The organism is Eisenbergiella massiliensis, assembly GCF_003435485.1.
On sequence record NZ_QVLV01000002.1, the window covers coordinates 547716 to 589072 of the forward strand.

At 49.4% G+C, this 41357-nt stretch carries 36 protein-coding genes (1 of these 36 only partly in view); 5 read left to right on the plus strand and 31 right to left on the minus strand.

Going from position 1 to position 41357, the window contains the following annotated elements:
- The 3 genes from DXC51_RS05055 to DXC51_RS05065 all read right to left on the minus strand — a co-directional run.
- A protein-coding gene (locus tag DXC51_RS05055) for a response regulator transcription factor (RefSeq protein WP_117543993.1) crosses the window boundary here: on the minus strand, positions 1 to 45 show its beginning. The gene continues 627 nt to the left of window position 1, outside the view; the window shows 45 of its 672 coding nt (coding positions 1-45); it begins with the start codon at positions 43 to 45; its stop codon lies off the left edge, out of view.
- A gap of 233 nt (positions 46 to 278) precedes the next feature.
- Complete coding sequence (locus tag DXC51_RS05060) at positions 279 to 2372, minus strand: DUF11 domain-containing protein (protein ID WP_117543994.1); 2094 nt, start codon at positions 2370 to 2372, stop codon at positions 279 to 281.
- A gap of 1 nt (position 2373) precedes the next feature.
- The gene (locus tag DXC51_RS05065) at positions 2374 to 2685 is read right to left on the minus strand and encodes an alpha-helical endospore appendage domain-containing protein (RefSeq protein ID WP_025489548.1); all 312 of its coding nucleotides are present in this window, start codon (positions 2683 to 2685) and stop codon (positions 2374 to 2376) included.
- 181 nt (positions 2686 to 2866) lie between these two features.
- Here DXC51_RS05065 and DXC51_RS29435 point away from each other — a divergent pair, with 181 nt between their 5' ends.
- The 4 genes from DXC51_RS29435 to DXC51_RS05085 all read left to right on the plus strand — a co-directional run bounded on the left by DXC51_RS29435 (position 2867) and on the right by DXC51_RS05085 (position 7771).
- A complete protein-coding gene (locus DXC51_RS29435; RefSeq protein WP_181970029.1) occupies positions 2867 to 4078 on the plus strand; it encodes an alpha-helical endospore appendage domain-containing protein in 1212 nt (403 codons plus the stop codon).
- Positions 4079 to 4112: 34 nt separating this feature from the next.
- Positions 4113 to 4937, plus strand: a complete 825-nt coding sequence (locus DXC51_RS05075; RefSeq protein ID WP_117544033.1) for a MerR family transcriptional regulator — start codon at positions 4113 to 4115, stop codon at positions 4935 to 4937.
- Between the two features lie 110 nt (positions 4938 to 5047).
- Positions 5048 to 6451, plus strand: coding sequence for an MATE family efflux transporter (locus DXC51_RS05080; protein ID WP_117543995.1), 1404 nt, complete (start codon positions 5048 to 5050; stop codon positions 6449 to 6451).
- Positions 6452 to 6733: 282 nt separating this feature from the next.
- Entirely contained in the window at positions 6734 to 7771 is a 1038-nt protein-coding gene (locus DXC51_RS05085) for a D-alanyl-D-alanine carboxypeptidase family protein (protein ID WP_117543996.1), read from the plus strand.
- Positions 7772 to 7845: 74 nt separating this feature from the next.
- On the opposite strand, the gene DXC51_RS05090 is transcribed toward DXC51_RS05085, so the two are convergent.
- The 25 genes from DXC51_RS05090 to DXC51_RS05210 form a co-directional block, all read right to left on the minus strand.
- Positions 7846 to 8412 (minus strand): hypothetical protein, encoded by a 567-nt coding sequence (locus DXC51_RS05090; protein WP_021638665.1) that lies wholly within the window; start codon positions 8410 to 8412, stop codon positions 7846 to 7848.
- Between the two features lie 26 nt (positions 8413 to 8438).
- Entirely contained in the window at positions 8439 to 9218 is a 780-nt protein-coding gene (locus DXC51_RS05095; RefSeq protein ID WP_021638666.1) for a creatininase family protein, read from the minus strand.
- 51 nt (positions 9219 to 9269) lie between these two features.
- Positions 9270 to 10094, minus strand: a complete 825-nt coding sequence (locus DXC51_RS05100; RefSeq protein ID WP_117543997.1) for an energy-coupling factor transporter transmembrane component T family protein — start codon at positions 10092 to 10094, stop codon at positions 9270 to 9272.
- Between the two features lie 50 nt (positions 10095 to 10144).
- Positions 10145 to 11800 carry an ABC transporter ATP-binding protein gene (locus DXC51_RS05105; protein WP_021638668.1) on the minus strand — a complete coding sequence of 552 codons (1656 nt, stop codon included), beginning with the start codon at positions 11798 to 11800 and terminating at the stop codon, positions 10145 to 10147.
- Between the two features lie 137 nt (positions 11801 to 11937).
- Positions 11938 to 12495 carry a phosphoribosyltransferase family protein gene (locus DXC51_RS05110; RefSeq protein ID WP_021638669.1) on the minus strand — a complete coding sequence of 186 codons (558 nt, stop codon included), beginning with the start codon at positions 12493 to 12495 and terminating at the stop codon, positions 11938 to 11940.
- A gap of 363 nt (positions 12496 to 12858) precedes the next feature.
- Positions 12859 to 12963, minus strand: a complete 105-nt coding sequence (locus tag DXC51_RS30545) for a hypothetical protein (RefSeq protein ID WP_408608840.1) — start codon at positions 12961 to 12963, stop codon at positions 12859 to 12861.
- 52 nt (positions 12964 to 13015) lie between these two features.
- Positions 13016 to 16339 (minus strand): ATP-binding domain-containing protein, encoded by a 3324-nt coding sequence (locus DXC51_RS05120; protein WP_181970030.1) that lies wholly within the window; start codon positions 16337 to 16339, stop codon positions 13016 to 13018.
- A gap of 309 nt (positions 16340 to 16648) precedes the next feature.
- Positions 16649 to 17176: a putative immunity protein gene (locus tag DXC51_RS05125; protein WP_117543999.1), complete on the minus strand. Its 528-nt coding sequence runs from the start codon at positions 17174 to 17176 to the stop codon at positions 16649 to 16651.
- 117 nt (positions 17177 to 17293) lie between these two features.
- Positions 17294 to 17815 carry a hypothetical protein gene (locus DXC51_RS05130; protein WP_021638675.1) on the minus strand — a complete coding sequence of 174 codons (522 nt, stop codon included), beginning with the start codon at positions 17813 to 17815 and terminating at the stop codon, positions 17294 to 17296.
- Positions 17808 to 18656 carry a DUF1700 domain-containing protein gene (locus DXC51_RS05135; protein ID WP_117544000.1) on the minus strand — a complete coding sequence of 283 codons (849 nt, stop codon included), beginning with the start codon at positions 18654 to 18656 and terminating at the stop codon, positions 17808 to 17810. The genes DXC51_RS05130 and DXC51_RS05135 overlap by 8 nt, the downstream gene beginning before the upstream one ends.
- Positions 18657 to 18747: 91 nt before the next feature.
- Positions 18748 to 19065, minus strand: coding sequence for a PadR family transcriptional regulator (locus DXC51_RS05140; protein ID WP_025489540.1), 318 nt, complete (start codon positions 19063 to 19065; stop codon positions 18748 to 18750).
- Positions 19066 to 19161: 96 nt separating this feature from the next.
- Positions 19162 to 19302 (minus strand): hypothetical protein, encoded by a 141-nt coding sequence (locus DXC51_RS29440; protein ID WP_181970031.1) that lies wholly within the window; start codon positions 19300 to 19302, stop codon positions 19162 to 19164.
- 9 nt (positions 19303 to 19311) lie between these two features.
- On the minus strand, positions 19312 to 19656 hold the full coding sequence (locus DXC51_RS05145; protein ID WP_021638679.1) for a hypothetical protein: 345 nt from the start codon (positions 19654 to 19656) through the stop codon (positions 19312 to 19314).
- Positions 19657 to 19796: 140 nt separating this feature from the next.
- The gene (locus tag DXC51_RS05150; protein ID WP_117544001.1) at positions 19797 to 20369 is read right to left on the minus strand and encodes a nitroreductase family protein; all 573 of its coding nucleotides are present in this window, start codon (positions 20367 to 20369) and stop codon (positions 19797 to 19799) included.
- Between the two features lie 7 nt (positions 20370 to 20376).
- Positions 20377 to 20550 (minus strand): putative signal transducing protein, encoded by a 174-nt coding sequence (locus tag DXC51_RS29905; RefSeq protein ID WP_242991503.1) that lies wholly within the window; start codon positions 20548 to 20550, stop codon positions 20377 to 20379.
- Entirely contained in the window at positions 20492 to 21514 is a 1023-nt protein-coding gene (locus DXC51_RS05160; RefSeq protein ID WP_021638681.1) for a metallophosphoesterase family protein, read from the minus strand. Before DXC51_RS05160 ends, DXC51_RS29905 begins: the two co-directional genes overlap by 59 nt.
- Positions 21515 to 21867: 353 nt before the next feature.
- The gene (locus DXC51_RS05165; RefSeq protein ID WP_117544002.1) at positions 21868 to 23790 is read right to left on the minus strand and encodes a DUF5696 domain-containing protein; all 1923 of its coding nucleotides are present in this window, start codon (positions 23788 to 23790) and stop codon (positions 21868 to 21870) included.
- A gap of 63 nt (positions 23791 to 23853) precedes the next feature.
- The gene (locus tag DXC51_RS05170) at positions 23854 to 24732 is read right to left on the minus strand and encodes a carbohydrate ABC transporter permease (protein WP_021638684.1); all 879 of its coding nucleotides are present in this window, start codon (positions 24730 to 24732) and stop codon (positions 23854 to 23856) included.
- Between the two features lie 12 nt (positions 24733 to 24744).
- Entirely contained in the window at positions 24745 to 25665 is a 921-nt protein-coding gene (locus DXC51_RS05175; RefSeq protein WP_021638685.1) for an ABC transporter permease, read from the minus strand.
- 104 nt (positions 25666 to 25769) lie between these two features.
- Positions 25770 to 27464, minus strand: coding sequence for an extracellular solute-binding protein (locus DXC51_RS05180; RefSeq protein WP_021638686.1), 1695 nt, complete (start codon positions 27462 to 27464; stop codon positions 25770 to 25772).
- A 221-nt stretch (positions 27465 to 27685) separates the two neighbouring features.
- The gene (locus DXC51_RS05185) at positions 27686 to 29974 is read right to left on the minus strand and encodes a helix-turn-helix domain-containing protein (RefSeq protein ID WP_035323315.1); all 2289 of its coding nucleotides are present in this window, start codon (positions 29972 to 29974) and stop codon (positions 27686 to 27688) included.
- A gap of 260 nt (positions 29975 to 30234) precedes the next feature.
- The gene (locus DXC51_RS05195) at positions 30235 to 32256 is read right to left on the minus strand and encodes an alginate lyase family protein (RefSeq protein ID WP_117544004.1); all 2022 of its coding nucleotides are present in this window, start codon (positions 32254 to 32256) and stop codon (positions 30235 to 30237) included.
- Positions 32257 to 32376: 120 nt separating this feature from the next.
- Positions 32377 to 33555: a glycoside hydrolase family 88 protein gene (locus tag DXC51_RS05200; RefSeq protein WP_102289117.1), complete on the minus strand. Its 1179-nt coding sequence runs from the start codon at positions 33553 to 33555 to the stop codon at positions 32377 to 32379.
- A gap of 198 nt (positions 33556 to 33753) precedes the next feature.
- Entirely contained in the window at positions 33754 to 34884 is a 1131-nt protein-coding gene (locus DXC51_RS05205) for a Gfo/Idh/MocA family protein (RefSeq protein ID WP_117544005.1), read from the minus strand.
- Positions 34885 to 35006: 122 nt separating this feature from the next.
- Positions 35007 to 36227 carry a GGDEF domain-containing protein gene (locus tag DXC51_RS05210; RefSeq protein WP_117544006.1) on the minus strand — a complete coding sequence of 407 codons (1221 nt, stop codon included), beginning with the start codon at positions 36225 to 36227 and terminating at the stop codon, positions 35007 to 35009.
- Between the two features lie 238 nt (positions 36228 to 36465).
- On the opposite strand from DXC51_RS05210, the gene DXC51_RS05215 reads away from it, so the two are divergent.
- A complete protein-coding gene (locus DXC51_RS05215) occupies positions 36466 to 37248 on the plus strand; it encodes a LytR/AlgR family response regulator transcription factor (protein WP_117544007.1) in 783 nt (260 codons plus the stop codon).
- 45 nt (positions 37249 to 37293) lie between these two features.
- On the opposite strand, the gene DXC51_RS05220 is transcribed toward DXC51_RS05215, so the two are convergent.
- The 3 genes from DXC51_RS05220 to DXC51_RS05230 all read right to left on the minus strand — a co-directional run bounded on the left by DXC51_RS05220 (position 37294) and on the right by DXC51_RS05230 (position 41281).
- Entirely contained in the window at positions 37294 to 38619 is a 1326-nt protein-coding gene (locus tag DXC51_RS05220) for a glycoside hydrolase family 140 protein (RefSeq protein ID WP_117544008.1), read from the minus strand.
- 130 nt (positions 38620 to 38749) lie between these two features.
- A complete protein-coding gene (locus DXC51_RS05225) occupies positions 38750 to 40342 on the minus strand; it encodes an ABC transporter substrate-binding protein (protein WP_117544009.1) in 1593 nt (530 codons plus the stop codon).
- 27 nt (positions 40343 to 40369) lie between these two features.
- Positions 40370 to 41281 (minus strand): carbohydrate ABC transporter permease, encoded by a 912-nt coding sequence (locus tag DXC51_RS05230; protein ID WP_102289121.1) that lies wholly within the window; start codon positions 41279 to 41281, stop codon positions 40370 to 40372.
- Positions 41282 to 41357: the final 76 nt, after the last annotated feature.

Genomic DNA, 41357 nt, shown 5'->3' on the forward strand with positions numbered 1-41357 from the left:
ATTATTGATATCCGTATCATCCTCTATAATTAAAATCCTTTTCATCCTGTTCTCCTGCCCCTCCGTCTGCGGCCCATAAGTCAAAACCCAACCGTTTCCGCCGGCTTTACGTCTCATCTTATCACAAAAGCGCAGACGATACAAACCGCAGCCCCAAAGACAGCCTTCGTAGACGCAAAAAACCCGGTGCGCAGTCCGCGTCAATACACGGTGCACACCAGGTTTTCTGTGCAAATGTCATATTAATATCGTTTTAAGGAAGGAACCGGTTCTGCCCGTTATATCTCCTCAGTCAGTGCACAGTCCTCCATCTGTGTGGAAACATTCTGCAGCTTGGCTTGCAAAATGTTTTCATACCTGGTAATGGTTCCCATCAGGTTTGCCACCGACCTGTTAAGCCGGAACAGCTCCTCCGTCGTTACCCCTTCTATCCCAATAAACGCCTGCATCTTTTCTCCTTCCGCATTTAAAATCCGGGCCAGCGCCGCTTCCTGTAAAGCCACGGAGCCTACCAAATCCACAAGCGCCTGGCATCTGGGAGTCAGGATTCCTGAAACAACGGTTGATACATTGTTTTCGGGCCGGGGATCCGGTGTGGAAGAGACCACACGCGCCGTATTGACGATTCTTCCCGCAGCTTCCGCCATGACGGTCCCGCGGATGAGAATGGTCCGGGAGCTTCCCGCGGCCAATACGCCCAGGTTCAGGCTTCCGGTCCAGGGATTGAATATAGTCCCGCCGTCCGCAGAAAATTCCACGCCCGTAAGGCTTCCGGGAACCGGATCCGTCAGCACCACATTTTCAGCCTCGGAAGGGCCCGCATTGGATACCGTAACCGTATAGGTCAGCGCTTCTCCCGGCCTGGCAGAACCAGAGGCCGTTTTAACTACGGAAACATCCGCCAGCATACCTTCTACCAGCACCGGGACTTCATTGGACGTCACTTCAAATTCTCCGGGGATTCCCCCTTCCACCGGTGTATAAGAGTAAGAAATACCGGCGTTGTTCACCGTCGGGTTCTGTGCCGGGATCGATTCTGCCAATACGGAAAATCTGACCGTAGCCATCCCGCCTCCCGGAATATCCGGCAGCGTGAAGCCCGTATTGGGATTGGCTGTCTGTACCTGATTCCCATTGACAAGGACGCTGCCCGGGACAAACACCAGGCCTGCCGGGACTGCATCCCTGAAAAATACGTCTGTCAGTGGATTGGAACAGGTGTTTGTAAGAGTCACCGTATAATCGATAACCTCACCTACGCTTGCGGTTGATGTACTGGCAGTTTTTACAGGAATAAATTCCCTCACAAGTATCTCGTTGAAGGAAACGTCATCAATCGCATAATCATTTCCTATAACCTCCGGCCCTTCACTGAGGAATTCAACGGTCAGGCTCGTGTTATTCCTTGAATTAAGCGCCGTGCCTATCTGCTTCCATTCCGGCGCATTCGTATTGACCGGAATCAAGGCTCCCAGGGTGGCGCTGTATAACACATCTCCCTCCGGATTCAGGATGCGTACCCCAAGCTCCGGATTCGGGTATCCTGTCACTTTAAAAAGATTCAGGATCCATGCGGTAAAAAGATAATTTGTATTCGGCTGCACCGTCACAGTGTCCCGGAAGAAAACTGCGCCGGGATCCGAACCGTTTACCACCATCATTCTTCCTGTTTCATTGCCCGCCGTATGATCCGCAATTCTCCACCAGGCGCCTATTGCCTCACTTAACGCGTTATTCATGATATTCTGCACCGTATACTCTCCGCCAATCGGCGTATAGTTTTCCGGGTCAGGCAGAACATATGTGAAATCCGGGGTGACGCCTGGATATGGCTCTGTGGGCGCACCCGTATTTGCCGGCGTGCCCGGCGGGAAAGTGCCAAAGGTACCGCCGTCGGCGGCGTCAATCAGATTTTCCCCGGAAATAACGGCGCATTCGTCCAAAATTGCTTCAATGGGCGTATAGATCACCGGACCGTTGAAAAAATTCTGATTTCCGATATCCGCGCCGGCAACCGTTACAAACAGCGTATCCGGAGTAAGGGAATCCAGGTTCGTGCTCCCTGCAGGCGGATTCGTTACGGCGCCAATCGGCGGATTTGTTCCCACAGGTATGCTGCCCGCCTGTGCATCCGCAAAATTCCCCGGTGAGGCCACTCCGCCCGGGGTGCCGTAGGCTTCCACAATTCTGTAGTTACCGTTTGGCACATTAATAAAAGAATAGTTTCCATTGGCATCCGTAAGCACCGTAAGCCGTACTCCCGTCGCGGTATTCTGCAGAACAACAGGTATGCCGGCAATGCCTGAATCCCCGGTGGATACAGTCAGGCTTCTGTCTCTGTCAAATATAACTCTTCCTGATATGGTAGCCATACTATAACCCACCTCCCTCTTCCTCTGTCAGGATATCTTCCGGAAGGCTGCACAGCTGACCGGCCAGTTCCACCTTGGCCTGTAATATCATTTCCAGTCTGGCGGCCGCGTTTACCATCTGGTCCACCGAGCGGTTCATGGACAACAGCTGTCCGGCGGTGACATCCTCCATGGAAATAATCGCCTGCATTTTCTCACCTTCCGCATTTAAAATATGCGACAATGCGTTTTCCTGCATTGCAACTGATTCAATTAAATTGGTTACCGCCTGTTCACAGGTACTGTTCCCCGGCGTTATAATGGGCATCCCCATATTCGTTTCCTCCGTTTTTATCATTATTGAGAATTCATCAGTATCCGGTTGTTTCTTCTTCTCTGCTATAGTTTATGTAAAAAAAAGTGCGTTGTTACCTGGCCCCAAAGGCGGTGTGGTCTTCCTCCCATGGAATGCATATGATAAAATACAATGCTGAATCTTAACCAGGAGAAACTTAATGAATACTACGCTGATACCGGATGTCACACTCACTTTTTCACCGGAATGCTGTAAAGAATACACAGGAATGGCCTTCGATGGAAATTATTTTTTCCTGACTGTGCCCTCAGAACTTAAAATCTGTAAATTCAGCCTGGATTTTATACTCTGCTGCCTCATTGATACCTGCAGGCCCTATACTTCCATCAGCTATGATAATAAGGAGAATTGTTTCTGGGCATGGAACGAAGACTCCGCAAAGACACTATTTAAACTTGACCGGGAAATGAAAGAAATAAGCAGGGTCGGGCTCTGTCCGCAGGACGGCAGTTGTCCACGCATAACTGCCGTCTCCTATCACCGTCAGACCAATACCTTCCTCGCCGCTTTCACCAATACGGTCGCCGAATTTAAAAAGAACGGCCAGTTTATCCGTACGCTTCAAGAGGCTGACAACATCCAGTTCTCATCGGTCCTGTCGGTTTTATCCTGCTATGCCACAGTCTGTGACAGCGGCGGAAAACAGGTTATCCAGTTTTTCACATTCCAGGGCCGGCTGGTAACATCCGCCAGCCTTCCCGCCGCCTGCCGGGTAATAGATATTGCCTTCCATACCTGCCCGGAACCTGACAGAAAAGCAATTATCCTGTCTATCCTGGCCGCCAAGCCTGACCATACCATATGCGTGCCAAGATGCAAAATTGATGTCTGCGATATCACCCCCTGCAAATGCCCCCCAAAGAGTGAACATAAATGCAGCCATAAATGTGAGTGCAAACATGAATGCAAGCCTAAATGTGATTGCCGTTGTAAGAGTCCCTGCTGCAATCACAGCTGCCGATGCAAAGACAGCTGTAAATGTAAGGACGGCTGCACCCCTGCCTGTAATTGCGGCGGAAAATGTAATTGCAGATACTGCTGCGAATGCCAAAACTGCTGCTCCTCCCTCTGCAGTCTGCTGGAATCCATTGCGCTCAACGAGGCCGCCCTGTCCCATATTCTCAACGCCGAAGGTGAAAAGCTTCAGAAGGCGGTCCAAATCGCTGACAGCATACACGATTTACTCGAAATTGACTGTTCCGTCATTCAAACGCTTACCAGAGTCACATTTCTTGAACAAACCCTCTATGCCAAGCTGGAAGCTGTGAAGGAGCTTCGGGACGGAAATTGCAGTGAAAAAGACGGCGAAAAGGAATCCGATGATTGTATGCCGGAACTTTCTGCGTTATGATAATGAAAAGAAAGAAAGGCAAAGGAGTTTCTCTGTGAAAGAAGGATATTATCTCATCGGCGAGGTCAGCAAAATCACCGGCATTCCCAAGGATACGCTGCATTTTTACAGCAAAACGGGACTTCTTGTCCCCGACTATGTGGATGAATGCAACCAGTACCGTTACTACTCCCGTTTTAATCTGTGGCAGCTGGATATCATCACCACCTGCAGAAAATTAAGCATTCCCCTGGAAAAGGTAAAACAGATCCTGGAGCTTCATGATAACGCCAAAATAACCCAGCTGCTTCTGGACTACCGCAGCGAAGCCCTGCGGTTGAGCAGATACTACCAGCAGGTCGCCAGGGACATTTCCTGGTATGAGCAGGAAAACATCCGGATTTCGGCCGGAACCCTTTCGGACCGTGTGGAGAAAAAATGGCTGGAGGAAGAAAAATTCATAACCGGCGCAAGAAAAAAGGATCCCGATTATCATGCCAACCTTCAGAAGGCAGCAAAGGACGAACTCCGGTATGCGGAAACCATTCAGCGCAAATACGGATATTTCCTCGATTTGGAGCAGATGAAGAACGGTATTTTTTTCAAAGACAGAGAATATCTGAAAATTGCGGACTGCAGCTACACCCATGTCAAACCTGAAAGCCTGTACACCTTTCCCGCCGGGGAATACGCGGTCTGCTTCGTACATATCAGGGACGGCGCCGCGGATTTCGGCCCGCTGCTTCGCTGGATTGAAGAAAATGGCTGGGAAACAGACGCGGTCTATGCGGAAGAACTGGGGCTCCAGCTGTTTGATTACATTGACGATTTCTACTGTGAAGTCAAAGCACACCTGACACGAAAGCCAGAACTGCCATAAAAAGGCAGCAGGCCTGTTTCCTGAAATAATGAAAAAAATATTCCAAAAAAGTTCTTGACCGTGTAGTAACTCCATCCTTTATCCTTTGCAAAGAGAAAGGATGTGTCGTTATGAAACAGACTCCCATATGGAAATTATTATTAAAATTATGCCCTCCCGTCATGCTGGCCCTGCTGATCCAGTCCGTCTACAATATTGTGGACAGCTACTTTGTGGCCCAATACTCCTTTGACGGGCTGACGGCCCTGTCCCTTATTTTTCCCCTGCAGCTGCTGATGACCGCCATTGCCACCGGTACCGGCACCGGAATCAATATCCTGGTATCCCGGATGGACGGCAGAGGGGAAAAGGAAGCGCAGAATGACACGATAAGAAGCGGCTTCTGTCTCGGTATCTTCAATTTTCTTCTTTTTGCCGCCGCAGGCATACTGTTTCTGGAAAGCTACTGCCGCTTCTCCTCCGGCCAGCCCTCTGTCCGGCTTTATGCAACGCAGTATGCCCGGATTATCTTCCTCTTTTCCCTGGGGATGTTCCTGGAGGCAAACTGTACCAAGGTTCTGCAGGCAAAAGGAAATATGCTTCTTCCCATGGGCGCCCAAATCGTCGGCGCTCTCATCAATGTTGTGCTGGATCCCCTCCTCATTTTCGGAAAGCTGGGGCTGCCCGCCATGGGCATCCAGGGTGCGGCGGCCGCTACGGTAATCGGTCAATGGACCGCCATGCTGATCGTTCTTTTTCCGGTGCTGCGCATGTGCTCTGGGGAAAAAAGCGCCGGTATTCCCGGAGAACTTACAGCTGCCCCAGGCGTTCCTGCCCATCGGGTAAAAGGGAGCCTGCGCCCGGATCCTTACGTGTGTCTTGCCATTTACCGGGAAGGAATGCCGTCCATCATCATGCAGTCCTTATACACTCTGTATATAATCGGCCTGAATCTGATACTGAAACAATTTACGGAGGACGCCGTTACGGTTCTTGGCATCTATTATAAGCTGCAGACCTTTTTCTTCATCCCGCTGTTGGGACTGCAGCAGGTAATTCTGCCAATAATCAGCTTCAATTTCGGAGCGAAAAACTATGACCGGGCCAGGCAGACGCTCCGTTGTTCCATCCTGTTTTCCCTGACGGTCATGATCTTAGGCTGTGCTGTTTTTATGGCTGTGCCAGGGCAGCTGCTGTCTATCTTCTCCACGAAAAAAGAAATTCTGGATATCGGGAGCACCGCCCTGCGCATCATTTCCGTCAGCTTTCTTCCCGCGGCCTTTGTCATTATGTTCACCGTATACTTTCAGGGAATCAACCGGGGAATTTCCAGCATCAGCATTACGCTGCTACGCCAAGTGGCCCTTCTGGTGCCCCTGGCCTGGCTTTTCCATTACAAAGGGCTTGCCTTCGTCTGGCTCACCTTCCCTGTGACGGAATTTATCGCACTGTTCTTCTCCTTATGGCTCTACCGGAGAAAAGCACCCGCTCCGGCCGCGCAAAAAAATGCCGCTCCAAAGGTCCTGCCTTTGTAAGCAGAATGCCGCCCCATATGGATAGCTGCGCCGCAAATACCACGCATCATGATACATAAATGCACGTTAAGGCCTCCTGTGTAAAAATCTTAAGTTTTTCTCAGGAAAGCTTAGGAAAAAAACAATGGAAAGTTAAAGCACGAAAGGCATCTGCTCATTACAATAAACATAGTAACCGTTCAGTCCCATCGAGGTTACAAATAATGCGCAGATGCCTGTAAGCGTCCAGTTATCAGGATCCTTACACTTTTCTGTAATCCATGAAGAAAGGCAGCCATACTTATGAGAGAGGTCAATTACAACCACAGGGATACATCCCGCAGACGCAGGAGGCGGAGAAAAAAATCGCGCAGGATGAGCCTGGCACATAAGGTTACATTGCTTGTCAGCCTTATTTTTATCCTTCTTTTTGCCGCGGCGGTTAAATTCTGCCTGCTTCCGGCCCTTACCGGCTCCGGCATGGAAAGCTACAACGCTCCGCCCTCCTCCCTTATTTCCACAGAAGAGACGAAGGCTGCTTCTCCGGCCGTAACTATGGACACGCTGTACAGCCCCTGTGCCATCCTGAAGGAACTGGATTCCGGAGACATACTTGCATCCCGCAATGCATCGGAACGCATTTACCCCGCATCCCTGACAAAAATAATGACAGCACTGCTGGCCATTGAAAACACACCGGATCTGGATCAGCCGATAGGGCTTCCCGAGGAGCTTTTTTCTGAATTATATTTCAGACACGCCTCCGTAGCGGGCTTCCAGCCCGGCGAGTCCGTAAAGGGCAGGGATCTGCTTTACGGCATACTTCTTCCCTCCGGCGCAGAATGCTGCCTGGCCTTTGCCAACGCCATATCCGGCTCTGAGGAAGCCTTCACAATCCTGATGAACCGCAAGGCAGAGGAACTTGGCATGAAAAATACACGCTTTGCCAATTCCACCGGGCTGCATGAAGAGGGGCTGTACTCCACTGCTGAGGATCTTTCCATTCTTCTTGCATACGCCCTGGGCAATGAGGAATTCCGTAAGGTATTCACCACAAGCCGCTATACCACCTCCCCGACTGATATCCACCCGGACGGCATCACCTTTGTCAGCTCCATGTTCCAGTCCCTGAACAGCGCTTCCATCCCCGGCGGTGAAATCCTGGGCGGAAAAACCGGCTACACCAGCGAAGCCGGCCTGTGCCTGGCCAGCCTCGCCCTTATCAACGGCAGGGAATATATCCTTGTCACCGCAGGCGCAGCCGGAGATCACCAGACTGACCCCTACCATATTCTGGACGCCCAGAATATTTATGGACAGCTCGGCAGGCAGGCTGAGTAAGCAAAAGAAACCGCCTCTGACAAAAATGTCAGAGGCGGCCATGTTTTACGCGTATTTTTCCTTAACCCGGATTTTTAGATATAAGGTACAATATTTCTTATATTTTTCATTCTCTTTGCCAGCAGCAGGACAACGAAAGGTGTCAGCGCGATCGGCACTACGTCTGCGATACCAATCCAGATGATGCAGTAGGTGTATTCCAGACCGGTAAAATAAGAAAGGGAAATACTTGTGGTCAGAATCATCAGCACGCCGAACAGGATGCTCCAGAACAGGCTGACGCCGATGAATTTCCCCTTATTCTCAATAAGCTTCAGCAGATCCTTCTTTCCATTGTGCGTATGGATGAGGGCCGGAAGCGCTGCGGAAAGGCCAACTGTGATGCCGTCCGCTAGAGGGGAATGCAGCGGAATAAAGTTTCCGGAAAGCAGTGCCCATACAATGGTTCCGATATATCCTGCAAAGAAGCCGGTTACGGGTCCGAACAGATAGCCGATGACCACGATGATGAATGCGAATGTTCTGAAATGAACAGCGCCCGGGATCAGCGGGATCGGGCACAGGTAAGCCCACAGCACACCTGTAAGAACACCAAATACTACAAAGAAAATGATGTTGACAAATGAAAATTTTTTAGTCACTTCTTTCTCCTCCTCATAGGTAAAAATTAGTAGTTTATGTCTGCAATTTCATTTAATATATCAAGAAGCTTTTTGCACGCGTAATCAAAAAGCTTATGACCTTTTTCCGCAGTGGCATAGGTAGGTGCGCCAATTACGCCGCTGTTGGTAACATCCTTTGTCTTCCAGCCCGCATTGATGGGACCGAAAACAGTTACATACTTCTCTCCCTTAAAGCAGTCCGCAGGCTCCTCGTCCACAGCCAGTTCCATATGTACGGTTTCCGGCCTTGCCGCCAGCATCAGGGAAGTTTCCAGTTCACAGGCATGGAAAACACCGTACTTTCCGGACTGCTGAAGCCCCTGCAGGCCCTCGTTCCAGAACGGCGTGAACCACCAGTCAAATACGAATACATCCAGCCCCAGATCAATACGCAAATCACGGCTGATCATATTCAGCATATCCGTATTGCCGCCATGGCTGTTGAAAAGCACCAGCTTCTTAAAACCGCTTGCGCAAATTGCTGTGGCAATATCATGGAGCAGGGAATAATAGGTCTGGGTTCCGAAAGTAATCGTTCCTGCAAAGCCCATGTGTTCATTGCTCTTTCCCACATTCAGCTGCGGTGCAAAAATCAGGTTTCCTGCCTCAAATTCGCATTCATTTACCATCTTGTCCACCAGCGTGGAAAGAATAATGGCATCCGTGCCTACCGGCAGATGCGCTCCGTGCTGCTCTGTCGCGGAAGTGGGCAGAAGGACAATGGACTTATCCTTGTCCAGGGCTGCGATTTCATCTCTTGTCATGTTCTCCCATTTTTTAATCATACGTCCTCCATTCTGCTGCCTGGGGCAGCATGCTTTATTAACCTCCTGTTTTTAAACAGGAATATAAAACTGCATCCGAAGTACAATCGTAATCGCTATAGCCACCGCATTGGCCGCTACAAATAATGCGTCATATTTGGTCGCCTTAATCCCCTTATAGGTAGATCTGTGGACGGCGAAATTCAGCTGATAATAATGCATTGCCAGGGAAATCGCCTGTCCCTTGCTGATAACACGGAATAAAAGGGGCAAGGAAAATGTCACATAATTCTTCACCTTGGTCACCCAGCCGCAGTCCTCAATCTCAAGCCCTCTGGAGCTCTGTGCTTCCATAATGGCATTCAGTTCGGTAATGATCATGGGAATGATCTGGAAAATCAAACCGATGCCGAAGGCCAGCGCATAAGATATCCTCCATTTCTGAAGTCCCAGAATGATTTCACTGAAGTTGGTGGTCAGAAGCACCGTATAAAAGGATGAAATCATAAGGAAAATACGCAGGGAATACACTGCGCCCTTATACAAATCATACCAGTCAAAACAGAAATGAATACTCTGCCCGTTCACAAAAGGAATCATTGTTTCAAAAAATATGGGACCGCCCTGAACCGCCGGAGTCTCAAACAGCCCCAGAATCAGCCACAAAAGAAAAATAAAGGCGAGTAGCACCTTCAGCTTCCCCGCCAGCACCAGAATATACTTCTGAATCCTGCAGGTACACCACATCGCTATGAAAAAAGCAAACAGGAAAAGCAGCGCCACTCCCGACTTGATTACGCTGGTCAAAACCGCCATGACCAGAAAGAATACAAATTTTGTTCTGGGATCCAGCCTGTGCAGCAGGGAGTCCGCATCTACATACTGTAAATAATCCATTCCAACACTCCTTACGCCCGCAAAACGGGCATCTATTTCTTTTCAAAGTCCTATTTTAAGCGGCTTCTTTCCACAACCCCGGCTGCGAAATCCTCTACATTATAGCAGATTTCATCCAGCCCCAGTTCCTTGGAAAGCTGTACCACCGGCGGCAGCTGGATATTGATATTTTCAAAAATATCATCTCTGCGGGCCAGCGCGTCCTTGGATCCTTCAAAAATTTTCTCCCCCTGATTCAAAATGATGGCCTCATCCACCGTTTTAAACACAAGCGGTATCTCGTGACTGATCATGATTACAGTCTTTCCTTCTCCGGAAAGCCTTTTGATCATATCCGCAAGCTCTTTTATCAGGAAACCATCCATACCCAGGGTAGGCTCATCAAGAACAATGACATCCGCGCTTGAAAAAAGGACGGAAAGTATAGTCAGCATGTGCTTTTTCCCCATGGAAAGATTCAGCGGGAAGGTCTCCCGTTCCTCCTCCAGGTGATATGCTTTCAGCACCTCCGTAATCTGCTCTTCGGAAAAATCCACCTGCTGCATACGCGCGCAGAAGGTAAGCTCTCTTTCCACCGTTTCCTCAAAAAGCATATGCTCCGGATGCTGGAATACCAGAATTATATTTTTGGAAATTTTAGCCACGGTCTTATGAATGATGGATTCTCCCCTGTAGCGCACATCTCCTTCCGTAGGCTTGTACAGGCCGTTCAGATGCTTTACAAAAGTGGTTTTGCCCGAACCGTTCTGTCCCAGGATGGCAACCACCTTTCCTTTGGCTACATTTGCATTCACATCGATCAGTGCATGGAAGCCGTCGCTGAAGGTCTTGCCCAGATTGTGCACTGTGATAATTGGCTCCTTTTCCTCCTCGCTGACTTCCGTATTGGTAAACTCTTTGCTGCAGATCAGTTTTTCAATCTGCTTCCTTCCCTCTTCCACCGTATAGAACAGGTCCAGGCCGGGAAAATGGCGGGATAATTCCCGGTATATTTCCACTTCCTGAGGGATGATGACCCCCAGACGCTCCTGCAGTTCGAAATCCCTGAAAAAATCATCCCTGCTGCCGTCAAATACCACTTCTCCGTCCAGCAGGCCGATCACATGATCTACAATTCCCGCGGACCAAACCAGGTTATTGTCTACGAGAACCGTTGTATTTCCATTAATGCTCAGCTGGCCCAGAATACTCTGCACCATCTTTTTGCCGTTGGGATCAAGGGAGCTTACCGGTTCATCCATAATCAGGATATCCGGCTCCATCGCCAGTACGGAGGCAATGCATACCGCCTGCCGCTGGCCGCCTGAGAGATTTGCCACGCTTCGGTTTCTCAGATACTGGAGATTCAGAAGATCCAGGACATATTCCATACGTTCCATAATTTCTTCCTGAGGCAGTCCCAGGTTCTCCATGCCGAATGCAATGGCATCCTCCACGCCGTAACCGAAAAGCTGGTTTTCCGGAGACTGGCTGACCACGCTGACAAAGGTCCCTTCCGGCACATCAAAGGTTCCCTGCAGCTCGCCGTTGCCGATCAGCTTGGGAATGACCTTGCTGAAAATCTGAACCAGCGTGGACTTTCCGCAGCCGCTGGGTCCCACAATTGCGGTAACCTTTCCTTTTTCTATCGTAAAGCTTACCTTCTTAAGAACCTCTTTCCCATCGGGCGTATATTTATAACTGATATCATTTACTACGTAATCCACTTATTTTCTCCTCAATTTTTCAGTGCCTCATACACCGGTTTGCAAAACCATTACAGGGCACTTTTTATGCGCAGGAAATTATGCAGGCTGTGCAGACCGGACGGCAAACATAAGAAACACCCTCCGATGCCCCTTTTTTATCTGGATGCTGTCACCGGAAATACCGGGAAGGACTCCAGATAAATGATGTCCTTACGCTTTGCAGCATCACCCTCCGCCAGAATCGCCGCCTTACCGGCAACGATACCGCCGGCCTTTTCTACCAGGGATTCCATGGCCTTCAGGGATTCGCCTGTGCTGATAACATCATCCACGATGAGGATTCTCTTGCCGCGGATCATATTGCTCTCCTCTCTGTCCAGACAGAGAATCTGCTTTTTCTGCGTGGTAATGGAATAAACCTCCGTTACAAACGGATCTATCATATAGGGCTTTACGCTCTTTCTCGCCACAAAATAACGTTTCATTTCAAGAATACGTGCCATTTCCTGAACGAGCGGGATTCCCTTCGCCTCAGCAGTAATCAGGTAATCCACCTCGGGCACTCTTTTCACCAGCTCGGCAGATGCCTTTACCACAAGCTCCGCATCTCCCAGAAGCACAAAGCTTGCAATCTCCATATTGTCCGTGATACGGATACGGGGCAGCCTCCTGATACAGCCGGCGATATTCATTTCATAGTACTTATTCTCCATAATGAACCCTCCATTTATTCAAATTCAGCCTGCCTGGCGCTGTTTTCCTTTTCTGTCTGTGCTTATATACCACGCAGCGGCTGCTCTGTCTTATATGGTGAAAAAATATTTCACCATACAATGACAAACAAATTATGCACTAATTTTAAATGCTTGTCACTAAAAAATTAATAAATTTTTAAGAATTGTTTATTTACCTATAATAATTTAGTTTTACTGCATATTTGTTGTTCAATTTTATTTTTTGCATGTTAATTTATTTATTAGCCCTAAAAGTCCTTACGTTAATGTTGCCTAATTTCTGTGAACTGCACAGTATAAAACAACAAACAGGCAGGCGGAAATGAACCGCCTGCCATGATACTATTTTCTTACCATCCGGACATCAATCAGTTTTTTCACATCCTCCAGGATACTGCCGTCTGTTACTTCAATCATCATCCAGCATCCGCCGTTTTGCGGCGGGATTTCCCGGCGGCTTCATTAATTTGTTCAGTTTCATGCTTTGCAGCCAAAGCCCTTACAGCCTGCCGCACAGATAAGCATAGGCATTCATTATTGTCACCTGTTTCTTTCCGCCAATAAAATAGTAATCCAGCTGCTGTTCGTCCTCCGCACACAGATAGGAACCATAGACTGAAATATCGCAGCAGATAACCGGTTTATTCGTGGCAACCAGGATGCCGTAGCCATTATCCGACAGAAGCAGCGGCAGTTCGTTTCCGCCATCATGGGATATATATCTTGCAGTGCCGCGCAGCTTGATGCCTGGTTTATCTCCCGCGCCAAGCCCATACAGCGCTTCCCCCTTCGGCCAGTCCAGGAAAAGCCATGCCCGGTTCACAGGGCCGGAGCCGCTTTCTATCTGTCTGCTTTCTTTACTCCGTTCCGACAGAAGCAGATTTTTATCCCGGGTCAGATAACGTATCGCTCCCGTTGCTTTATCTACCTGAAGGCAAAGCTCATCGGTTGTCATTTCCACGACATTTCCCATTTCTTTGTATTTCCAGGACTTTTCGATTCTCCTTACCGCGATATTCGGGTTGGTTTCCTCCGCAAGCTGCATGCCTTTGGTAAAGGTGACACGCACAATGGCGCTTCCCACCGGGCTCAGGCGGAGCACGCCATACCGGCTCTGCAGATAAAGCCCGTCCGGCCGCTTGTTCACCCACCTGACTGCCAGATCAATCCTGGAATGTCCGGCAGGCCGCAGTTTTTCAGTAGCTGGCATATCCCCGAAATCAATTCTTCCTGTATTCTTACTGGCAGCCGGCCGGGCCGGAGCCTTGGGAATGCTGTAGGGAGGGCGCAGGCTTCCGTTTGTGCTGCCATTGTTCTGTATGCCTGCGGACGCTTTTCTTCCTGTATCCGGCAGGCTCCTTACTGAAGCATTGCTGATGCTTCCACTTTCCCGTTTTCCCGGAGATGAAGCCGAAGGCCGGGCCGGATTTCGCTGCTGCCCTTCTGCCAATCCCGTATTTGCCTGCTGTTTTTCTTCCAGGTCCGTATTTCTTACAATGGATATCCGCTTTCTGGGGACAGTCCCTGCAGATACAGGTTTTCTCAGCTTATCGTTCGGCTGCACGCCAGGCGCCTGCCCTGCTTGTTCAGGCAGGTTCCTTCCGCCGTTTTTCCTGGCGGCGTCAGCCGGCAGAGGATCCGCTATCAGGCCTGTCAGATTCCCCTGGTGCAGCACGCACAGCTCATGGAGCGCACGGGTCGCCGCCACATACAGAAGCTTTGCATGTCCGTCATCCACAGGATATTCCTCCCTGGTGGGATCCAGGATGAGTACCGCGTCAAATTCCAGGCCCTTCGTATACTCCACAGGAAGGACCATGATTCCGCTGCTGAATTCAGCCTTTTCCAAATCGCTTTCCACGATGGGAATGTATTTTTCCAGTTCTTCGGCCGCCGTAGCAGCCTTCTCCCGGTTCCTGCATACCACTGCAATGGTGTCAAAGCCTTTCGCCTGCCAGTCTTTGCAGACCTTGGCCGCATTTTTCATCAGCAGGGCGGTATCCGTGACTTCGGACACCTTCACCGGATCCCCATGACGGATAATCGGTTCCACCGGATAGCTGGAAAAACGTCCATGATGCAGGATATTTGTTGCAAATTCTGATATTTCCACTGTGTTCCGGTAGCTTTTTTTCAATACGCCGAAGCTGTCCTGGGGATCCGGAAGAAGCAGCTCCTTCAGTTCTTCCCAGTCATTCAGGCCGTAGCCGAAATGGATATTCTGGGACACGTCCCCCATAATGGTATAAGTGCATTCCCTGATGCAGTATTTCAGGACACAGTACGCCATCATTCCGAAATCCTGCGCCTCGTCGATTACCACGTGGTGCGCCTCGCTGATTACCTCCGTTTCTTTTATCCTTTTATAGATATAAGCCAGGGCCGCCAGGTCGTATACATCAAATTCCTTTTCCGGGATCTCCACCTCATATCCCTTCGCCGCCTGCTTCGTGAGGAAATCCCGGTATATATCATAAATGGAACGCTTCCACACCCTGGCGCCGTATCTGGAGCGGTACGCGCGGGTTATGGCCTTTCGTTCGCTTTCCGTATATTTCACGCCTTTTCCAAGGAACTCCTCTTTCACCTTATTGAGCAGACGTTCGTTCAGCATGTCTATTTTGCTCTGGACGGATATCGTCGGGTTCTGCCTGATGTAGCGCTCCACCGCGTCCCTGGACATCAGCTCCACCAGGTCTTTGGGATTGGCCGGTTTGCCCTCCGTCTCATCGTATACGCCTGCTTTTCCGTCACGCAGGCCTTCCACAAACTGCCTGGGATTAAGGTAAATGGTTTCTCTCGGTATTACCTCCCATTCCAATCTCCTGCAATAGTCCGCCAGCTCGCCATACCACTGTGAGGTACCACGGACACAACCGGTTTTCCCCAGCTTATCCGTTTCCCGGATGCGGTATTTCTTCTCATCCCAGTCTTCGTACAGAAGCCTTACAAAAAGCTGTTCCATCGTCATCTGGCGGATTCCGTATACATCCAGATCCGGCAGCACGCCGGTGATATAATTTAACAGAATCCGGTTGCTTCCCACGATATAGAAGTCATCCGGCCGGAACCGTTCCTGATAGTTATAAAGGATATAGGAAATCCGGTGCATGGCTACCGTTGTTTTCCCGGAACCGGCCACGCCCTGTACGATCACATTGTGGTGGGGCGTTTTACGGATGATGTCGTTCTGCTCCTTCTGGATGGTCGCTATGATTTCTCCCAGCACCGCCTGCTTGTTCTTTGCCAGGTATTTAGTCAGGAGCTCGTCATTGGTAACCACCTCGGAATCGTAATAATCCAGAAGCTTTCCGTCTTCAATTTCATAGGTGCGCTTCATCTTCAGGTCGATTTTTATGCGCTTCAGTGCATTATGCCCGCTGTCCGGCGCCGGATAACTGCACTTTCCCAGCCCGTTTTCATAGTAGGCATTCGCCACCGGCGCCCTCCAGTCCACTACCATCCAGTGGGTGGTATCCTTCGATATCCCGCCGCGGCCGATGTAGAGGGATTCGGTCTTGTTAAGCGCCTCGTCACGAAAAACGATTCTGCCGAAATATGGTTTCTTCATGGCCTTTTCATTTCTTGCCAGAGCCCGCTTCATATGATCATGCAGTGTAATCGTATTATTCAGGATCGTGTAAACCTCTGCATCATTATCGTGGTAATGCTCCAGCATTTCATCGATGTTGGCCTGCATGCGTGCCACTTCCCTGCCGTAGTTTTCCACATTGTCGTGAACCACTGCCAGCGTTCTGGCAAGATACGCTTCCTCTTCCCGCTTTGAAGTTTTCAGGGCCGTACTCTTCACTTCCGGATCCATGTTCCGCTCCTTTCCTGTGCCGTTATCTGTGTCAGAAAAAAATCTGCCATTCTCTGGCAACAGCCCGGACAGTGCCGGACTGTTACCAGCCATAAGAATATTTTACTCAAAACAGGAAATAATACTAGACTTTATTTTTCTCCTGTGCTAAAATATACAATAGAGTGTGCCAAGGAACAGATTTTAACACAGTAAAGTATAGAGGATGCTTTTCCAACCGGGAAAACATCCTCTTTTTATGCTTCAGATATTGGAAAAATACTGCCTGCCGTACAAATTCCTTCTGTACTTTTATACAGGCTGTCTTTTTTAGCAGTACCATTTTATTTTGGCGGGATTCTTTTCATTCTCCACCATACAAGCGCGCAGCGCTTCTTCCATCTTTGCGCATTCCTGTGCGGCGATCTGATCGTATACCTCCGGTTTTTCTTCCAGGCCGACGCGGTCGTATGCGATGGCTGCCGCCCCGTAAAAAGCCAGGCCCAGAGAATGGGTGGGCGTGTACACCGCGCCAATAGCCTGTCCGATGGTCCTGGCCGCCGCCTGGGCCGCGGGGTTCTTCTCCGCTTCCTTAGCCGCCTGTACCGTCAGCGCCACCGCTTTCTTCAACTCCGGCAGCTTCAGTTCCCCTTTACGGTAACTGCGGTATGCCTCCACTGCCAGCCGCAGACGGTCATCCTCCGGAAAGGCCTTTTCATAAATATTGAGGATATATTTTTCAGCATAGTCCACGCACCAGTCCCCTATCGTCGTTTTGCTCTGCGTTTCGATCAGGCTCATCAGCGACAGGATGTACGGTGAATCGGCTGCTCCTAACATTTTGCGTAATTTTGCCATTGCAATTCTCCTTTTATGGGAATATTAGTCTGCCGGCAGCCGTTTATTTTCTCAATACCCTGTCAGCAGCACCTTTTTTCTTTTTCCCGTAAAAAGATTATACGGTACACAGGCCCGTCAGTCAATCTGAACCAGTTCTCTGGAGGCAGGGTTGACCATGATTCTGATCTCTTCAATTCCGGTCACATGGTAAGAGGCAATTTCCCGGTTCCTGATCCCTTCCAGCAAATCATCCTTACAGGTCATAAAGCTCTTAAATTCATCATTTATATAGTTCCAGTCCACCCTCACGTATTCTCCGGAATCATCATCCATTTCATATGAATTTAAATATGGCTGCACCACATTTGCATTATAGGTAACGAGGAAACGCACCGTGTTCTCCGGAACCGCTTCACTTTCGATCACCTCATTGTTATTGGCATATCTTCCATAGTTCCTGCCAATCGTAAGGGGTTCCTCCGCAGCCGCCTCAAAAGCATAATCCAGGGTAAGGGTTTTCCTGTCCATTTCTCCCGCTTCCTTTTCCCCGGCATAGGTGAAGGTGGAAAATTCCAAGAACGCCATTCCTGTTCCGGCTCCGGCCAGGACAATCCCCAGACAGAAAATACCAATTAAAATCTTTTGACTGTTACGCATTGCGCACCTCCTCAAGTCTTTCTTCTTCCTGAACCATTCTGTCTTTCTTTTTCTTTAATATAAGGAAGGTGGTGCACAGGAGGGTAAAAGCGCCTGTGCAAAGCACACCGCCGAAGCACGCCAGCGTAACTCCCGCCAGGGGATATCCCTGAACCAGCCACACAAGCAGCATTGCAAACAGAAACAACAGCACCATGCAGCAAAGCCCTCCAAAAAAAGCCGTCATAATCATGATGCAGTTCCAACCCCATCTGACGCACCAGAGGAAGCAATACCACAACGCGGAAAAAATCCGGCCCAGGAAGCTTCCAAAGGAGTGAAGCACTCCTTTCGGACCTCTCTTTTCATATCCGCTCTCACTCACCGCAATCCGTCCGTCTTCTGCCATAAAATCCTCCTTCGTATGCTTCTCATGTCCCTTCAGCCGTTTTCCAAGCCAGATAAAAGGCACTCCCAAAATATGTACCACCCACAGGGCCGCCGCTTTCGTCTTTTTCCAGCAGGCCCTTCCCAGATCCCCCGCCGCTTTTGCAGCGCCTTTGAAAAAATGACTGACCGTACCCCACAGCCGTTTTCCCTCCTGAGTGACCCCGGTCATATCCGGCAGCTTCTTTTCTGTTTTCACAGTCTGATATTCCGGCTTTACATGATAAGCCTCCAGGATCTGGGCCGCCAGCTCCTCCACGCTGCCGAAGTCCCGTATCGCTTCCTCCTCGCTCAGGCCGGTGCTTAACTTCATGTCAATATGCTGGGCATATTCCTCCAGTATATCTTCCTGTTCCCTGTCTTCCAGTATTGTAAGATACTTCTTTAAATCATTTAAAAATTCTGACTTATTCATTTCTAATCCTCCTGTCCTCTGACGAGCAGAGGATTTACCTCCTGCGCATCACCGGTTTGCCTGTGTATCACCGTCGGTCCATGGTACTGCATCAATCGGCATGCTCCCTCAAAAAAGTGCATACGCGTTCCTGAAACTCGTTCCAATCCTTCTCCAGGCTGTCACGGTACAGTACTCCTGCCGCCGTGAGATGATAATATTTTCTCGGCGGACCCTCTGTGGATTCCCGCAGGTATGTCTCAAAATACCGCTCGTTGGTCATCCGCTTCAGCAAAGGATATATGGTGCCTTCATTTACGTCTATCACCTTGGAGACCTCCTCCACCAGCTCATAGCCGTACATATCTCTCTTCCTCACCGATTCCAGGACCACCAGCTCCAGCACGCCCTTTTTAAATTGTGGATTCATGGGAAATCCTCCTTTGATTACTATATTATGCATACTACTATGTATTGTCAAGTACTAAGAAAAATAAAACACTTAAACTTTTCTTAAAAGTGGATGTCAATGTCTTTCAGCAGCAGATCCGTTCCCAAGCAACAGGAAATCCGGCAGGTACACAACCTGCCCTTCCAAATATAAAAATACCGGCAGGCAACGCAAATTCGCCGCCCGCCGGTATTTAGCATTTGTATCAGCTGCCATACCTCACACTCACCTGTCATCTGTGCGCCGCACAAATTCCAGGAAAGCAAATATTATAGAAATGACTGTAAGTACAGACACGATTAGCTGCGACATATTCGTGGCATACTCCGCCTGCTCCGGTACTGCGCAGCCCAGGATCAGAAAATAAACACACCACAGCAGCCCAAGGATAAGGGTGAGGATCGTCAGGTATTTTACCACTCCTGTAATTTTAGCCAGCAGAAGCTTTGATGCCCTGACCTGCTTTTCCGTATATTCTTTTCTGCCTGCCATGAGCTTAAATCCGCCCAGGAAAAATCCAATGAGCAGCCCCCAGGAGAGCGCCCTGCAGATAACATAATAAATCTCCATTTTTCACCTTCTCCGCCCAAAACCATTACAGCTGCCTGCTTTTTGTCTATACACTTTTTGTCTGTAAGCCATTTGCCTGTAAGCCATTTGCCTGTAAGCTTTTTCCTGACGATACCCGGACGCGCGCCTGACGCATCTGGCTACATATAGGTTACAACGTCCTCCAGCTGCCGTTTCGGCACGACATAGTCCCGGTTTTCATCCAGATAATACCTGATATCCCCGTCCTTTACCCCTTCAATGCGGCTCTTATGGGAGGGGTAACCGAAGGCCACTACCGTATGCAGCTTCTGCTCCTCAGTCAGGCCGAACATTTCTGACAGCCGCGGCTTATTGCAGGCGCCGATAATACAGCTTCCCACGCCCCGGTTCCAGGCGGCAAGAGTCATATTTGCTATGGCCAGCCCTGCGTCCGTATCACAGTCAGGATTGATATTCAGGTTCTCCACCACAGCGATGAACAGCACCGGCTTCTCATCCTCCCCGGGCTGTCCGTCCTCCGGTTTAAGGTAGCCCGCCCATCTGGTGCAGTCAAAAACCTGATTTACCTTATCCGCGCTTCTGATTACCACATAGCTTAAAGGCTGTTTATTGGCGGCGCTTGAAGAAAGCCTTGCCGCACGGAGAATCTCCCCTGTAATTTCTTCACTGATTTCTTTCTGGTAAAAACGCCTGTAGGTACGTCTTCCTTCCAGCAGTTCCATAAGCTCCATCCCGCAATCACTCCAATCCCATTTCCTGTAATATCTGCGTTACCCTTTCCGCATCCGTTTCCGCCACATAGATCTCTTCCCCGCACATGGAATTGCCTCCGTAAATATTCATAAATCCACTTTCATCGGCATCCTTCTTGTAGGCCGGTATCCCGTTCTGCTTCAGGGTATCCAGAATCATTTCCGCCTGCAGATTGTCCTGGGACGTAAAAATCTTTACCACCTTTACTTCTTCCATCCTTTTGCCTCCTTTTTCCTTCATTTCCCAATTTCAGTTCCGCTATTACTTTTTCCCAATATTTTTCCGGGATATCCGGCCAGCTGCAGCTGCCGGTATCCTGTGTACAAAGCTCCATCACCCTTGCCAGCACCGTTCCATGGGACAGCTCCCCGCCCCGCAGAATGTTCTCCGTAACCACACACCAATAGGGCGCATGACGATACAGGCCGGATTCATGAAGCTCCCGGATAACCCTGTCCGTATCATAGGGAAGGCTGACCGGCTCCTCCTCCCAGCCGCCGTTCCTTCCATGAAGCAGCAGATACTGCGCCTTCCCGCCGCTTCGATATGAAATTCCCGCAGAGCCGGGATTGATGGCAAGCCTGTCCTTCCCTGCAATCCGTGTCCGCACATGTGTATGCCCGAACAGGATGAGCGGTGTCTGCGTCCGTTCCATTATCTGCAGGGTATTCTCATCTTCCGGCAGCATTTTTTCATTTACCCGGAAAGGGGAACCGTGGCAGGCCGTAATTCCGGGGAATCCCTCCAGTAGCAGCTTCCGGGAAGCCGGCATTTGGGAAAAGAAGTCAAAATCACGGGAAGTGAGCGACCTGTATGCATACAGTAAAGCGCCGCTGGTGGAGTTCCCGTACTCCCAACCTGTCTCCCCCCTGTCTCTAAATTGGAACCAGTAGTCCTCCTTATTACCCCGGATGAACATACAGGGATATTTCTGCGCTGTCTCATACAGAAGCCGCATGGTCCTTTCCGGATAGGCAAGCTCACTCACATAATCTCCCAGAAAAAGATACGCATTCGCCTGATTGGAAGCTGCATGGTCCAGACATCGTTCCAGCGCCACATAGTTGCCGTGTATGTCTGAAATTACCGCAATATGGGGGTCCTTCAGATTTTGTATATCCATTTTTAGTGTTTCCTTACTTTTATGCACAGATATAATGTCGTCTACGCCGACATTATATCATATCCGCTCCGCGGATATGAGCCTCCGGCGGAATTCAGCGCCTGGTTTTCTGCGGCAGGCGCAGAAACCAGTATGCGCAGATATAATGTCGTCTACGCCGACATTATATCATAAATAAACACCAAACGGGATATTTTCTTTGCTGGGTGTTTTCTTTGCGTCAATACCATACAAAACAGCCGCCTACCTGTCTGGCATATCAATTCTGCCAGGGCAAGGTCTGCGGCCATTGTTTTCATAATTTAAAATAAATGCGTAAACCGCTCCATCAGAGCGAAGGCGGCTTCACTGTCTCATTGCGCCGTTGAAATTTCATATTCCCCGGTCCCCAGATCCACGCTCACACACGTTCCGTCTGAAAATACGGTGCGCTGCTTCTTTCCTGTATCATCCAGCAGCTCATGTCTGGTCATCTCACAGAAAGCCAGCTTTTCATGAAGTTCCTGCACCACCTTACAGCGGGCAATCATCTCTTCAATCCCCATGCCTGAGCTGTCCGTAAAGGATCCGTCCGTATTTTCATAAGCGCCGTCCCGGATCAGATAAGGCATGCCCGCGTTCAGAAGCGCATAGCCCATCATATCCTCGCTGCCATCCGGCTTATCCATCATCCATGGCTCCAGCACGCAGTCGTGATATACCAGGTTAAAGAGCGGCACGGGAATCCCTTCCCTGGGTGTTCCCGGAGCCTTCAGCATGAACGCATAAGGCGCATAATGGCAGAATATCAGGCTCTGCATGCTCCAGTCGGAAACCTCTTCCGAGCTGGTAAGAATCCCGCGGGCCAGCAGCCAGTCAAAGCATTGTTTCCTGTATTCATAGCATTCCCGCCTGGTCATCCGGTGCCTGGGATTGTCGCATTCATCCCCTTCATTGCAGGTGAAGACATCCAGATAGGTTCCGTCCAGCTTAATTCCATGACGGAACAGATCCTGGAAATTACGTTTTACATAATAAGGCGCCTGGGTGCCGCACAGATAAGTCTGCGGCCCGCCGGCCCACCGCTTATGCGCCGGTATGGTCCCGTCCGGCAGCCTGGTGGCATATTCTTCGTCATAAGTCTTAGCGTCAAAATAATAGTCTCTGTACTGATCATGGATTCCGAATAAAAATCCGCAGCGGTGGACCGTATCCACCAGGCTCTTCATGCCCTCCCAGCCTCCGGCCTCCGCACAGGCATTCCTGTAGTCAGGATGCTGGTTGTCGTAGCCGGGCTGCGCCCAGCCGTCCAGATGCAGAAACAGCTTTTCCACACCCATGCCCTTCAGGCTTTCCATCTGTTTTTCCCTGACGGAAAACAGGGTGACATGGTTGTTTTTCTCCGGATCCTCTTTATCAAAGAAATCCGATTCCGGATTGACGTTGGTCTTGATGCCGCAGTGCATGATGCTGCAGCCTACCAGATCTTTTACGGAAGGGACTCTGGCGGCTTTTTCCGCAAGGGAAACAAACAGCCCGCTATCCTTCACATAGCTTCTGTAAATCTTGCACAGGTCATTATAATCGCAGCCCTGGGCAAATATGTATTCCATGCAGCGCCTGTAATCCATTTTCCCAAGGCTCGGCTCCCACCATGTCCCGATATGGGTATACGGGCCGCCCGCCGGATGCTCCAGCCACGCGCCCGCATTCCAGGGTGTGGCGGCAATCGCAATATAACCTGCCTGATCCTTCACCTGGCCGTACCAGGGCATATAGCCCCCGGCCGTAAGAAACCTTCCGTTAAAGGAAAGAGCGCCCGCCTCATTTTCCCAGGTGTTGGGGATCAGAAGCCCCTGCCCTTCATTTACAAGCGTCTGCCAGGCCTGGGACGGGCTATCAAATTCCATGCATCCCGGCCATCTCACCTCTTTGACGGAAAGCCCTTTTTCACAAATGGGTATCCATTCAAAATGTACCCGGCCAAACAGCTTTGCCGAACTTCCGGGACAGTCCTCTTCCATCTCCTCCACCCAGACGGAAGTCTCGAAAGCATAAGAATCCTCCGCCCCGTCCAGCTTCCGGTAAGAGGAACGGATTCCCTTTCCCACGCCGCTTTCAAACGTTTCATGTACAATCTCCTGCCAGCGCGAAAAATCAATGACCTCCTCCTGCGTCACAATGACAGGGCGGAAGTTCTCCGCCCATTTCCATTCCGATACGCCTGCCTTAATTTCCACATGCAGCGTATCCTGATTCAAATTCAGTGTGATTCCGGATGCTTCTGTCCGTATCATCCCAGTATTCCTCCCTGTTTTTTCAGCATTCTGCGGGAGTTCCTGCCTCCTCACAGCACACCGTTATTCTTTCACTGCCCCGATCATAACACCGGAAGTAAAGTACTTCTGCAGGAACGGATAAACAAAAAGAATCGGCACGGTAGCCACCATAATCGTAGCATATTTGATACTCTGCGCAATCGCTTCGGCGTCTCCGCCAGCGCCTCCGTTCATCGCCTGTATATCATTTGATATCAATATTTCCCTCAGGATTACCTGCAGAGGATACAGCTCCCTGTCCCTTAAAATCGTGGATGCCCAGAACCATCCGTTCCATATGGATACGCCGTAATAAAGCACCATAACCGCCATAATCGCCTTGGACAGCGGCAGAATAATGCGGAACAGAATGGTCATATGGCCTGCGCCGTCAATTTTGGCCGCCTCCGTCAGACTGTCAGGGATGGATTCAAAGCTTGTTCTCAGAATGATCATATTGTAAGTGCTGATCATAAAAGGAACAATCAGTCCCCATCTGCTGTTAATCATATGCATATCCTTCAGGGTAAGGTAAAAAGGAATCATACCGCCTGAAAAGAACATGGTAAACAGAATCAGCAGCATAAGAGGCTTTTTAAACATCACGCCCTTTCTGGAAAAGAAATAGGCGGCAAGCGCTGTCATGATCAAGTCAAGTATAACACCTACAATAAGGATAAACAATGTATTTGCATAGCCTTTCAGAATCATTGGATTCTGGAACACTTTTAAGTAAGCCTGCATATTAAATCCCATCGGTTTCAACAAAAAACCGGAATGGGCCATCAGCTGTGTACTGTTGCTGAAGGAGGCCATGGCCACATGCCACATAGGGTAAAGGCAGACCAGAACGATAATCGACAGGACAAAATAATTTACTACCTGAAATATTTTCTCTCCGCGAGACATTTTAATCTTCATTTTATTCCCTCCTTACCACAGGCTGCTCTCTGTTGTCCGTTTGGAAATCTGGTTTGTCACAAACAACAGAATACAGTTAATCACAGAGTTAAACAGACCGATTGCCGTAGAATAGCTCCAGTCCTGTTCAATCAGACCTGCCCGGTATACATAGGAGGAAATGATATCTGCGGTTTCATAGGTAGACGGATTGTACAGCAGGATCGTCTTTTCATAGCCCATGCTCATCAGGGAGCCCATTCTCAGAATCAACATGATGATGATGGTCGGCGCGATGCCGGGAAGGGTTACGTGCAGCAGCTGCTTCCATTTGCCCGCTCCGTCGATGGAGGCGGCTTCATACAGCTGGCTGTCCACGCCCGACAATGCGGAAAGATAGATGATGGAGCCCCAGCCCACCTCCTGCCATATGCTGGACACCGTATAAATGGTACGGAAATAGGCCGGATCCTGCAACAGGGGAACCCTCGTTCCGCCGAACAATGCGATGATATCATTAAAAAGTCCCGTGGTCAGACAGAAATCCTTGATCATACCGCAGGCAACTACCAGTGATATAAAGTGGGGAAGGTAGGTAATCGTCTGGGAGACCTTTTTGAACTTTTTCCCTTTCACCTCATTCAGCAGAAGCGCCAGGATAATAGGCGCAGGGAAACCGAAAATAATACTGTAAATACTCAAAAGCAGGGTATTTCTCAGAAGCCTTCCGAAATAAGGGCTGCTGAAAAACCTGGTGAAGTTTTCCATTCCCACCCATTCGCTTCCGAACACGCCCTTGGCCGGCGTATAGTCCTTAAAAGCAATAATTGCGCCGTACATAGGCTTGTACATAAAAATTGCATAGAAAATAATTACAGGTAAAACCAGCAGATACAACGACCAGTTTCGCTGAAAGTCTTTTTTGATTCTATAACCCAACGAATTCCCCTTCATTTTTTTCAATCCTTTCTGGTGATTTGAAAACAGCCGGGGACTGTTTGCACAACCGCCCCCGGCCGTATATGTTCCGGAATCAACCGGCGTTTTCTTGCTTCAGATTATCTTGCATTGTAGCGTTCCAGAGCCGCATTTTCGATTTCAAGCGCTCTGTCAAGCTTCATGCCGTTCAATGTTTCAATGTAGTTATCCCAGTTGTCGAAGCTTTCCGTACCGAAGATGAACTTTAAGGACATTTCAGCAACATAGGTTCCCAGTTCGTTGGTAATGGTAGCCAGCTCCTTGGATTCATCCTGTGTGGGAGTGATGTTGGGAACGGTGTGCTTTCTTGCATCCGGGACAGCCCATACGCTGGGGCATTCCTTTACGGTAGGAAGCTGCAGGTACTGCTCAAGGTAATTCAGATCCTGAATGAAAGGTCCGTTGTAGTTAGCGCGGATGTATTTTGCCAGGGACTGTGCAAGCGGCCAGCCGTCCGGGTTGTTGGTAACAACGTCCGTATATTCTGCCTTGCCGTCCTTCATTTCATAGGAAACGCCTTCAATACCGAAGTTGAACAGGTTATGTCCTGCTTCGGAATAACCGTAATCCAGGAATTTTGCAGCCAGTTCCACGTTCTTGCAGCTGGATGTAATTGCAGCGGCAACATCAGGGAACTGATTTTCCACATAGCCGTATTCCGGTGTTGCTCCCTTTTCCGTGGTAGGGGTGGGGGTTGCAACCAGGGTGTATTCAGGATTGGTCTGCTGTGCGCTGGTCATGAACAGCTGCATACGGCTTGCTGCCCAGCCTACGGATGCGCCGGCCTTGTCACTTGTCATCTTCGCAGTTACCTGATCACCGTTCAGGGTTGCGATATCCCTGTCGATCAGGCCTTCTTCATACCACTGGTTCAGTGTCATCAGATATTCCTTGTAACCCTCCTGAGCGGGAGCAAAGGCAACCTTGCCTTCATCGTCCAGAATGAACTGTGTGCCGTTTGCGGTACCAACCTTAAATGCAAATGCAATGGGGTTGGAATCCTTGAAGTTTGTCCAGTCAAAGCAAAGAGGAGCTTCCGCACCTTTTTTCTCTTTGAATGCGGTCAGGACTTCATGCCACTCGTCAACGGTGGTAGGAACCTCCAGGCCAAGCTCATCCAGCCAGTCCTGACGGATAAAGCCGCCTACGGTATAGCAGAGCTTATCCTCGCCGCGGATGAAAGGGAATGCAAAGTAATTTCCGTCATCCGTCTTGATCATCTTGTCAACCTCAGGATTTTCTGCCAGATACTTTTTAATGTTCGGGCAGTACTGGTCAAAGATATCGTTCAAAGGAATAATAACGCCGTCCTTGATTGCCTTTTCCGGTCCGCCGGGATACTGCTTCACCCACTGCCATTCCATAATATCAGGAAGGCTTCCGTCCGCAACAATCAGGTTGAACTGTTCTTTTTCCTGTCCGGACGCCGGATGCTGGAATTCTACCGTAACACCGGTCTGCTCCTGCCATGCCTTGCCCAGTTCTGTTTCTCCTAAATTAGTAAAGTTAGCGGATACGTTAGGATTGAGCTGAAGCCAGTAGGTAAGGGTTCCTCCCTCAGCAAGGGGATATGTAACCTCTGCAGGCGCAGCCGCCTCTTCTGCATCCGAACCTCCTGCTGTCGTTTCCGCAGCTTCATTTGCATTAGAGGTTTCCTTCACCTGTGCTCCTGCATCGGTGCTCTCCCCTGCGGAGCTGCCGCAGCCTGCCAGCAGGGATGCCGCCGTCAGTGCCGCTGTCAGTAATGCAACCGGCTTTTTCAGATTTCTTCTCATAAAACTTCCTCCTTCATAATGTTTTTAAGATATTTGCTATCTTAATTTTCGAAAGAACATGGCCTTTATGCTATTTATGCATCTTGCATGTCTTTTTGTTCATTTTACATATGTCTCTATACATTTTATATAGACAAAACATAAAAAAGGTTGACAAAATCGAATGATCTTATCAACCTTTATTGATGATTTATTAAATCTATCTGCTTTTTCAGAAAAAACTACCTGCCGCTTTTCAGCTGCCCGGGCGTGGCGCCTGTAAATTTCTTGAAAGTCCTGATAAAAGTGGAGCTGTCGCGGAAACCAACCCGCTCCGCCGCCTCCACAACGCTGATTCCTTCCGCCAGAAGCCTCTCCGCTTCATCAATACGGGTCTGATTGATAAACTTCAAAAGGCTGTCCCCTGTGCATTTTTTGTAAATTGAAGACAAATAGGCGGGCGTCATATGGAAATACAGCCCTGTCTGGGATATATTCAGGTCGGGATTGCTGAAATTTTCCTGGATATATTCCTGTATTTTCTGGCACAGCTGCTGGTTCTGGCTGTATCCGCTGCCCTGTATTTCAGGGGTACGGCATAATTCTTCCACTGCTGCGGAAAATTTGTCCTTGATTTTATCCAGCGGAAGCTTGATGGATATTTCATTCAGGCCAAGCTCCTTATCGGAAGGCTCTCCTACCTCCTGGGCGGCCTTCATCAGAGTACCGATTAAATCATATAAAAGGTATTTGAACATTTCAGGGGATGCTTTGATTTCCAGGAAATTCACATCCAGTATTTTATTTATATAGGATACGGCAAGCTGGCTGTTGTGGTTTTTCACCGCCGAGATGATGCGTTCCTCCTGCTCGGTGGGATAATCGTACTTTTTATGGGAGCTGTTGCGGATTTCCCGGTAGCTGATGAAGTCTGGATCCAGCACGGACACGAATTCCTCCGCTTCCTTTGCCTCCAGCCAGGACAGATGCACTCCTTCCAGCCCATTGTGGGGTTCTCCCGCCAGGACGGCCACGCGGAAATTAAAATTGTCATAAATAAACTTCTGCATGGCATCTACAATTTCCGCCAGGCGCTCCTCATAGGCCGTATCTTCTTTCCCCAGGCTTAAAATCATGGCTACCATATCTCCCAGCTCCACCTTTTCCAGCCGGAAGCTTTCTGACAGCCCTTCCCCGAAAACATTGCCTATGATAAATTTACGCAGACTGTTTTTCTGTATGTATTCCTCCTGGCTGTCTCCCCGGTTCGGCGCATCCTTTACCAGGAACAGCAGGACCAGGTTCCTTCCCTCCCTGAATTGTCTGCAGATAAGCTCGCGGTCCGGCGTGTCCCCGCTTTCATCATAGGCATTGATCAGCAGATCCGTCAGGTAATACTGCTTCACCACCTCCTGGCTCCTGCTCACCAGCTGTTTGAAATCTGAGCGTTCCTCCAGAAGCAGCATCGCTTTTTCCTTCAGATACAGATATTCATTATCAACATATGCGCCTTCCTCCTCATCATGCTTCCTGAATACCTCAAGAAGCACCTTCAGAGGGTTATAATTGATTTTCATCATACGGGATGCCGCCCAGAAGCCGGTAAGCAGGCAGACAAAAATACCCACGACAAAAATATTTTTCATTTTGCTCGCCGAACCGCTGATCAGCTTCTCCGGCATCAGAAGGACATATTTCCAGTCAAATACATCGGAAAAAACAGTTCTTATGATATAAGTCTCGCCCTTCCATTCCGTTTTCTGGTCCCCTCCCTGTTCCAGATTATCATAGCTGATCGCAATATCGCTGTATTCCTCCGGTCTGTTCATAATCTGGCCTTCCCGGTTGATGATCATCCAGTCCAGCCCGGACTCCCAGGCCGCCAGCTCAATGCTGCTGTTGAGCGCTTCCATATCCAGCCACATTCCTATCATGGCGGAGGATTCCCCAAAGTCTCCCTTCAGGTTCGTCATAGTCAGAAGCAGGGCAGGCCTTCCTCCCGTCCATTTACTGTCCATCCGGATGGAATCACGGAAATGGTACTCAGACAGGTGGGTTTTCAGCCTGTCCCGGGCCGCAGTCTCTCCCTCATCAAAACAGTACAGCTCACAGTACATGGAAAAATCCATATTGCCGAAGGAGGAAACCACCTTATCGCTGTTCTTAAAGTAAACCATGATATCCTTGCAGAAGCTTCCGTTTTTATTGATGGAGACCTGCAGATCCGAAAGCTCGTTCTGCAGCTGGTAGAGCTGGTAGGAATTATCAGAACGGAACTCCCCGCGCACGGCGGACAGCTGCTGCACATTTTTATTCAGGGCCAGCTGGATCAACGCATTTTCATAATAGCCCAGCTCCCTGTCACAGGTATTCTTTACTGTCTGGATAAGGCTTCGGTTAGAGGCATCCGCCTGATCCTTTGCTACACGATATGCATAAAAATAGAACAGGATCCCCATAGTAATCGGAATTAAAAAGATGAATGCATATGATAAATAAAGCTGCCGGTAAGCTTTTCCGTTCTTTTTCATTTCGCTTACTTCCTTCCACACGCCTTAGATTTTTTTACCGCAATGGCATTCTGATGATATATAATTGATTTTATCACAAAACTCTTACTGAAAACAGTACAAATGTAATTATTTTCCATACCATTGTCCAGGCCGGATAACAGCCCGGACGGGGCTGAACTGCTGCGGCATCCGGACATATAAGTCGTTTTTTATTCCCGCCCATAAAAAAGAGGCTTATGCAAGCCCCTTTTTTATCTTCCATGCCCCATGTCACATTTTCAGACATGAAGTACTTCTCCTCCGTAAACCCGTTCTCCCTCTTTTACGCCGGTTACATCGAACACACACACATTTCCGGCGCCAAAGCAGTTATCTGCAATGACGGCATCCGAACCATGGAAAACCTCATTATGACACAGAATCACCACATAACTTCTGTCTCCCGCCGTAACTTTTACCGCCTGCGCTTCATCATCCGCAAGCTTCACCTGGCGGGTATGGCTGCGGACCTCCAGAAGCTCTGCCCTGGCAAGTTCCGTCAGGGCGTCTCCGCCGTTTATGACCGTAATCATGCTGGCAAAGCCTTCTTTTTTCAGTCTGGCCGTCAGGCAGCTGTTTTCTTCCCATTGGTTATAGTGCCGGGAGGTAATGCCCGTCCCCTGTTCCAACACAGTCCCTTCCGTAAGGAAACGGAAATATGCTGCGTTCTTTTTCCCACGGAAGGCCGCCATGCTGCCGTCTGTCTGAAGCCTTCCTTCCGGCGCAAAATGGAAAAACTGCCTGTATTCATGCTCTCCCGCTGCGTAAAACTGATCGTTAATCAGGTATATGTCCGGTTTTATCCAGATAACGCGGCGGTTTACGAAAATTCCCTCCGATATGTAGCCCAGGTGGCCGCCCTGCACAAAATCAGCTGTTTTTCCGAAACGAAAGCTTCTGTTCACAGGAAGAGACAGCTTCTCCGTCTCCCAGGAATCCGCAAAAGTCGTGAAGGATTTTCCATCCACCGTTGTTGTATTGTGCCCCGGATTGTCCTTCAGGGTAAAACGGATGGGCACATTCATATAGGTAGATCTGCCGCCGTCCACCAGGACATCCTCGCCGTTTATCACCAGATCCACATGCAGCTTGTCCCCATGGCAGTGGCCCGTGCTCATGGCCCCGCAGGTAAAATGAAGCAGATTGGCATCCTTTTCCCAGCTTTCACGAAGATAATAATTCCCGCTGTCCTTAAGGGCCGCCGAAGTAAAATCAGGCGGCAGGCAGGCAAGGGCGTCATAGCCGGCGACGGCTCCGTACCCGAAATCCCATGCGCTTTCATAATCCAGCCGCGGGAAGCCTGAATATTTCAAAACCGGGTCCTTGAAAAGCCATGCGCCCATGGTGATCTTGTCCCTCAAATCCGTATCGTCGGAATCTCCCTGGGTAAACTGGCAGCCATCCGGCTTTTTCCATATGACATTGGCCAGCGCCATACGGTGCACCGCATCCTCCATGGCCGGATCCAGCCGTATGCCGTTGGCTTTTGCCAGGTAAATCACGCAGCAAAGGCAGTGATATACTTCGTTATGGTACATGGGCGACTGCTCCCACTGGCTGCCGTCTTCATAAACCTGCACCTTAACTGACTCCCGGATACGCTTAAGCGCCAGAGCCGCCCAGCGTCCGGTTTCCTCCGTTTGAGGCAGCCCCATGGCAATTTCAAACAGGCCGCTGTTCTCCAGGACACACCAGTTGCTCTGCAGCCTGGCATCCCCGCCCTTTTCCACAAGCCTTTGTGCATGGAGGCGCAGGCAGGCTGCAAAACGTTCCAGAAAATCCTCCGTTATCAGGCTGCTGTCCTTAAAATAGCGGATGGCCTTCGTCCACGTCTCTCCCCGCAGCCCGGTTTCCAGCATGCGCCAGGGTCCGGTTCCGGTCTTTTCATTCAGGGGCACCCGGTCCATCCAGTCATTTATCAGCCGCAGAAAGCCCTTTACGTATTTTTCATCTCCGGTCAGCCTCCAGGCCTGTCCCAGACAGATGAAATATCTGTGGCGGTTAAACTGCCAGACAAATTCCGGATCTCCCGAAGGTGTGAAGCTCCAGTCGATATCCTCCGGAAAGGTCACAGGCTCATAGGTCCGCTCCATATCCCAGCTTAAGTCAAAGAGGAAGGTGTTTTCACATACCTCGTCCGCAATGCGTAGGATATGGTTTACGTCCTCTTCCCAGTTTTCCCGGCAGTAAGCCGCCAGTTTTCCCGGATCCGGCACAAAATAGCAGGAATCCGGTCTGTCAAAATATTGATCCAATGTCATTTTTTTCCGCTCCTATCCGCCCGCTTGCGCGGGCAGGCAGCTAATGGCTGCCGTCAGATTCGGGAGGCCGAAAGCGCGCCGCCTTCAGCCCGTTGTCCTTTCTGTCCCCGCAGTACGCAATCAATACCAGTAAGGTTCCCAGTCGCGGGAAAGCCTGGTAAGCGCTTCCATGTAAAAATAGTCGCCCCAGATCACACATTCATCCACGCCGTTGTTGGGGCAGGTGTTGTAGGGAGAGCTTTTTGCATAGGTTCCGTGAAACAGCAGTCCGTTGGACTGTGCAGGATCGGTAACCGCACATTCCATTACCAGCGCATACAGAAGCCGTCTGGCCATTCCCGTATAGTAAGCCGCCTTTTCTTCCGGCAGGTATTTGCTCATTTCCAGCATGCCGCAGGCCGCAATCGCCGCCGCAGAGGAATCCCTGGGCTCCTCGCTGCCGTCGCAGAAGTCAAAATCCCAATAAGGGACCATATCCTTGGGCAGATGCTCCAGGAAATAATCTGTTACCTTGCAGAAAATATCGGCATATTCATCATCCCGCAGGAATTTGTAGGCAAGCGCGGAGCCATAGATGCCCCAGGCCTGTCCTCTGGCCCAGGCGGAGCCGTCGCGGTAGCCCTGATGGGTAACTCCCTTTTTCGGTTCACCCGTATTCACATCAAAGAAAAAGGTATGATATGTGGAATGATCCTCTCTGATGATATTCTTCATTGCAGTCTTGATATGTGCTTCCGCTTTTTTTGCATATTCTCCGTTTCCGGTCACCTCTCCGGCCCAGAAAAGAAGCGGCATGTTCAGCAGGCAGTCAATGATCAGACGGTAATTGTTCTCGTCTCCCAGCGTCCCCCATGCCTGGAAGAACTGGCCTTTTTCGTGAAAGCGGGTCATAAGATTGTCGGCAGCCATGATCGCCGCTTCCTTTCCGGTCTCATTTCCGGTAAGCTTGTAAGCAGCCACACAGGAGGGACAGTATAAAAAGCCCATATCGTGATGGTTTACGCCGTCCTTTTCCTTTATTCTCCTGTAAAAATCCTGCACCTCAATCTCTGCGGTTTTCTTCAAAGCTTCATCGCCTGTCTTTTCATAAGCCAGCCATACCTCGCCGGTCCAGAAGCCCGGCGTCCACTCATAATTGCTTCCCGGCTGGTAAAAATGATTTACGCTGGCGGACGGCGGAAATTTTTCCGTGAACTCGGCTGTGGCCGTTTTGATCAGCTCCGCCGCTTTGTCATACGCGGCCTTCAGCATCCCCTCATCAATCTCTTTGTGCTGCAGTAATTCTTCCCTTGTCTGCATAATACCTCTCCTCCTTTTTCCATATCCGTCCCGGCAGCCTGAGCCGGGCGGGACAGTCCATACATTTATTATAGTAATTATGCGGCAAAAAGTATATCGACAAAACTTCAGATTCGGTTTGCATAATTTCGATTCCGGGCAGAACTTAGCCCGAAGCTGCCGGGAGGCTTACCGGATATATGTCTTTTGGGACAAGGTTTAATCCAGGCTGAAGACGCCGTTTAAGGCTTCCGGTTTTAACGGCCTTGGGCGTTCACAGGAGGAATGAATTTCACAGAAGGAGCCTGTTTCGCTGCTCTTCATGATTGCCGTAATGATTTCAAGCACATGATAAGCCATTTCCTTCCCCGCGCGGCAGGGCCTTCCTGCCCGGATGGCATGGGCCATTTCTGCAGGGCCGATTCCTCTGGAATTATCCGAAAAGCCGAATATGTCAGGAAGGCTCTGCGGTTTGGGAGGATTTGCAAAATCAAAGGAGGCCGGGAGATATAAAACCTCGCCGCCGAACTGGTTCGGATCGGGAAGCCTGAGAATTCCCCTGGTTCCGTAGATGGTAATTCCCGCCTGGTCAAAAATAATGCTGTCCCCGTTCAACTGGAAAGTGCCGGTAAAGCCGTCCGAAAAATCCAGCACTGCGGATACCTGGCTTTCATTTTTATGAATCATTTCTTTCCCGAAATCAGGACTGGACGGATTGCAGTTTGTACGCAGCGGATAGGGATTGCGGACAATGCCGCAGGCCCGCCTGACGCTTCCCAGTATGCTCACAAGCGCGGTCAGGTAATACACGCCGTAATCGTAACAGATTCCTCCGCCAGGCATGAGAAGGAAGGAACTGATGCTGCACAGGAAATTCAGATCCCGGTTAGCAGCCACGGTACAGGAGGTGATTTCCCCGATCAGGCCGTCATCAATCGCCTTCCTGGCGGTCTGGAAGGACGAACCAAGAAAGGTATCCGGCGCAGAACCAAGGTACAGGCCTTTTTCCTCCGAAAGCCTGACCAGCTCCGCGGCCTCCTCCAGGCTGACGGTCATGCTCTTTTCCGTGTATACATGTTTTCCTGCCTCAAGAGCCTTTTTGATAATTTCATAGTGCGCCGGAGCCGGAGTAAGATTAACAATCAGTTCAATGGACTCGTCCGCCAGGATTTCCTCATAGGTGGAGGCCTTTATTCCGTACTGCTGCGCTTTCCGGGCGGCATGCTCCGGATTTCTCGCACAGCAGGCCGCAACCTCCAGAATATCAAAGCGGTTTATCATATTGGTGAGATAGATATCGCTGATCGCTCCGCAGCCTACCACGGCGGTTTTCATGGGTTTTTCATCCATAGGTGTATTTCCTTTCTTTATTGCAGCTGTTTTGTTTCTTCGCAGCTTCTGTTCTTATTATGGAAAAGTATAACACACCTCTCTGCGCTCCGCCATGAATTTTCCCGTCCTTTCCCCATTCCTTAATCAGCCTTTTTTCGGTGTTTTTTCATTTCATACATCTTTTCATCCGCCGCATGGAGAAGGTCGGAAACGGAACAGAATGGCAGCTTCTGCGCATCGGCAATACCGTAGCTGACAATGGGACAGATTTTTTTATCCGGCCACAGGAAAAACTGAGCCAGCCTTTTATTAACCTCCTGCATCAACAATTCAGCTTCCTCTTCGTTTCTGTCCGGAAGCAGGACAAGAAATTCATCTCCTCCCAGCCTGCTCACATTTTTTCTTTCAAACAGTTCCAGAAGCACTCTAGCTACCGCCGTGAGATAGCGGTCTCCTTCCTGATGCCCCAAAGTATCATTTACATATTTCAGCCCATCCAGATCGATCATGCATACACAAAGCTTTTTCTTTTCCTTCAGCGCCCTCTGGAGCGCCAGCAATCCGTACCTGCGGCTTGACGTATTGGTCAGCACATCCGTATAGGCTTCGCTTTTCAGCTCGCCAATGTCCCGATTGGTCTGTTCCAGCAGCTGTTCCAGTTCTCTGGACTTTGTCTCATACACCTCCAGAATGCTCATTTTAACCGCATGGATGAAGGAAGTATAAAATGCGCCGAATAAAAGGACCGAAGTGACCACGAAAAAAAGAAGCATCAGCCCGGTGTACGGGTTTCCATCGAAAGCAATGCTTAAAATAAACAGATATGCATCAATAAGCAGCTGGGATGTGGTAGTAAAATAGAGCTGGTTCCTGTTGCTGATTAATTTCTGTATGGCATCCTGGGAAATGGTCCTTCGGAAAACCTCCAGGGATATGGTGGACGCCAGGGCTACCAGCAATATCAGCGCAGGATACAAATAGCTGCCACGGAAGCTTTCCATGGACCGTATCCTGCAGATCATTGAAAAAACCCCGAACAGCAGCATATATAAATCTGCCGTATGGAACAGATAAATACTGCTGGCAAACAGCGCAACCGAAAGGCTGTTCTGAAAAGCCAGCAGAAAATAAAGCGAAAGCAGACTGTACAGGAATATATAAACAACAATCATGGGAATGCCGGAAAATACTACCATCCAAAGCACCGCCAACGCGGCCGCGGGAACCATGATACCGCGTCCCCTGGTAAAAACAGGCATGCCAAGTATTTCCCGGGAATATCTGCATGCCTTAAAGCCATATATGATAAACGCAGCGTAGGAAGCCAGGATGAAACCCCAGTATTTACATAACTGTACCAAGCTCTTCCCCTCCTGTTCATAACCATTTACCCTATCTTATTCGAAAGTGCATAATAAGTGAATGAACGGGAAATCTTTGCCGGATAACGGTTGTTTAAGCGCAATTGGAAATTATTATTCGAAATCGGATTTTCATTGCGCGGATAAGCATAAAAATTAAATTTCGCATTTACATAATATGGAATAGCGCATTATAATAACATTGACCGTTATATGGAAATAAGGAAGGAATTATTGTATGAGGTACCAGAGATTTAAAGAGCAGGATATCATAGATAAAACACAGGATATGATACGTCTGCTGGTAAGCAGACAGTCTGATTCCTTTATGAAGCAGCTGGACGGAAGCTTTGTCCAGATTGGGGATTACGATCCCTTACTTATACAGAATGGCCCAGGGCCTGTAAGCCCGGGGCCGCTCAGCCCGGAGCCGGAAGTTAGCGAGGCAATATCCCAGGAAGAATACGCCGTTGTTTCCCATGAACGCTGTGTGTGGGTAATCTGCGGCTGTTTTTCCATTACGGCTTACATGGACGGCCGGTTGCTGTCCGCCTCGAAAATAGTGTTTACCTTTGTCTGGAGGCAGGCCGGGGAAAGGCTTCTTCTGGTTCATGCGAACATGTCCCACAGCAGGCCCCAGGCAAGGAATAACGGCGGTCTGGCAGATGCCGGAAAAAGCATTGTAAACGTACCGGCGCAGCCTCTGTCCGCCGAACCCGAAACCAAAATGTCCCTCAGGGATTTGAACGGGAGAATACATTATATCTTTCCTGCGGAAATCCTCTATATTAAATCAGACAACAAAATCTGCCACATCTTCACGGCGGAATCCGCATTTCCGGTCCGCATAACGCTGCACAGGCTGTACCGCCCTCCCTTTCTGCTGATTCACCGAAGCTATCTGGTGAACAGAAATTATGTCCGTGAAATCTGCCGTTACCAGGCAACCCTTCTGAACGGGATCCAGATTCCCATCGGGAAGGAAAAGTATATGGAGATAAAAAAGGCTCTCAGCTGCTGAGTAAGGCGTTGGGGAACTGTGGAGGAGCAGACTGCCCCTCCCTTTTTATGTCCTGATAACCAGCACGGCGTCCGTGCCGTCCTCTCTTTCGGGCGGCCGGAATTCCATCTGCATTCTTCCTGTCACATCGCAGATAAAGGTCTGCAGCCCGGTTACGGGATCCAGCCAGTAGGCACCCAGCTTTTTCCCCTGGTAATGTTCCAGGGACAGACTTATTGTCCTGCCGGTATAGGTATAGGCAAAAAGAAAATCTTCTCCGGCAAATACGCTGATATAATCGTATTTTTCCCCCTGTTCTTCCAACAGATAATCCTCTGCCGGCCTGCCGTGGGTAAAGTCCACGGACTGCATCAGCCGCTTCAGATGTATCATCTGCGCGCCGCCGGGATGATGTACGGCATCCGACCACAGATACCTGGCGCCGAAAGCCCCTTCCTCCGACAGATTATCATAAAACTGCATGATGGAATTATGGCCGTAGGTATGGCCCGCTGCGCCGGCGAACACGTTCCAGTAAGCGTACCGGCGCACATCCGCAGCCTTCCAGTAGGGCTGTTTTTTATCATGCAGCCCCTGCACCACCCATTCATAGGAGGGTTCTCCGTCCAGTACCGGCTTTGCCGGTTTTTTCCCATAGTCACGTTCCACATACCGCCAGCAGTCCTCCCCGAAGCAGCCCTCCGCTGCAGCATTGTCATCCCATGCGCCAAGCTCCGTCTGATCATACCGGCGGTGCCCCGACTGGAACAGGTTGAAATCCAGCCATTTTGCTTCATGAAACCAAAGGGAGGAACTGGTCCTGCCAAAGGGATGGTATCCTACCAGGCGTCCGGGATTATCCTGCTTCATTCTCTGTCCCATTCTTTCAAACAGGCCGGGATTCACATCCCCTCTCACATCGCCGCCCACAATCCATACGATATTGGACGCATCGTGATACCTGTCCAGGATAAAATCCATATAGGTATCCAGATTCTCTTCATTCAGGCTGCCCCCGGCGACGATGTTGCTTCCCCAGACAGGCAGGATCCCCATATAAAGTCCCAGTTCCTCCGCTATTCGTATGACTGAATCCACATGCTTCCAAAAACCGCCGTCCCTGTTAATCCTGTTGAAATCACCGTTTACCAGCGCTGCATCCCCGGCGCAATTTTCCTGTTCCGGGCTGTGAAGGAAATCCGCAAGGATTATATTGTACCCAAGCTCTTTTCGGTTTCTAAGATAATTCCGGGTTTCTTCCTCCGTCAGCCGGTGAAACAGCAGCCAGGCGGTATCTCCCATCCAGAAAAAGGGGGTATCCCCGCAGCTGAAATATCTGCCGTTTTCCGTTACCTTCAGTGCTCCCTGTTCCCAGGGCTTTGTGTAGGTCATGATATATATTCTCCTTCTTTTTTATAATCCTTTTCCCCGGTAAGCAGCCTCATAGATAAGCAATATAGGGATGTAAACCGGCGTAGTCTCCCGCCGGCCAACATCCCACATGCCTGTTTTTTCAGACTGCTTATTTTAAATTTTCCAGATACGCTGCCACCTGTGTTTTTGCTTCGTCCATTATCTTCTGAAGTCCGGCGGCTTCCGCCTGTTTATTGAACTCATCCAATGTCTTCTCAACATCATCTACCAATCCCAAATCCAGCAGCGGCACATACTGGGTATAAACGCTCTGAAGATTTGCGAGCTCATTCTTTACATTGCTGTCATCAAAGGAAAATGCTGCGGTAGGGCCTTCCAACGCTTTCTCCTTCCATATTTCACCGATTTCGTACTGATCCTTAAAGGTATCTTCCCTTGTCATATCATACATAGAATTTTTAAAGCCCCAGGAAAAGCCGTTGCCATAAGGATTACTGCTCATTTCTGCGCCGGGCTTCCAAAATCCCTCAGAAGCCACCTCATAATGCTTTCCTTCGATTCCGTGACGCACCAGATAATACAAATCTTTATCAAACTTCAGCAGATCCAGCGCCATAAAAGCACGGGCCTGATTTCTTGAATTTGCCAGGACAGCCACGCCGTCACCCGTATAAGCTGCCAGAAACCGATGTGCATCAGGCGTCAGATCACATACCTCAGGCTTCCATTCCGGATGGTTCTGCTCCACCTCGGATGCCGTTGCACCCACGGTTCCAAGGTTCTGTGAGAAAGATGCACTTGTTCCGTTAATAAAGGCTTCCTTGACATCCGTTGCGTTTGCAATTGCACTCTTGGACCAGAATCCTTTGTCCGCCCATTCTTTCATCTGTTTTGCAAAATCAAGATACTCCTGTGTCCCATACATCCATAACAGATCATCTGCTGTAAAATCTTCTGAATATTTATAGGAAATATAGTTTACAAGGGCACCTTCCAGCCTTACCCAGTCATTTTTAGCCTGAAGGAAAATAGCTTTATTTCTGTCATTGTTCTGCGATGCATCGTAAGCAAATGATACACCGGAATCCGGATCATTAGCTACCGCTGTATAATATTCTTCCAGATTATCCAGGTTTTCCAACCGATCCATGCCGTATTTTTCTCTCAGATCCCCACGGATCAGGATGGCATCCGCACTTACATTCGCCATATTGCAGGGCACAAAATATACCTTGCCTCCTATTTTGGCCTGTCCCCAGGAAGCCTCAGCCTGATTTTCCAGATGCAAAGGCATGTAATCATTGAGCACCTGATCCGTTACTTCCGCAAACGCCCCCTTATTTGCCTCTGACTGATAGAATGCCCATGTAGAGGTATAAATCAGGTCAATGCTCTCTCCCCCTGCAATAGTCAGCGCATATTTGGTGGAATAATCACTGAGAGACATATTTTTTAAAACAAGAGTTGCATTAATCTTCTCTTTCAGAATTTTGTTAATTTCTTCAAGCACCAGTCCCTCATCTTCCGTTTTGTCACCGATATAATACATTACCAGCTCCACAGGCTCAGATACATCCTGTCCGTTGTAGGTCATTGCGCCCTCTGCGGCTCCTTCCTGCTGTGTCCCGCCCTCGGTGGCAGCAGCCTGTCCTTCCGTTTTCTGTGTTCCGCAGCCTGCCAGCGATGTCAATGCACACGCACCTGCCAAAAGCAGGGCCAGGAATTTTTTTGCTTTTTTCATTTCAAATCCTCCACTTTATTTATTTTTTTATCCCTTCACTGCGCCCAGTGTAAGTCCCTTGATAAAATATCTCTGTACAAAAGGATAAAGCAGGATAATCGGCCCGGTTACCACGACGGTCAATGCCATTTTCATAGATTCAATGGGTACCGTATCTACCACCATGCCTGACTCAGCCGCAATTTTCCGCAGTTCCTTTGCATCATTAATCAGCTTATACAGCTGGTACTGAAGACTGTAGAGATGATCATTATTGATAAACAGCATTGAATTATACCAGTCATTCCAATAGGTCAGCGCCGTAAACAGCCCAATGGTGGCAACCACCGGTTTTGACAAGGGCCATATCAGCTTCATAAAAATAGAAAAGTCTCCCGCGCCGTCAATTTTTGCGGCTTCTGTCATTTCAAAAGGAATGCCTGCCATAAAGCCTTTCACCAGCAGGATATTCCATACCGAGACAATCCCCGGCAGGATCATGGCCCAGATGCTGTCCTTCAGCCCCAGATATTTAACACATAAAATGTACCATGGCATAAGCCCGCCGCTGAACAATGTTGTGAAAAAGTAAAAAAAGGAAAGACGGTTTCTCCATTCAAAATCTTTTCTCTGCAGTACGTAACCTGCCATTGTATTCAGAAATACGCTCAGTGCCGTACCAACCAGGGTGACAAATATGGTAACGCCATAGGCCCTGAGTATTGCCATGGGGCTTTGGAAAATCGTTTTGTAGCTTTCCAGTGACAGTTCCTTTGGAATAATACTATAGCCGTTTCGTATAATATAGTTCTCCGAGGTCAGTGAGGAGCCAATTACAATCAGAAACGGTATCAGACATACCAGGGCAAACAGGAATATCAAGGGATAGCCCACTGCCTTGAAGGTAAAAACATCCCTGGAGATATGTCTCCTTACGGAGGGCTTCACAGTTTTGCTCATAATTGTTTCCTCCTAGAATAATGATAGTCTCTCGGAATCTCTAAGCCAGTAAAATCAAGGCTTTCAGATTCTCTTT

Bases quoted from the DNA above. Each gene is read 5' to 3' on its own strand.
- DXC51_RS05060 (WP_117543994.1), bottom strand. From the start codon at position 2,372: ATGGCTACCATATCAGGAAGAGTTATATTTGACAGAGACAGAAGCCTG.
- DXC51_RS05065 (WP_025489548.1), bottom strand. From the start codon at position 2,685: ATGGGGATGCCCATTATAACGCCGGGGAACAGTACCTGTGAACAGGCG.
- DXC51_RS29435 (WP_181970029.1), top strand. From the start codon at position 2,867: ATGAATACTACGCTGATACCGGATGTCACACTCACTTTTTCACCGGAA.
- DXC51_RS05080 (WP_117543995.1), top strand. From the start codon at position 5,048: ATGAAACAGACTCCCATATGGAAATTATTATTAAAATTATGCCCTCCC.
- DXC51_RS05085 (WP_117543996.1), top strand. From the start codon at position 6,734: ATGAGAGAGGTCAATTACAACCACAGGGATACATCCCGCAGACGCAGG.
- DXC51_RS05095 (WP_021638666.1), bottom strand. From the start codon at position 9,218: ATGATTAAAAAATGGGAGAACATGACAAGAGATGAAATCGCAGCCCTG.
- DXC51_RS05100 (WP_117543997.1), bottom strand. From the start codon at position 10,094: ATGGATTATTTACAGTATGTAGATGCGGACTCCCTGCTGCACAGGCTG.
- DXC51_RS05110 (WP_021638669.1), bottom strand. From the start codon at position 12,495: ATGGAGAATAAGTACTATGAAATGAATATCGCCGGCTGTATCAGGAGG.
- DXC51_RS05120 (WP_181970030.1), bottom strand. From the start codon at position 16,339: ATGGATCCGGAAGTGAAGAGTACGGCCCTGAAAACTTCAAAGCGGGAA.
- DXC51_RS05125 (WP_117543999.1), bottom strand. From the start codon at position 17,176: ATGGCAAAATTACGCAAAATGTTAGGAGCAGCCGATTCACCGTACATC.
- DXC51_RS05130 (WP_021638675.1), bottom strand. From the start codon at position 17,815: ATGCGTAACAGTCAAAAGATTTTAATTGGTATTTTCTGTCTGGGGATT.
- DXC51_RS05135 (WP_117544000.1), bottom strand. From the start codon at position 18,656: ATGAATAAGTCAGAATTTTTAAATGATTTAAAGAAGTATCTTACAATA.
- DXC51_RS05140 (WP_025489540.1), bottom strand. From the start codon at position 19,065: ATGAATCCACAATTTAAAAAGGGCGTGCTGGAGCTGGTGGTCCTGGAA.
- DXC51_RS29440 (WP_181970031.1), bottom strand. From the start codon at position 19,302: ATGGCAGCTGATACAAATGCTAAATACCGGCGGGCGGCGAATTTGCGT.
- DXC51_RS05145 (WP_021638679.1), bottom strand. From the start codon at position 19,656: ATGGAGATTTATTATGTTATCTGCAGGGCGCTCTCCTGGGGGCTGCTC.
- DXC51_RS05150 (WP_117544001.1), bottom strand. From the start codon at position 20,369: ATGGAGCTTATGGAACTGCTGGAAGGAAGACGTACCTACAGGCGTTTT.
- DXC51_RS29905 (WP_242991503.1), bottom strand. From the start codon at position 20,550: ATGATTCTGGATACCCTGAAGCAGAACGGGATACCGGCCTACAAGAAG.
- DXC51_RS05160 (WP_021638681.1), bottom strand. From the start codon at position 21,514: ATGGATATACAAAATCTGAAGGACCCCCATATTGCGGTAATTTCAGAC.
- DXC51_RS05165 (WP_117544002.1), bottom strand. From the start codon at position 23,790: ATGATACGGACAGAAGCATCCGGAATCACACTGAATTTGAATCAGGAT.
- DXC51_RS05170 (WP_021638684.1), bottom strand. From the start codon at position 24,732: ATGAAGATTAAAATGTCTCGCGGAGAGAAAATATTTCAGGTAGTAAAT.
- DXC51_RS05175 (WP_021638685.1), bottom strand. From the start codon at position 25,665: ATGAAGGGGAATTCGTTGGGTTATAGAATCAAAAAAGACTTTCAGCGA.
- DXC51_RS05180 (WP_021638686.1), bottom strand. From the start codon at position 27,464: ATGAGAAGAAATCTGAAAAAGCCGGTTGCATTACTGACAGCGGCACTG.
- DXC51_RS05185 (WP_035323315.1), bottom strand. From the start codon at position 29,974: ATGAAAAAGAACGGAAAAGCTTACCGGCAGCTTTATTTATCATATGCA.
- DXC51_RS05195 (WP_117544004.1), bottom strand. From the start codon at position 32,256: ATGACATTGGATCAATATTTTGACAGACCGGATTCCTGCTATTTTGTG.
- DXC51_RS05200 (WP_102289117.1), bottom strand. From the start codon at position 33,555: ATGCAGACAAGGGAAGAATTACTGCAGCACAAAGAGATTGATGAGGGG.
- DXC51_RS05205 (WP_117544005.1), bottom strand. From the start codon at position 34,884: ATGGATGAAAAACCCATGAAAACCGCCGTGGTAGGCTGCGGAGCGATC.
- DXC51_RS05215 (WP_117544007.1), top strand. From the start codon at position 36,466: ATGAGGTACCAGAGATTTAAAGAGCAGGATATCATAGATAAAACACAG.
- DXC51_RS05220 (WP_117544008.1), bottom strand. From the start codon at position 38,619: ATGACCTACACAAAGCCCTGGGAACAGGGAGCACTGAAGGTAACGGAA.
- DXC51_RS05225 (WP_117544009.1), bottom strand. From the start codon at position 40,342: ATGAAAAAAGCAAAAAAATTCCTGGCCCTGCTTTTGGCAGGTGCGTGT.
- DXC51_RS05230 (WP_102289121.1), bottom strand. From the start codon at position 41,281: ATGAGCAAAACTGTGAAGCCCTCCGTAAGGAGACATATCTCCAGGGAT.